This is a genomic window from Pseudomonas sp. SDO5215_S409, assembly GCF_054071325.1.
Genome location: NZ_JBSVWN010000013.1, coordinates 1 through 56,294, shown reverse-complemented (window position 1 = coordinate 56,294; position 56,294 = coordinate 1). Strand labels below are relative to the sequence as shown.

At 63.5% G+C, this 56,294-nt stretch carries 53 protein-coding genes and 2 pseudogenes (1 of these 55 running past the window's edge); 30 read left to right on the top strand and 25 right to left on the bottom strand.

Features of this window, described 5'->3' with window-relative positions:
• Both ACW9H9_RS09725 and ACW9H9_RS09720 read right to left on the bottom strand, forming a co-directional pair.
• Positions 1-392 carry the 5' portion of a hypothetical protein gene (locus ACW9H9_RS09725; protein ID WP_457342939.1) on the bottom strand. The gene continues 370 nt to the left of window position 1, outside the view, so the window shows 392 of its 762 coding nt (coding positions 1-392); the start codon lies at positions 390-392; its stop codon lies off the left edge, out of view.
• Positions 393-847: 455 nt separating this feature from the next.
• Positions 848-2,758 carry a sigma-54-dependent Fis family transcriptional regulator gene (locus ACW9H9_RS09720; protein ID WP_457342938.1) on the bottom strand — a complete coding sequence of 637 codons (1,911 nt, stop codon included), beginning with the start codon at positions 2,756-2,758 and terminating at the stop codon, positions 848-850.
• A gap of 289 nt (positions 2,759-3,047) precedes the next feature.
• Between ACW9H9_RS09720 and exaC the strand changes: the two genes are divergently transcribed.
• From exaC to ACW9H9_RS09645, 15 genes are all read left to right on the top strand, one after another.
• Positions 3,048-4,568: an acetaldehyde dehydrogenase ExaC gene (exaC, locus tag ACW9H9_RS09715; protein WP_457342937.1), complete on the top strand. Its 1,521-nt coding sequence runs from the start codon at positions 3,048-3,050 to the stop codon at positions 4,566-4,568.
• A gap of 130 nt (positions 4,569-4,698) precedes the next feature.
• On the top strand, positions 4,699-6,132 hold the full coding sequence (gene eat, locus ACW9H9_RS09710) for an ethanolamine permease (RefSeq protein WP_457342936.1): 1,434 nt from the start codon (positions 4,699-4,701) through the stop codon (positions 6,130-6,132).
• A 53-nt stretch (positions 6,133-6,185) separates the two neighbouring features.
• The gene (locus ACW9H9_RS09705) at positions 6,186-7,580 is read left to right on the top strand and encodes an ethanolamine ammonia-lyase subunit EutB (RefSeq protein ID WP_457342935.1); all 1,395 of its coding nucleotides are present in this window, start codon (positions 6,186-6,188) and stop codon (positions 7,578-7,580) included.
• Complete coding sequence (eutC, locus tag ACW9H9_RS09700) at positions 7,577-8,422, top strand: ethanolamine ammonia-lyase subunit EutC (RefSeq protein ID WP_457342934.1); 846 nt, start codon at positions 7,577-7,579, stop codon at positions 8,420-8,422. The genes ACW9H9_RS09705 and eutC overlap by 4 nt, the downstream gene beginning before the upstream one ends.
• A gap of 92 nt (positions 8,423-8,514) precedes the next feature.
• A complete protein-coding gene (locus ACW9H9_RS09695) occupies positions 8,515-8,973 on the top strand; it encodes a GNAT family N-acetyltransferase (RefSeq protein WP_457342933.1) in 459 nt (152 codons plus the stop codon).
• A 286-nt stretch (positions 8,974-9,259) separates the two neighbouring features.
• Positions 9,260-9,916, top strand: coding sequence for a DedA family protein (locus ACW9H9_RS09690; protein ID WP_457342932.1), 657 nt, complete (start codon positions 9,260-9,262; stop codon positions 9,914-9,916).
• A 6-nt stretch (positions 9,917-9,922) separates the two neighbouring features.
• Positions 9,923-10,735, top strand: a complete 813-nt coding sequence (locus ACW9H9_RS09685) for a M90 family metallopeptidase (protein WP_457342931.1) — start codon at positions 9,923-9,925, stop codon at positions 10,733-10,735.
• Between the two features lie 111 nt (positions 10,736-10,846).
• On the top strand, positions 10,847-11,374 hold the full coding sequence (ppa, locus tag ACW9H9_RS09680) for an inorganic diphosphatase (RefSeq protein ID WP_003219382.1): 528 nt from the start codon (positions 10,847-10,849) through the stop codon (positions 11,372-11,374).
• A 211-nt stretch (positions 11,375-11,585) separates the two neighbouring features.
• On the top strand, positions 11,586-12,353 hold the full coding sequence (locus tag ACW9H9_RS09675) for a LexA family transcriptional regulator (protein WP_457342930.1): 768 nt from the start codon (positions 11,586-11,588) through the stop codon (positions 12,351-12,353).
• Positions 12,354-12,750: 397 nt separating this feature from the next.
• Complete coding sequence (locus ACW9H9_RS09670; protein WP_457342929.1) at positions 12,751-13,077, top strand: helix-turn-helix domain-containing protein; 327 nt, start codon at positions 12,751-12,753, stop codon at positions 13,075-13,077.
• On the top strand, positions 13,077-14,387 hold the full coding sequence (locus ACW9H9_RS09665; protein WP_457342928.1) for a HipA domain-containing protein: 1,311 nt from the start codon (positions 13,077-13,079) through the stop codon (positions 14,385-14,387). Before ACW9H9_RS09670 ends, ACW9H9_RS09665 begins: the two co-directional genes overlap by 1 nt.
• A 134-nt stretch (positions 14,388-14,521) precedes the next feature.
• Entirely contained in the window at positions 14,522-14,764 is a 243-nt protein-coding gene (locus tag ACW9H9_RS09660; protein ID WP_032861653.1) for an exodeoxyribonuclease VII small subunit, read from the top strand.
• Positions 14,761-15,648 carry a polyprenyl synthetase family protein gene (locus ACW9H9_RS09655; RefSeq protein ID WP_457342927.1) on the top strand — a complete coding sequence of 296 codons (888 nt, stop codon included), beginning with the start codon at positions 14,761-14,763 and terminating at the stop codon, positions 15,646-15,648. The genes ACW9H9_RS09660 and ACW9H9_RS09655 overlap by 4 nt, the downstream gene beginning before the upstream one ends.
• A gap of 111 nt (positions 15,649-15,759) precedes the next feature.
• Positions 15,760-17,658 (top strand): 1-deoxy-D-xylulose-5-phosphate synthase, encoded by a 1,899-nt coding sequence (gene dxs / locus ACW9H9_RS09650; protein ID WP_457342926.1) that lies wholly within the window; start codon positions 15,760-15,762, stop codon positions 17,656-17,658.
• A 135-nt stretch (positions 17,659-17,793) separates the two neighbouring features.
• Positions 17,794-19,680, top strand: coding sequence for a TonB-dependent receptor domain-containing protein (locus ACW9H9_RS09645; RefSeq protein WP_457342925.1), 1,887 nt, complete (start codon positions 17,794-17,796; stop codon positions 19,678-19,680).
• Between the two features lie 21 nt (positions 19,681-19,701).
• Here ACW9H9_RS09645 and ACW9H9_RS09640 read toward each other — a convergent pair whose 3' ends face one another.
• The 10 genes from ACW9H9_RS09640 to nrdR form a co-directional block, all read right to left on the bottom strand.
• The gene (locus ACW9H9_RS09640) at positions 19,702-20,487 is read right to left on the bottom strand and encodes a cobalamin-binding protein (RefSeq protein WP_457342924.1); all 786 of its coding nucleotides are present in this window, start codon (positions 20,485-20,487) and stop codon (positions 19,702-19,704) included.
• Entirely contained in the window at positions 20,487-20,906 is a 420-nt protein-coding gene (locus ACW9H9_RS09635; RefSeq protein WP_457342923.1) for an MFS transporter, read from the bottom strand. Before ACW9H9_RS09635 ends, ACW9H9_RS09640 begins: the two co-directional genes overlap by 1 nt.
• Positions 20,903-21,520 (bottom strand): GTP cyclohydrolase II, encoded by a 618-nt coding sequence (gene ribA, locus ACW9H9_RS09630; RefSeq protein ID WP_457342922.1) that lies wholly within the window; start codon positions 21,518-21,520, stop codon positions 20,903-20,905. Before ribA ends, ACW9H9_RS09635 begins: the two co-directional genes overlap by 4 nt.
• A 126-nt stretch (positions 21,521-21,646) precedes the next feature.
• Positions 21,647-22,609: a thiamine-phosphate kinase gene (thiL, locus tag ACW9H9_RS09625; RefSeq protein WP_457342921.1), complete on the bottom strand. Its 963-nt coding sequence runs from the start codon at positions 22,607-22,609 to the stop codon at positions 21,647-21,649.
• A gap of 3 nt (positions 22,610-22,612) precedes the next feature.
• Positions 22,613-23,113 carry a transcription antitermination factor NusB gene (gene nusB, locus ACW9H9_RS09620; RefSeq protein ID WP_457342920.1) on the bottom strand — a complete coding sequence of 167 codons (501 nt, stop codon included), beginning with the start codon at positions 23,111-23,113 and terminating at the stop codon, positions 22,613-22,615.
• Entirely contained in the window at positions 23,110-23,586 is a 477-nt protein-coding gene (ribH, locus tag ACW9H9_RS09615; RefSeq protein ID WP_457342919.1) for a 6,7-dimethyl-8-ribityllumazine synthase, read from the bottom strand. The genes nusB and ribH overlap by 4 nt, the downstream gene beginning before the upstream one ends.
• 90 nt (positions 23,587-23,676) lie before the next feature.
• Positions 23,677-24,768, bottom strand: a complete 1,092-nt coding sequence (gene ribBA / locus ACW9H9_RS09610) for a bifunctional 3,4-dihydroxy-2-butanone-4-phosphate synthase/GTP cyclohydrolase II (protein ID WP_457342918.1) — start codon at positions 24,766-24,768, stop codon at positions 23,677-23,679.
• 16 nt (positions 24,769-24,784) lie between these two features.
• A complete protein-coding gene (locus tag ACW9H9_RS09605; protein ID WP_457342917.1) occupies positions 24,785-25,447 on the bottom strand; it encodes a riboflavin synthase in 663 nt (220 codons plus the stop codon).
• Positions 25,448-25,481: 34 nt separating this feature from the next.
• Positions 25,482-26,618, bottom strand: a complete 1,137-nt coding sequence (gene ribD / locus ACW9H9_RS09600) for a bifunctional diaminohydroxyphosphoribosylaminopyrimidine deaminase/5-amino-6-(5-phosphoribosylamino)uracil reductase RibD (RefSeq protein WP_457342916.1) — start codon at positions 26,616-26,618, stop codon at positions 25,482-25,484.
• Positions 26,615-27,079, bottom strand: coding sequence for a transcriptional regulator NrdR (gene nrdR, locus ACW9H9_RS09595; RefSeq protein ID WP_167659696.1), 465 nt, complete (start codon positions 27,077-27,079; stop codon positions 26,615-26,617). Before nrdR ends, ribD begins: the two co-directional genes overlap by 4 nt.
• 140 nt (positions 27,080-27,219) lie before the next feature.
• On the opposite strand from nrdR, the gene ACW9H9_RS09590 reads away from it, so the two are divergent.
• From ACW9H9_RS09590 to trxA, 4 genes and pseudogenes are all read left to right on the top strand, one after another.
• On the top strand, positions 27,220-27,675 hold the full coding sequence (locus ACW9H9_RS09590; RefSeq protein WP_457342915.1) for a YbaY family lipoprotein: 456 nt from the start codon (positions 27,220-27,222) through the stop codon (positions 27,673-27,675).
• On the top strand, positions 27,672-28,325 hold the full coding sequence (locus ACW9H9_RS09585; protein WP_457342914.1) for a class I SAM-dependent methyltransferase: 654 nt from the start codon (positions 27,672-27,674) through the stop codon (positions 28,323-28,325). The genes ACW9H9_RS09590 and ACW9H9_RS09585 overlap by 4 nt, the downstream gene beginning before the upstream one ends.
• Positions 28,326-28,571: 246 nt before the next feature.
• A pseudogene (locus ACW9H9_RS09580) lies at positions 28,572-28,760 on the top strand (Abi family protein); the annotation flags it as partial.
• Between the two features lie 183 nt (positions 28,761-28,943).
• Positions 28,944-29,816 carry a thioredoxin gene (gene trxA / locus ACW9H9_RS09575; protein WP_457342913.1) on the top strand — a complete coding sequence of 291 codons (873 nt, stop codon included), beginning with the start codon at positions 28,944-28,946 and terminating at the stop codon, positions 29,814-29,816.
• Here trxA and ACW9H9_RS09570 read toward each other — a convergent pair.
• Complete coding sequence (locus ACW9H9_RS09570; protein WP_457342912.1) at positions 29,813-30,166, bottom strand: hypothetical protein; 354 nt, start codon at positions 30,164-30,166, stop codon at positions 29,813-29,815. The two genes, trxA and ACW9H9_RS09570, sit on opposite strands and share 4 nt — an antisense overlap.
• Before the next feature lie 132 nt (positions 30,167-30,298).
• On the opposite strand from ACW9H9_RS09570, the gene ACW9H9_RS09565 reads away from it, so the two are divergent.
• From ACW9H9_RS09565 to ACW9H9_RS09545, 5 genes are all read left to right on the top strand, one after another.
• Positions 30,299-30,916 carry a DUF2796 domain-containing protein gene (locus ACW9H9_RS09565; protein WP_457342911.1) on the top strand — a complete coding sequence of 206 codons (618 nt, stop codon included), beginning with the start codon at positions 30,299-30,301 and terminating at the stop codon, positions 30,914-30,916.
• A 4-nt stretch (positions 30,917-30,920) separates the two neighbouring features.
• The gene (locus ACW9H9_RS09560; RefSeq protein ID WP_457342910.1) at positions 30,921-31,631 is read left to right on the top strand and encodes an ABC transporter ATP-binding protein; all 711 of its coding nucleotides are present in this window, start codon (positions 30,921-30,923) and stop codon (positions 31,629-31,631) included.
• A 1-nt stretch (position 31,632) separates the two neighbouring features.
• On the top strand, positions 31,633-32,898 hold the full coding sequence (locus ACW9H9_RS09555; protein WP_457342909.1) for an ABC transporter permease: 1,266 nt from the start codon (positions 31,633-31,635) through the stop codon (positions 32,896-32,898).
• Between the two features lie 11 nt (positions 32,899-32,909).
• Complete coding sequence (locus ACW9H9_RS09550) at positions 32,910-33,431, top strand: DUF3299 domain-containing protein (protein ID WP_457342908.1); 522 nt, start codon at positions 32,910-32,912, stop codon at positions 33,429-33,431.
• 96 nt (positions 33,432-33,527) lie between these two features.
• The gene (locus ACW9H9_RS09545) at positions 33,528-34,226 is read left to right on the top strand and encodes an OmpW/AlkL family protein (protein WP_457342907.1); all 699 of its coding nucleotides are present in this window, start codon (positions 33,528-33,530) and stop codon (positions 34,224-34,226) included.
• Between the two features lie 79 nt (positions 34,227-34,305).
• On the opposite strand, the gene ACW9H9_RS09540 is transcribed toward ACW9H9_RS09545, so the two are convergent.
• Both ACW9H9_RS09540 and ACW9H9_RS09535 read right to left on the bottom strand, forming a co-directional pair.
• Entirely contained in the window at positions 34,306-35,190 is an 885-nt protein-coding gene (locus tag ACW9H9_RS09540; protein ID WP_457342906.1) for a sugar nucleotide-binding protein, read from the bottom strand.
• Positions 35,191-35,307: 117 nt separating this feature from the next.
• Positions 35,308-37,386: a mechanosensitive ion channel family protein gene (locus ACW9H9_RS09535; protein ID WP_457342905.1), complete on the bottom strand. Its 2,079-nt coding sequence runs from the start codon at positions 37,384-37,386 to the stop codon at positions 35,308-35,310.
• 163 nt (positions 37,387-37,549) lie between these two features.
• On the opposite strand from ACW9H9_RS09535, the gene ACW9H9_RS09530 reads away from it, so the two are divergent.
• Genes ACW9H9_RS09530 through ACW9H9_RS09520 form a run of 3 tightly spaced genes read left to right on the top strand, consistent with a single transcriptional unit; the run spans position 37,550 to position 40,549 of the window.
• Complete coding sequence (locus ACW9H9_RS09530; RefSeq protein WP_457342904.1) at positions 37,550-38,329, top strand: endonuclease/exonuclease/phosphatase family protein; 780 nt, start codon at positions 37,550-37,552, stop codon at positions 38,327-38,329.
• Positions 38,326-39,606, top strand: a complete 1,281-nt coding sequence (gene clsB / locus ACW9H9_RS09525) for a cardiolipin synthase ClsB (RefSeq protein ID WP_457342903.1) — start codon at positions 38,326-38,328, stop codon at positions 39,604-39,606. Before ACW9H9_RS09530 ends, clsB begins: the two co-directional genes overlap by 4 nt.
• Positions 39,584-40,549 carry a lysylphosphatidylglycerol synthase domain-containing protein gene (locus tag ACW9H9_RS09520; RefSeq protein ID WP_457342902.1) on the top strand — a complete coding sequence of 322 codons (966 nt, stop codon included), beginning with the start codon at positions 39,584-39,586 and terminating at the stop codon, positions 40,547-40,549. The genes clsB and ACW9H9_RS09520 overlap by 23 nt, the downstream gene beginning before the upstream one ends.
• A 402-nt stretch (positions 40,550-40,951) precedes the next feature.
• On the opposite strand, the pseudogene ACW9H9_RS09515 reads toward ACW9H9_RS09520, so the two are convergent.
• Both ACW9H9_RS09515 and ACW9H9_RS09510 read right to left on the bottom strand, forming a co-directional pair.
• A pseudogene (locus ACW9H9_RS09515) lies at positions 40,952-42,037 on the bottom strand (DUF3182 family protein); the annotation flags it as partial.
• Positions 42,038-42,210: 173 nt separating this feature from the next.
• A complete protein-coding gene (locus ACW9H9_RS09510) occupies positions 42,211-43,194 on the bottom strand; it encodes a GlxA family transcriptional regulator (RefSeq protein WP_457342901.1) in 984 nt (327 codons plus the stop codon).
• A gap of 96 nt (positions 43,195-43,290) precedes the next feature.
• Here ACW9H9_RS09510 and ACW9H9_RS09505 point away from each other — a divergent pair, with 96 nt between their 5' ends.
• The gene (locus tag ACW9H9_RS09505) at positions 43,291-43,839 is read left to right on the top strand and encodes a cysteine hydrolase family protein (RefSeq protein WP_457342900.1); all 549 of its coding nucleotides are present in this window, start codon (positions 43,291-43,293) and stop codon (positions 43,837-43,839) included.
• Positions 43,840-43,852: 13 nt separating this feature from the next.
• Here the strand turns inward: ACW9H9_RS09505 and ACW9H9_RS09500 are convergent, their stop codons facing one another.
• From ACW9H9_RS09500 to ACW9H9_RS09470, 7 genes are read right to left on the bottom strand one after another with little or no spacing between them, the layout of a single operon-like run.
• Positions 43,853-44,650 carry a cyclase family protein gene (locus ACW9H9_RS09500; protein ID WP_457342899.1) on the bottom strand — a complete coding sequence of 266 codons (798 nt, stop codon included), beginning with the start codon at positions 44,648-44,650 and terminating at the stop codon, positions 43,853-43,855.
• The gene (locus ACW9H9_RS09495) at positions 44,647-45,624 is read right to left on the bottom strand and encodes a fumarylacetoacetate hydrolase family protein (RefSeq protein ID WP_457342898.1); all 978 of its coding nucleotides are present in this window, start codon (positions 45,622-45,624) and stop codon (positions 44,647-44,649) included. Before ACW9H9_RS09495 ends, ACW9H9_RS09500 begins: the two co-directional genes overlap by 4 nt.
• Before the next feature lie 36 nt (positions 45,625-45,660).
• Entirely contained in the window at positions 45,661-46,890 is a 1,230-nt protein-coding gene (locus tag ACW9H9_RS09490; RefSeq protein WP_457342897.1) for an MFS transporter, read from the bottom strand.
• Positions 46,887-49,271: an efflux RND transporter permease subunit gene (locus ACW9H9_RS09485; RefSeq protein WP_457342896.1), complete on the bottom strand. Its 2,385-nt coding sequence runs from the start codon at positions 49,269-49,271 to the stop codon at positions 46,887-46,889. Before ACW9H9_RS09485 ends, ACW9H9_RS09490 begins: the two co-directional genes overlap by 4 nt.
• Positions 49,268-50,296 carry a WD40/YVTN/BNR-like repeat-containing protein gene (locus tag ACW9H9_RS09480; protein WP_457342895.1) on the bottom strand — a complete coding sequence of 343 codons (1,029 nt, stop codon included), beginning with the start codon at positions 50,294-50,296 and terminating at the stop codon, positions 49,268-49,270. Before ACW9H9_RS09480 ends, ACW9H9_RS09485 begins: the two co-directional genes overlap by 4 nt.
• Positions 50,296-51,639 (bottom strand): DUF1329 domain-containing protein, encoded by a 1,344-nt coding sequence (locus tag ACW9H9_RS09475; RefSeq protein WP_457342894.1) that lies wholly within the window; start codon positions 51,637-51,639, stop codon positions 50,296-50,298. The genes ACW9H9_RS09480 and ACW9H9_RS09475 overlap by 1 nt, the downstream gene beginning before the upstream one ends.
• Positions 51,640-51,676: 37 nt before the next feature.
• A complete protein-coding gene (locus tag ACW9H9_RS09470; RefSeq protein ID WP_457342893.1) occupies positions 51,677-53,338 on the bottom strand; it encodes a DUF1302 domain-containing protein in 1,662 nt (553 codons plus the stop codon).
• Between the two features lie 164 nt (positions 53,339-53,502).
• Between ACW9H9_RS09470 and ACW9H9_RS09465 the strand changes: the two genes are divergently transcribed.
• Positions 53,503-54,432: a LysR family transcriptional regulator gene (locus ACW9H9_RS09465; RefSeq protein ID WP_457342892.1), complete on the top strand. Its 930-nt coding sequence runs from the start codon at positions 53,503-53,505 to the stop codon at positions 54,430-54,432.
• Here the strand turns inward: ACW9H9_RS09465 and tam are convergent.
• Positions 54,416-55,177, bottom strand: a complete 762-nt coding sequence (gene tam, locus ACW9H9_RS09460; protein ID WP_457342891.1) for a trans-aconitate 2-methyltransferase — start codon at positions 55,175-55,177, stop codon at positions 54,416-54,418. The genes ACW9H9_RS09465 and tam overlap by 17 nt on opposite strands.
• Positions 55,178-55,282: 105 nt before the next feature.
• On the opposite strand from tam, the gene ACW9H9_RS09455 reads away from it, so the two are divergent.
• The gene (locus ACW9H9_RS09455) at positions 55,283-56,191 is read left to right on the top strand and encodes a LysR family transcriptional regulator (protein WP_457342890.1); all 909 of its coding nucleotides are present in this window, start codon (positions 55,283-55,285) and stop codon (positions 56,189-56,191) included.
• The last annotated feature ends 103 nt before the right edge of the window (positions 56,192-56,294 follow it).

The following is a 56,294-nucleotide window of genomic DNA, read 5'->3' as shown; positions in this document are numbered from 1 at the left end:
AGCGCCTCGGCCGCAGGCGGCACGGCAGTGGGCCCGCCGACTTGCGTGCTGGGCGCCGACATATGCACGGGCGGCAGAAGCGGCGTCTGCGCCGCGTACTGGCCCTTGATAGCCTCGCCAGTCCAGGCGGAACCTGCATAGGTGGCGATGCTCAAGGGTGCACTGACCAAGCCGTTGATCCCCGCGTTGACAAAGGCATCACGGGCGACGGTCCCCAACTGAGGGGATGTAGGAAAAACCCCGGCTTTGTGCAGGCGATCCGCAACTATCAGGTTTTGAGTGACTTCCGCCAGGTTCTTTGGTGCGGGATGGCTCTGCGAAAGAATGCCCACGCTCGGGCCAGGCTGCCCGGTGATACGCGTGGCGACGTCCTTGAACCGATCGTTGGGCACACGAGCCGGCGGCTTCGGGCTTTCTGAACCAGCCGGGGGCCGGATGGACGGCCGCTGGGCAGGCGGCAGGCTGGGCACCCGTGGCGGGCTGGGCGGTACTGTCCGCCGGAAAATCTGGGTAAAAATCCCACGCTTCTGGCGCCGATGTTCACCCTGCTCGCTGTGCTCCTCCGCCGCGGGCACGACAGCGGGCGCTTTCAGTTCATGATCGGGCTGTTCTTTAGGCTGTAACGGTATCGACGGGGGCAGACCTGTGACACGCATACTCTTCACCTTGATGATTTCTGACACTGAGGTTGTTGACGCAGAAAACAACGAGGCCAGGCGATCAACGTCCGGCCTCTTGCACTGCGTTACTCAAACCCCGTACCCGGTTCCAGAAAATCAACCCCAACCGCCAAACCCGACGCATCGCACAGCGAGTGCAATGGGCAGCTGACAGCGAGCGGTAAAAACTATAACGGCGACAGGTTCGCTTGGCGGGTAATCCCGTATTTGCGCAACTTTCTGTACAGCGTATTTCGGCTGATTCCCAGCGCTGCGGCGCTCTGGCTCATATGCCAGTGCTGTTGCGCCAACGTCGTCAACAAGGCGCCCCGCTCGGCGGCGTCCAGGCAAGAACCGGCGCACTCAGCAACCACCGGCTGGGCGCTGCGGATCATCGCTGGCAAATCGTCCCACCGCACCCGGCCGTCGGTACACAACGCCACTACGGTACGCAGCACCATACGCAGTTGCCGCACATTGCCCGGCCAGGCAAACCCCAGCAATGCCTCACGCGCCCGAGGGTCGAGCACCACCGCCTGCCCGGCCGCTTCCTGCGCCAATACAAACGCCAGCAGTTGCGCCTTGTCACTGCGCTCGCGCAAGGCGGGCAGGCCGATTTCCAAGCCGTTGAGGCGGTAATACAAGTCTTCGCGAAAGCTGCCGTCCTGCACCCGTTGCAGCAGGTTGCGGTGGGTCGCGCTGATGATCCGCACATTCACAGCCTCAGGCTCACCGCCGATGGGCACCACCAGGCGATCTTCCAGCACCCTTAATAGCCGGGTTTGCAGGGCCAGCGGCATGTCGCCGATTTCGTCGAGAAACAAGGTGCCACCATCGGCTTGCTGCAACTTGCCGCGCATGCCTTCCTTGCGCGCCCCGGTAAAGCTGCCGCCGCGATAGCCGAACAGTTCGCTTTCAATCAGGTTTTCGGGGATGGCCGCGCAGTTGAGCGCCACGAACGACTTGCCCGCCCGCAGGCTGGCCTGGTGTACGGCCTTGGCAAACGCCTCCTTGCCCGAGCCGGTTTCGCCGTTGATCAACAGCGGCACGTCGCGCTCGAACACGCGCAAGGCTTTGCTGAACTCGCTTTGCAGCGTGGGGTCGTCCAGGCAAATGCCCGGCACGGGTTTGTGCAGAACCGCCACCGGCGGGCCAGACACCGGCCGCGCCTGGCCCCGCAGCACCGCAAATACCCGGCGACCGTCGCGGGTCTGCAGCGGCCAACTGGCGGTGGCATTGACACTGGCACGGCCGAGCAATTCATCCAGGGCGCAGTCGAAAAACGCCTCTACCGGCTGCCCCAGCAACTCGTTGCGCAAACGTCCCAGCAGGTTCAGCGCGCTCTGGTTGAGCGCGCAGATGCGCCCTTCGCCATCAAACGCCAGCAACCCTTCGCTGAACAGCCCCACTGACTCGGCCTGCCAGTGAAACCGCAATAACCAGTGATGCTCGTAGTGACGCAGGAAGTAGCAACTCTCGATCATCTTCGCCGAGAGGTTGACCAGCGCCATGGTGTGGAACTGGCTCTGGCGCGACACCGCTGCCCGGGCCGATGACACATCCAGCACCGCCAGCAATTCGCCATGGGGATCAAACACCGGGCTCGCCGAACAGGTCAGCCCGGTGTGGCGCCCGCGAAAATGCTCATCACGATGAATCGTCAGCGCCTGGCGCTCCACCAGGCAGGTGCCAATACCGTTGGTGCCTTCGCACGCCTCGCTCCAGTCGGCGCCGAGCCACAGGCCTGCACGCTCGAAAATCTTGCGCTCGGCAGGCGCGGTGACGCAGTTGAGGATCACCCCGCGCGCATCGGTCAACAGCACCGCGTGGCCCGCCCCTTCGAGCTGTTGGTGCAGGCTGTTCATCTCGTGACCGGCAATGCTCAGCACCTGGTGCAGGCGTTCGCGGCTTTCCATCAGCCGCCCATGCTCCAGCACCGTGGGGGCCAGGGTTTGGGCGGGATCAAGGTGATAGTCCTCCAGGCAGCGCAACCAGGAGCGGGCGATGGACGGGTCGCTGCCGGGGCCGGTGGAAAGGTCCTGGCCCCGCGTGGCTGTCAGCACGTGCTGGGCATGGCGACTGAAATGATCGTTATGCATGTTGTTATTGTTCTCCTGCTGCGTGGGACACATCGCGAACCGGGACGGCCAGCATCCTCCTGCCCCGCAGGCATTGCAATCCCGGCCCGACCTGCCGACCCGCGGCTGTCCCGTTTATGGCACAAACTGTCACCTGCGCTGTACCGGGCCCGGCACAGCAACGTGTTGCAACACACCCCCAATGCCCGATTACACGGCCCCCGCCCGCGCTGGCCCGACCTTTGCTCTACGCTCTTGCAAGCACAACCGTGCGTCCTCCCATAAACACAAGAGCCAGGAGACACCCACCATGCGTTACGCCCACCCCGGTACTGAAGGCGCCAAGGTTTCTTTCAAGGCCAAGTACGGCAACTACATCGGCGGCGAATTCGTCGCGCCGGTGGACGGCAACTACTTCACCAACCTCTCGCCGGTCAACGGTAAACCCATCGCCGAATTCCCCCGCTCCACCGCCAAGGACATCGACAAGGCGCTGGACGCCGCCCACGCCGCCGCTGACGCCTGGGGCAAAACCTCGGCGCAGGACCGCTCGCTGGTGCTGCTGAAAATCGCCGACCGCATCGAACAGAACCTTGAGCTGCTGGCCATCACCGAAACCTGGGACAACGGCAAGGCCGTGCGCGAAACCCTCAACGCCGACATCCCGCTGGCCGCCGACCATTTCCGCTATTTCGCCGGTTGCATCCGCGCCCAGGAAGGCACCAGCGCCGAGATCAACGAACACACCGCCGCCTACCACTTCCATGAGCCCTTGGGCGTGGTCGGTCAGATCATCCCGTGGAACTTCCCGTTGCTGATGGCCGCCTGGAAGCTGGCACCGGCCCTGGCCGCCGGTAACTGCGTGGTGCTCAAACCCGCCGAGCAAACACCGTTGGGCATCAATGTGTTGCTGGAAGTGATCGGCGACCTGCTGCCGCCGGGCGTGCTGAACGTGGTGCACGGCTTTGGTAAAGAAGCCGGTGAAGCGCTGGCCACTAGCAAGCGCATCGCCAAAATCGCGTTTACCGGCTCCACGCCCGTGGGCTCGCACATCATGCATGCGGCCGCGACCAATATCATCCCGTCCACCGTGGAGCTGGGCGGCAAGTCGCCGAACATTTTCTTCGCCGACATCATGAAGGCCGAACCGTCCTTTATCGAAAAGGCCGCCGAGGGCCTGGTGCTGGCGTTTTTCAACCAGGGCGAGGTGTGCACCTGCCCGTCACGCGCGCTGGTGGAAGAGTCGATCTACGACGACTTCATGAAAGTGGTGATGAAAAAAATCGAGCAGATCAAACGCGGCGACCCGCTGGACACCGACACCATGGTGGGTGCCCAAGCGTCCGAGCAGCAATTTGACAAGATCCTCTCGTACCTGGAAATCGCCAAGGGCGAAGGCGCGCAACTGTTGACCGGCGGCAAGGTCGAGAAACTGAGCGGCGACCTGGCCAGCGGCTATTACATCCAGCCGACCCTGCTCAAGGGCACCAACCAGATGCGCGTGTTCCAGGAGGAGATCTTCGGGCCAGTGGTGAGTATCACCACATTCAAGGATGAGGCCGAAGCACTGGCGATTGCCAACGACACTGAGTTCGGCCTGGGTGCAGGCGTGTGGACACGCGACATCAACCGCGCCTACCGCATGGGCCGGGCGATCAAGGCGGGCCGCGTGTGGACCAACTGCTATCACCTCTACCCGGCGCATGCCGCGTTTGGCGGTTACAAAAAGTCCGGGGTGGGCCGCGAAACGCACAAGATGATGTTGGACCACTACCAGCAAACTAAAAACTTGTTGGTCAGTTACGACATTAATCCACTGGGCTTCTTCTAAGACCCTGCACTTAAGGCCATAAAAAGTGGGAGTAGGCGTGCCTGCTCCCACCGCTGTTCTTTGCAAGTAGTGTTCCCCCATCGGCTCAAGACAGCCGAACTAAAACAATAACAATGGACGGTACTTCATCATGCCTAGCGAACCCACTTCTACGTCTGTCGACTTTGAAAAAGTTGGCGTCGACTACTTCCAACAACGCGAACTTAAAAAAGGTGCCGCCGGCTGGGTGCTGTTGGTCGGCCTTGGCGTTGCTTATGTGATCTCCGGCGACTACGCCGGCTGGAACTTCGGCCTGGCCCAGGGCGGCTGGGGCGGGATGTTCCTCGCCACCTTGCTGATGGCCACCATGTACCTGTGCATGTGTTTTTCCCTGGCCGAGCTCTCTTCCATGATTCCTACGGCGGGCGGCGGCTACGGGTTTGCCCGCAGTGCATTCGGCCCATGGGGCGGGTTTCTCACCGGCACCGCGATCCTGATCGAATACGCCATCGCCCCCGCTGCCATCGCGGTGTTTATCGGCGCGTATTGCGAGTCGCTGTTCGGCATAGGCGGCTGGATGATCTACCTCGTGTTCTACGTGCTGTTTATCGGCATCCACATCTTTGGCGTGGGCGAAGCGTTGAAACTGATGTTTATCATCACCGCCATCGCCGCCCTTGCACTGGGGGTGTTTTTGGTGGCGATGGTGCCGCACTTCAACGTGGCCCATTTGCTCGACATGCCCGTGACCGAGGCCCGGGGCGCCAGCCCGTTCCTGCCCTTCGGGTACGTGGGCATCTGGGCGGCGATTCCTTATGCGATCTGGTTTTTCCTTGCCGTAGAAGGCGTGCCGCTGGCCGCCGAGGAAACCAAGAACCCCAAGCGCGACCTGCCACGCGGCCTGATCGGCGCCATTGTGGTGCTCACCAGTTTTGCCCTGCTTATTCTGGTGATCGCCCCCGGCGGCGCGGGCACGTTTGCACTGGTCAAGTCCGGCAACCCGTTGGTCGAGTCGCTGGCGCTGGCCTACGGTGGGTCGACCTGGATGGGCAGCTTCGTCAACCTGGTGGGGCTGGCCGGGCTGATCGCCAGCTTTTTCTCGATTATCTACGCCTATTCCCGGCAGATTTTCGCCCTTTCGCGTGCAGGCTACTTGCCGCGCAAACTGTCGCAAACCAACAAAAGCAAGGCACCGGTGCTGGCACTGGTGATCCCGGGCCTGATCGGCTTTGGCCTTTCGCTGACCGGCCAGGGTGATTTGCTGATCCTGGTGGCGGTGTTTGGCGCGACCATTTCCTACGTGCTGATGATGGCCGCGCACATCACCCTGCGCATCCGCCGCCCCAAAATGGACCGCCCGTACCGCACGCCGGGCGGCATCTTTACCTCGGGCATCGCCCTGGTCCTGGCGTGCATTGCCGTGGTGGCGGGCTTTTTGGTGGATCCGCGGGTGGTGATTGGCGCAGCGATCATCTATGGAGTATTAATTGCTTACTTTGCTTTCTACAGCCGGCATCACTTGGTAGCAGGCACGCCAGAAGAAGAATTCGCGGCGATCCAGGCCGCAGAGGCCGCCTTGCACTGAACTGCCGTAAACCTCGACGCGGGCCACTGCCCGCGTCGCCAAGGAGACACTGTATGGCAAGCTTTTCCCACGCGGTGGGTGCACTGACCTACCGCTTCGACAGCCTCAAGGACGTGATGGCCAAGGCCAGCCCCGCACGCTCCGGGGACTTTCTAGCCGGCGTGGCCGCGCAAAACGACGGCGAGCGGGTGGCCGCGCAGATGGCACTGGCCAATATCCCGCTCAAGCATTTTCTTGAAGAAATGCTGATCCCGTATGAAAACGACGAAGTCACCCGGCTGATCATCGACACCCACGATAAGCAGGCGTTTAACGTGGTCAGCCACCTGACCGTGGGCGGGTTTCGCGACTGGCTGTTGAGTGACGCAGCCAACGAACACAGCCTACGTGCGCTGGCGCCGGGGCTGACGCCGGAAATGGTCGCGGCCGTGTCAAAGATCATGCGCGTGCAGGACCTGGTGCTGGTGTCGCAAAAGATCCGCGTGGTCACCCAATTTCGCGGCACCCTCGGCCTGCGTGGGCGCCTGTCCACCCGCCTGCAACCCAACCACCCCACCGACGAACCCGCGGGCATTGCCGCGAGCATTCTCGACGGCCTGCTTTACGGCAACGGCGACGCGATGATCGGCATCAACCCGGCCACCGACAGCATCGCCTCGATCTGCGCGATGCTGGAGATGCTCGACGCGATCATCCAGCGTTACGAAATCCCGACCCAGGCGTGCGTGCTGACCCACGTCACCACGTCCATCGAGGCCATCAACCGGGGGGTGCCGCTGGACCTGGTGTTTCAGTCCATCGCGGGCACCGAGGCGGCCAACGCCAGTTTCGGCATCAGTCTGAGTGTGTTGCAGGAAGGGTACGACGCAGGCCTGAGCCTGAATCGCGGCACGCTTGGGAAAAACCTGATGTATTTCGAGACAGGCCAAGGCAGCGCCCTGTCGGCCAACGCGCACTTTGGCGTGGACCAGCAATCCTGCGAAACCCGCGCCTATGCGGTGGCGCGGCATTTCAAGCCGTTTCTGGTGAACACCGTGGTCGGCTTCATCGGCCCCGAATACCTGTACAACGGCAAGCAAATCATCCGTGCGGGCCTGGAAGACCACTTCTGCGGCAAGCTGCTGGGCGTGCCCATGGGCTGCGACATCTGCTACACCAACCACGCCGAAGCCGACCAGGACGACATGGACACCCTGCTGACCCTGCTGGGCGTGGCCGGGATCAACTTCATCATGGGCATCCCGGGCTCCGACGACATCATGCTCAACTACCAGACCACCTCCTTTCACGATGCCTTGTACGCCCGCCAGACATTAGGTTTAAAACCCGCGCCGGAGTTTGAACAGTGGCTGGCCAAGATGGGCATCTTCACGCAGGCGGACGGCAAGGTGCATTTCGGCAACAGCCTGCCACCGGCCTTTCGCCAAGCCTTGGCGCAACTGGGATGAAGGAGCCGCCTGTGTCTATCGATACGCCTGAACAAAGCGTTGAAAACCCGTGGCTGGAATTACGCCGCCTTACGCCCGCCCGCATCGCGCTGGGGCGCACCGGCACCAGCATCCCCACTGGCGCACAACTGGACTTCCAGTTCGCCCACGCCCAGGCGCGGGACGCGGTGCACCTGCCTTTTGACCACGCAGGCCTGAGCCGCCAAATGGCCGAGCGTGGGCGTGACAGCTTGTTGCTGCACAGCGCCGCCGTCGACCGTCACAGCTACCTGCAACGCCCGGACTTGGGACGGCGGCTGAGTGATGAGTCGGCCCAGGCCCTGCGCGATTACGCGCACGCCCACCCGGGCGGCGTGGACTTGGCGGTGGTGGTGGCCGACGGCCTGTCGGCACTGGCGGTGCACAAGCACACGGTGCCGTTTCTGACACGCATGGAGGAACAGACCCACGCAGAAGGGTGGTCGCTGTCGCCGGTGATTCTGGTGGAACAGGGCCGTGTGGCGGTGGCAGATGAAGTCGGCCAATTGCTCGGCGCCAAAATGGTGGTGATCCTGATCGGCGAGCGCCCGGGGCTCAGTTCGCCCGACAGCCTGGGGCTGTACTTCACCTACAACCCCAAGGTGGGCCTGACCGATGCCTACCGCAATTGCATTTCCAATGTGCGCCTGGAGGGGCTGAGCTACGGCATGGCGGCGCATCGCCTGCTTTACTTGATGCGAGAGGCCTGCCGCCGGCAGTTGTCCGGGGTCAACCTCAAGGATGAGGCTCAGGTTCAGACGCTTGAATCAGACGATCCCGACTTGATGAAGGGTAACTTCCTGCTGGGTCCTGTGCAGGACTGATCCCCGCACGATTGCGATTTTTATGCGCTTTTGGCAGCATCGAGACACGGCCGCGTGTGTGGTCATACCCCATCTGGAAGTTGAGGCCTGGCATGCGCATTGTTCAAGCGACCCTGGAACACCTGGACCTGTTGACCCCCTTGTTCGTCACATACCGCGAATATTACGGCGCGCTACCCTTTCCCGATTCGAGCCGCGAGTTCCTGGAAAAACGCCTGCGGCGCAAGGAGTCGGTGATTTACCTGGCGCTTTCGGATGACGATGACAAAAAGCTGCTGGGGTTCTGCCAGTTGTATCCCAGCTTTTCGTCGCTGTCGTTGAAGCGGGTGTGGATCCTCAATGACATCTACGTGGCCGAAGACGCGCGCCGCCAGCTGGTGGCGGACAACCTGATGCGCACGGCCAAGAAAATGGCCAAGCAAACCCACGCCGTGCGGCTGCGGGTGTCCACCAGCAGTGACAACCTCATTGCGCAAAAAACCTACGAATCCATCGGTTTCAGGGAAGACACCGAGTTCAAGAACTACGTGTTGCCCATCAGCGATGACTGACCCTGCCTAACCGGACAATTTCTATCAAAATGTGGGCGCCGGTGCGGCCCACATTGCGCAATCGCACGCAAACCTGCGCCCACAGGGGTTGTTAAAAACCCCGAGCACGCACCGCACACACGTTTTGCGACATCCCCCGCTACAAAACCAGCACGCTTTTCACGTCCCGGTCCGTATAATGCGAGGCTTTCAGGGTCGTAAGAAAACAGCCACAACCTTGTAGCCCTTATTACCCGAAGCCTCCGCACAGGCCTGCCGAGTCAGGCCGTTACCACAGGTGCCCTCCATGGATTTCAACCCGCTCGACCTTATCCTGCATCTCGATGTGTACCTCGACCTGCTGGTAAACAACTACGGTCCGTGGATCTACGCCATTCTGTTTCTTGTGATTTTTTGCGAAACCGGCCTGGTGGTCATGCCGTTCTTGCCGGGCGATTCGCTACTGTTCATTGCCGGTGCCGTGGCCGCAGGCGGGGGCATGGACCCGGTATTACTGGGCGGCCTGTTGATGCTCGCGGCCATTCTGGGCGACAGCACCAACTATGTGATCGGGCGCACCGCCGGAGAGCGCTTGTTCAGCAACCCCAACTCGAAGATTTTCCGCCGCGACTACCTGCAAAAAACCCACGACTTTTATGACAAGCACGGCGGCAAAACCGTGACGCTGGCGCGCTTCCTGCCGATCCTGCGGACCTTTGCACCGTTCGTCGCCGGGATCGCCAAAATGCCATACCCGCGCTTTTTCGGTTTCAGCGTGTTCGGCACCGTTATCTGGGTAGGCGGCCTGGTCACCCTGGGTTACTTCTTTGGCAACGTACCGTTCATCAAGAAAAACCTCTCGCTGCTGGTGGTGTTCATCATCCTGCTGTCGCTGGTGCCGATGATCATTGGCGTGGTGCGCAGCCGTTTTGGCGGCCGGTCCTCCGAAGCCAACACGCACTGATCGCCCATGTGGTCCCTGCGCGCCTGGCGTCGCCAGCGCCTGCTGGCCAAGCACCCGATTGCCGATGACACCTGGCAGCGGGTGCGCCATCACCTGACGTTTCTCGACGGCATCACCGATGAGCAAGACCGGTGGCTGCGTGAGGCGTGCGTTATATTTCTCGCCGAAAAACACCTCACCGCCCTGCCCGGCGTCGACCTGCACCAGGAACAACGCCTGCTGCTCGCCGCCCAGGCGCAATGGCCGCTGATCAACCTTGGCGACCTGGACTGGTATCAGGGTTTTCACGAGATCGTGCTGTACCCCGACGACTTCTTGAGCCCCCAGCGCCACCGCGACTCCAGCGGCGTGGAACACCAATGGGACGGCGAGCACAGCGGCGAAGCCTGGCAACAAGGCCCGGTGATTCTCGCCTGGCCCGGCGTGCTGGCCAGCGGCAATTGGGAAGGCTACAACCTGGTCATCCACGAACTGGCCCACAAGCTGGACATGCTCAACGGCGACGCCAACGGCCTGCCGCCGCTGCACCGCGACATGCGCGTGCAAGACTGGGCGCAGGTGATGCAAAGCGCGTTCGACGACCTCAACCACCAACTCGACCAGGACCCTGACGCCGAAACCGCCATCGACCCTTACGCGGCGCAGAACCCGGCCGAATTCTTTGCCGTCACCAGCGAATATTTTTTCAGTGCCCCGGATTTGCTGGTCAACACCTACCCGCAGGTCTACGCGCAACTGAGCCGTTTTTATCGTCAAGACCCGCTGGCCCGACTGACTCGGCTGCAATCGGACGACCCGCGCTACGCCGCGCAGGACTGACAACCCTACGACGTCTGGCGCGTGGCATCGGCGCCAGAATATGCCTATAATCGCCGCCACTTTTTGGCCAATCCGGCCAAGTTTTATGGCCAACTACGGGGGCAACGCCCAATGAGCTACAGCAAGATTCCGGCTGGCAAAGACCTGCCGAACGACATCTACGTCGCCATCGAAATTCCGGCCAACCATGCGCCGATCAAATACGAAATCGACAAAGACAGCGACTGCCTGTTCGTTGACCGTTTCATGGCCACCCCCATGTTCTACCCGGCCAACTACGGTTTCATCCCCAACACCCTGGCTGACGACGGTGATCCACTCGACGTGCTGGTCGTGACCCCTTACCCGGTCACCCCAGGCTCGGTGATCCGTGCTCGCCCGGTCGGCATCCTGAACATGACCGACGACGGCGGCGGCGATGCCAAAGTCATCGCAGTCCCTCACGACAAGCTGTCGCAGCTGTACGTCGACGTGAAGGAATACACCGACCTGCCACCGCTGTTGCTGGAGCAGATCAAACACTTCTTCGAGAACTACAAAGACCTCGAAAAAGGCAAATGGGTGAAGATCGACGGTTGGGGCAACGCAGACGCCGCCCGCGCCGAGATCCTGAAGTCGGTTGCCGCCTATAAAGGCTAATACTGCTGCCCGCTGAAAAAGCCCCGCCTGGTCGGGGCTTTTTTGTGGGAGAAAGAGAGTTTCGATGGCAATTAAATAAACAATTAAGCCCTATTCGTTTAACCGGCAATTCAAATAACTTGAATTGACTTTAAATAAGGAAACACCTACATACAGCAACTCAACGCATAGTTTATTTGATGTATTTTTTCCGCCAGTAAACTCAGCGTTTATGAATACATCAGGTGATCGCTTAAAAGCGCTATTAAGGGAAGTTCATCTTTCCGCTTCCGACTTCGCCAAGAACCGTGACGTCACGCCCCAACACGTGAACAACTGGTTCAAACGCGGCGTTCCCATGGGCCGTCTCGACGAGTTCGCCGAACTGCTGTGCGTCACCAGCCGCTGGCTGCGCACGGGCGAGGGCCCCAAACATCCACCCGCCAACTTCCAGCTGGAAGGCGCCAACACCAGCAACGTCTACCACATCGCCCAGGAACACGGCCGCTACCTGCCCACCCCCGTGCCGGAGCCAGAAAAACTCGACGTGGAGATCCCCCTCCACCCCCATTTCACCTCCACCGAACGCATCCGCCTCTCCCTGCAGGCGCTGCACACCATGAACGTCCACCCCGAGCGCGTCCTCGCCGCCTACATGGTCGGCAACAGCATGGCTGACATGATCCAGGACGGCAGCACCCTTGGCATCGACTGCGGCCGCAAACAAATCATCGACGGCGAAATCTACGCCCTCGAACACGACGGCATGTTGCGCATCAAATACCTCTACAACCGGCCCGGAGGCGGCCTGAGGATGCGCAGCCACCACAACACCGAACACCCGGACGAATTCTTGACCTACGAACAACGCTACGAACAGAACTTCCAGGTATTGGGCTGGGTGTTCTGGTGGTCCACCCTCAACAACCGCCGCCCACCCGTACCCGTGGATGAGCATTTATTAGGCTTTGAAGGCTCTAAATCGGATCCCGAGCTGTGAAACTGAAGCGAATGTGGGTATCATCGCCAGCACCTTTGGCAGGGGATGGCGCGATGCCAGTCACCCTGCCCGGCACAACGGAGGAGTTCCCGTTGATGCCCTATTAGTCAGCCAGCTGCGAGCCTGGCTGAGCGATTTGAAGGCTGGTGAGGTTTACCAAAAATAAGTTGAACCAGTCCCCGAGAAGCCGGCCACAAGCCGGCTTTTTAATGCCTTATTTAAAAATCCTCACAACCGTAAGGTTTTCTCAAAAAACCTATCCCTCTCCCCCAAAATCCTCACAACCATGAGGTTTCCCCCAAAAACCACCCCCAAAAAACAAAATCCTCACGATCGTGCAGTTTTTTGCTATTTTTAACCCTCAGCGGAAAAATCCCCACGCTCATGAGGTTAAATCATGAAAATCGACATCAACCTCCCCGATCAACTCGGCGTCCTCATACGCGCCAGCCGCAAAGCCATGAACATTCGCCAGGACGACGCTGCGGGGCTCATTGGTGTCTCTGAAAATTTCATGGGCAAAGTGGAGAGCGGTGCGGAGTCGGTGCAATGGGGCAAGTTGTTCCAAGTGATGCAGGGCCTGGGGCTGTCGATCTCGATCGAGGTGCCTGAGTCGTTCGCGGACGATATTCAAAAAGTGCTCGCAGACTCGCTCGACAAAAAACTCGCCAAACAAAAGACGTCCCGTTCGGCCTCCCCCCTCCACCCCGGTAAGGTGCGCTAATGGAGCGATCACTCAACGTCTGGATCAACCAGATCTGTGTAGGCACGTTGCGCGAAAGCAATGGTTTGTGGGCTTTTGCCTATAGCCAGGCGTGGCTGGCCGATCCGTTGGCGCACCCTTTGTGCACCTCGCTTGAATTACAGCCCGAAGAGCATCTGGACGGTGCGACGAAGCGGCCGGTGCAGTGGTATTTCGACAATTTGCTGCCCGAAGAAGGGCAGCGGTCGTTGATCGCCAAGTCTGCCGGGGCGGCTATAGAGGATGCATTTGCCCTGTTACAGCACTTTGGTGCGGAGTCGGCGGGTTCTCTCACGCTGCTGCCACCCGGCCAAGTGCCTGGCCCCGGGAGCCAGCAGCCGTTGCCCGATGCAGAGCTGTCGAGGCGCATTTTGGCGATGCCGACTATTGCGCTGGCCGAACAGGCACAAAAGAAAATGTCCCTGGCCGGGGCTCAGCACAAGATGGCCGTTATCTATCGGGACGGCCAGTTGTTCGAACCCATTGGCAGCGAGCCTTCCACGCACATACTCAAGCCCGACCATCCGGGCGAGGCCTGGGCGCACTCGGTGATCAACGAGTGGTTTGTGATGACACTGGCCAAGCGGGTGGGACTGCCGGTGCCAGCCGTGCACCGTCTATACGTGCCGCAACCGGTTTATCTGATTGAGCGATTCGACCGCAAAGAAGCCCAGGAGGGATGGCAGCGTCTTCACTGCATTGACGCCTGCCAGTTGGATGATCTGTCCAGAGCGTTCAAATACAGTGCCGGCAGCGTTGAACGCATTGCCGACCTCGCCCAGCGGTGCCGCCCCCCGGTCATCGCCAGGCTTGAGCTGTTCAAGTGGCTGATCTTCAACACACTAGTGGGTAACGAAGACGCCCACTTGAAAAACCTCAGCTTCTTTGTATCCGCCAAAAACGTGCACCTGGCGCCCTTCTACGACTTGCTCAGCACCGCGGTGTACGGCACGCGGGCGTACGACCGGGATCAGTGGCGCGACCACGCGACCCTGGCATGGCCGATCAACGGCGTCCAGCACCTGAAACACATCACCACCGAGCTCTTGATCAGCGCCGGTGAAACGATGGGGATCAAGCCCACAACGGCCCGACAAACCATCAGCAGGCTGGTCGAGAGCGTGCGCACAGAGACGCCCAAGTTGATGCAAGAGGTGATGCAAGAGAACGCAGCCCTGCTGAAAAACACGCCCGCACTCGCCGCCACGTTAGCGGGTGAAGCGCGTTTGTTGCGCTGCGTCGATGCCATCGTCATCAGCGAGATGACTGCGCAGGTTGCCCGCGGCTTGTAACGCCACGCCGTGGCGCGGTTGCACAACGCGTTGTCAGGTCAGCCCAAGCGGCGCCGGACAGCGCCCCCTCATTTGCCCCCATCCCCCATGTCTGCTAGTGTCGCGCCGGTTTACCGTCTACCGGAATTGCCGCCATGGCCCGCAAAAAAGTTGCACTCGATTTCGAACAATCCCTCGCCGACCTGCAAACCCTGGTCGAGCGCCTGGAGAACGGCGAGTTGTCGCTGGAAGACTCGTTGACAGCGTTTGAGCAAGGCATCGGCCTGACCCGTGACTGCCAGAGCGCACTGGCGCAGGCAGAGCAAAAGGTGCAGGTGCTGCTGGAGCGTGACGGGGAATTGGCCGAAGAACCTTTCGACGCGGAACAGCCTCAATGATCGACGCTTACCAAACCAGCAGCCAGGCCCGGGTCAATGCGGCCTTGGCGCCGTTGCTGGTGGCGCCCAACCCCGAGTTGAACCGCCTGTATGACGCCATGCGCTACAGCGTGATGAACGGCGGCAAACGTGTACGCCCGCTGCTCGCGTATGCCGCGTGCGAAGCGCTGGGTGTTGCACCGCACGAAGCCAACGGCGCGGCCTGCGCAGTGGAATTGATTCACGCCTATTCCCTGGTGCACGATGATTTGCCGGCCATGGACGACGATGACCTGCGCCGCGGCCAGCCCACTACCCACAAAGCGTTCGACGAAGCCTTCGCGATTCTCGCCGGTGACGGCTTGCAAAGCCTGGCGTTCAGCGCCCTGCTGGACCCGCGCCTGAGCAGCGTCAACGCCGAGATCCGCTTGCGCATGGTTGCCACCCTGGCCACGGCGGCCGGCCCGGTCGGCATGGTGGGCGGGCAGGCAATCGACATGGGCTCGGTCAGCCTCAAGCTCGATCAGCAGGCCCTGGAAAACATGCACCGCCACAAGACCGGTGCGCTGATCGAAGCCGCCGTGCAGCTCGGCGCCCTGGCCAGCGGCCGCGCCGACGCCGCGCAACTGGCAGCCTTGCAGACCTACTCGCGGGCCATTGGCCTGGCGTTCCAGGTGCAGGACGACATCCTCGACGTAGAAAGCGACACCGCCACCCTGGGCAAACGCCAGGGCGCCGATATCGCACGGGACAAACCGACGTATCCTGCGCTGCTGGGGCTTGAAGCCGCCAAGGCCTACGCCCTGGAATTACGCGACCTGGCCCTGGACGCCCTGCGACCTTTCGACGCGGCCGCCGAGCCATTGCGTGACCTGGCGCGGTATATCGTCGAACGCCGTCACTGAGAGCACGGGCAGTTGCCACCGCATATCGGCCAAGTTCGGCGCTCTGCGTGGGCAGTTTGCGATGCTTGAGGTAAACTTGCCGCCTTTCCTATACCTATAACGATTCGCCTGATGCCCACGACGTTCCAAGAGATTCCCCGCAAACGCCCGGACACGCCCCTGCTGGACCGTGCGAACACGCCGGCCGGCCTGCGCCGCCTGGGTGAAGCCGAGCTGGAAACCCTGGCCGATGAGTTGCGCCTCGAGTTGCTCTATTCGGTCGGCCAGACCGGCGGGCACTTCGGCGCCGGGCTGGGCGTGATCGAGCTGACCATCGCCCTGCATTACGTGTTCGACACCCCGGACGACCGGCTGGTGTGGGACGTGGGCCATCAGGCGTACCCGCACAAGATCCTCACCGGTCGCCGCGAGCGCATGGGCACCCTGCGCCAAAAGGACGGCCTGAGCGCCTTCCCGCGCCGTGCCGAGAGCGAGTACGACACCTTTGGCGTCGGCCACTCCAGCACCTCGATCAGCGCAGCTCTGGGCATGGCGATTGCCGCCCGCCTGCAACACAGCGATCGCAAGGCGATTGCCGTGATCGGTGACGGCGCGCTGACCGCCGGCATGGCTTTCGAGGCGCTCAACCACGCGCCGGAAGTCGATGCCAACATGCTGGTGATCCTCAACGACAACGACATGTCGATCTCGCGCAATGTCGGCGGGCTGTCCAACTACCTGGCCAAAATCCTCTCCAGCCGCACTTACGCCAGCATGCGTGAAGGCAGCAAAAAGGTGCTGTCGCGTCTGCCCGGCGCGTGGGAAATTGCCCGCCGCACCGAAGAATACGCCAAGGGCATGCTCGTCCCCGGCACCCTCTTTGAAGAGCTGGGCTGGAACTACATCGGCCCTATCGACGGTCACGACCTGCCGACCCTGATCGCCACGCTGCGCAACATGCGTGACCTCAAGGGCCCGCAGTTCCTGCACATTGTCACCAAAAAAGGCAAAGGCTTCGCTCCGGCGGAAGTCGACCCGATCGGCTACCACGCCATCACCAAGCTCGAGCCTGTGGACGCCCCGGCCGCGGCGCCGAAAAAAGCCGGTGGGCCCAAGTATTCCAGCGTGTTCGGCGAATGGCTGTGCGACATGGCCGCCGCCGACCCGCGCCTGGTAGGCATCACCCCGGCGATGAAAGAAGGCTCCGACCTGGTGGCTTTCAGCGAGCGTTTCCCGCTGCGCTATTTCGACGTGGCCATCGCCGAGCAACACGCCGTGACCTTCGCGGCCGGCATGGCCTGCGAGGGCGCCAAGCCCGTGGTGGCGATCTACTCCACCTTCTTGCAGCGCGGCTATGACCAACTGGTGCATGACGTCGCACTGCAAAACCTCGACGTGCTGTTTGCCATTGACCGCGCGGGCCTGGTGGGCGAAGACGGCCCGACCCACGCGGGCAGTTTTGATTTGTCGTTCCTGCGCTGCATCCCCGGCATGCTGGTGATGACCCCGAGCGACGAGAACGAGCTGCGCAAAATGCTCAGCACCGGCCACCTGTACAACGGCCCCGCCGCCGTGCGCTACCCGCGCGGCACCGGGCCGAATGCGCCGATCGAAAAAGACCTTGCGCCCCTCGAGATCGGCAAAGGCATCGTGCGTCGCCACGGCAGCCAGGTCGCCTTGCTGGTGTTTGGCGTGCAACTGGCCGAAGCCATGAAAGTCGCCGAGAAAATCGACGCAACCGTGGTCGACATGCGCTTCGTCAAACCGCTGGATGAAGCCCTGGTGCGCGAGATTGCCAACCGCCACACGCTGCTGGTAACCGTCGAAGAAAACGCCATCATGGGCGGCGCGGGCGCGGCCGTGAGCGAGTTCCTGGCCCAGGCCAACCTGCTCAAGTCGGTCTTGCACCTGGGCTTGCCGGACGTGTACGTGGAGCACGCCAAACCGGCGCAAATGCTCGCCGAATGCGGGCTGGATGAAGCCGGGATCGAAGCGTCGGTTCGCCAGCGCATGGCGCTGCTGGGCCTGTAAAACACACGCTAAACCCTGTGGGAGCGGGCTTGCCCGCGATAACGGTCCACCCGTCGTAACGACTGGCACCCGGCTATCGCAGGCACGCCCCTCCCACAGTGCTTTTGTGTCGCTTGTGAAGGCTATGGAGAGCTTATGAAGCACATGCGTATTGCCTGGCCCCTGCTGTTGCTGCCCGCCACCGACCTGCTCGCCAGCAACCTGGACCAGGCCCTTAAACTGCCTGACGTGGTCATCAGCACCAACCGCGAAGCCCAGTCGCGTAACGACAGCAGCACGGCCAACACCGTGTTCACCCGCGACGACATCGAGCGCCTGCAACCCACCAGCGTGGCCGACCTGCTCAACCGCGTCCCCGGTGTGCAAGTGGCACAAAGCGGTGGCCGGGGCAGTGTCACCGGTATTTACGTGCGCGGCACCAGCACCTCGCAAAGCCTGGTGCTGGTGGACGGCCAGCGCATCAGCAGCGCCAGCAGCGGCACCAGCAACCTGCAATACCTGAACGTGCAGCAGATCGAACGCGTCGAAGTGCTGCGCGGCTCGCGCTCGGTGATCTACGGCAGCGATGCCATCGGCGGGGTGATCCAGATTTTCACCCGGCGCAACACCGAACCCGGTCTTCAGCCGGTGGTGCATCTGGGCGTGGGCAGCCGCCACACCTGGGAGCGCAGCGTCGGCCTGTCGGGCGGCGACGGGCAAACCCGCTTCAGCCTCGGCGCAAGCCTGGACGACAGCAGCGGAATCAACCGCACTCATGCCTCGTTTCCCAGCGACAAGGACCACGACGCCTATCGCAACCAGGCCCTCAGTTTCAGCCTCAACCATGCCTTCAACGACGCCGTCGAAGCGGGCGTAAACGTGCTGGATAACCGCGGTAAAAGCGCGTTCGACAACCCCTTTGGCCGCTACGACAGCCACTTCCAGGTCTTCCAGCAAAAGCCCTACACCGACTTCACCGTCAGCAGTGTGAGCAGTTATGTCGACGCGCGCGTCAACGACACCTGGAAAACCCGCCTGGAACTGGGCCACAGCGAAAACCGCGAAAAGACCCTGGACAAGCTCAGCGACGAGCGCAGTGTGTTCAACACCTACCGGGACTCGGTGAACTGGCAGAACGACCTGACCCTCAACGCGCAGAACAGCCTGATCCTGGGGGTCGATGGGTATGAAGACCGACTGGGCGCCAGCACACCCTTTGCGCAAGACAGCCGCTGGAACCGCGCCGCGTTTATCCAGCACCGCTTTGGCGGTGAGCGCTTTTCCTCCGAACTGGGCCTGCGCCGCGACCAGAACCAGCAGTTCGGCGGCCGCAACAGTTGGAGCGGCACCTTCACCCTGCCACTCAACCCGGACAACGACGTGCTGCTGAGTTACAGCGAAGGTTTTCGCGCGCCGACCTTCAACGACCTGTACTACCCCAATGATTTCGGCTTTATCAACAGCAACCCGGACCTGAAACCCGAAACCTCGAAAAGCTACGAAGTGCAATGGCGCAGCCAGCTCAGTGACACCCGCCGCCTGGAAGCCTCGCTGTACCGCACCGACATTCGCGATGCGATCGTGTTCGCCAGCGACGGCCCGCAAAACGTTGCCCAAGCTCGCATCACAGGCTTCGAGGCGGCGCTCAAGCAGGAACTGTTCGGCTGGCAAAGCAGCCTGGGCGTGGCCCTGATCGACCCGCGTGACCGCGACAGCGGGCACACCCTGGCCCGTCGTGCCCGGCGCACCCTGAGCCTGGACCTGGACCGTCAGTTCGGCCCATTCGGTGTCGGCGCCAGCTGGCAAGCCGTCGGCAGCAGTTATGACGACCCTCAAAACCAGCAACGGCTGGGCGGTTACGGGCTGGTGGGCGTACGCGGCCGCTGGGCGATCAACCGCGCGTTCGCGCTGGACATGAAAGTGGACAACCTGCTGGACAAACCCTACAGCCGGGCGCTGTACCCGTATGAAGGCCGCCAGTATGGCTATCGCGAAGAAGGCCGTAGCCTGATGCTCGGCGTCACCTGGACGCCACAACGCTGACACGAGTGGCGCCAGGCCTGTTCAGCGGTCTGGCGACATCACCTGACACAACTTGGCCACCGCCTCGACCATCTGCCCGCTGGGCCGCTCCAGGCCTTTATCGGGCACTTGCAACACGTGCCCTTGCGCCACCGGCCAGGCCTTCCACTCATCCAGTTGCTGCGGGTCGCCTGCCAGAATCACCTGGGGATCACGCTGCAGCACCGCTTCGATACTCACCTGCGGGGCGGGCAACGTGAGGTCATCAAACACATTGCGAGCGCCGCACACACTCAGCGCATCGCTGATGATCTGCCCTCCGCCGACGGTGTACAGCGGGTGGTTCCACACCTGATAAAACACGCGCAACGGCACATCGCGGTGGTAGCGGCGGCGCAACTCAGCCAGCCGCTGGCGCAAATGCGCGGCCAATTGCCGGCCCGCTTCGGCGCGGCCCAGCTGCCCGGCGAGGGTTTCGATTTGCGCGGTGAGTTGCTCAAGGCTGTGGGGCTCGGAGACAGCCATCGGGATGTTCAGCCGCTCCAATTGCGCACGCTGCGCCGGGCCCACACTGCCGGGCCAAAGCAGGATCAGGTCAGGCTTGAGGCTGAGCAAACGCTCCATGTCCAACTGCCCATAGCGCCCCACCGACGGCACGCTTGCCAGCGCGGCCGGGCGCTCACCGCCGTCCAGCACGCCCACCAGCACCTCGGCGGCGCCCAGTTCAAGCACGATTTCCGACAGAGAAGGCGCCAGGCTGACCACCCGCTCCACCGCCACCGCCGGGGCGCCAAACAGCAGCAAGCACACCGCCAACCAGGCGCGCATCAACCCAACTGGCGCGGAATGCGGTAGAGGTAAAACAGCACCAGCGTGGACAACGCCAGCAAACACAGCGGCACCGCTTCCAGCCCCACAAACACGGCCAGCGCGCCGATCCAGGCGGGTACTGCGGCGACGATCAGCGCCATGCGCCGACGGGCCGCCAGGGTGATCCAGGCAGCCGGTTCTTCGGCGGTATCGAGGGCTTTTGCGGTGGCGATCAACGCATGTTTATAGCCATGAAAATAACGCAGGCTCAGAAACATCGAGGCCACACCGGCGATAAACAGCGGCATGGCCAGCACCGGCAGCAAAGCCGTGGCCTTGCCAAACACCAGGTTAAGCACAAACAACGGCAACAGGGCCAAGGCCAGGTACTGCCACCAGTTGAAAGACAGGCGGCGCTTGACCTGGCCGCGCGTCACGCCCGGTCGACCTCGCCCTGATGCTCGTTGCCCATCATGTGGTCGAGCTTGCTGGCCTTGGTGGCCAGGTAAAGCTTGTTGTGCGGGTTGTGGCCGGTGTGCAGCGGCACGCGCTCGGCGACGGTGATGCTCATGTCCGTCAAGGCTTTGACCTTGCGCGGGTTGTTGGTCATCAGGCGCAGCGACGTGACGCCCAGGTGCTCCAGCATCGGCAGGCACATGGCGTAGTTGCGCTGGTCGGCGGCAAAGCCCAGGCGCTCGTTGGCCTCGACCGTGTCGGCGCCGCCGTCTTGCAGCTCGTAGGCGCGGACCTTGTTCAGCAGGCCAATGCCACGGCCTTCCTGACGCAAGTACAGCAGCACGCCACGGCCTTCACGGGCGATGGCCTGCAACGCCGCTTCCAGTTGCGAACCGCAGTCGCAGCGCTGGCTGAACAGCGCGTCGCCGGTCAGGCATTCGGAGTGCAGGCGACCCAACACCGGGGCACCGTCGGCGATATCGCCAAGGCTCAACACGACATGTTCACGGCCGGTGGCTTCTTCAAGAAAGCCATGCATGGTGAACGTGGCAAAAGGGGTAGGCAGCTTGCAGGCAGCAACGAAAACGACGGGCACCATGTGCTCCTGATATCAAATTTTCACAGGGAATTTATTGTAACAGCACGTTCCTAAAGACGCTTAAGCTGAATTATCGTTGATAAAGATCAAAAGGTTCGATTGGCCTTCCAGCGGGCTCTGTGCCTACACGCCAGAAAAGTGCTGATAGCCCCGAATAGCCGGGGTGATGTCCTGCCCGGCAGCGTCCAGCAGGGTGACGCCCTGCCCCTGCTCCACCCGGCCGATCACCTGCACCGGCCAGCCTGCGGCCAGCAACGGCGCCAGTTCGGCGGGCGGCAAGGTGAACGCCAAAACGTAGTCATCCCCCCCGCTCAACGCCGCCTGCTGCGCACCGGCCTCGCCAGCAAACGCCCGTAAGGGCGCCGACAACGGCAGCCTGGCCAGCTCGACCAGCAAGCGCACCGCCGACGCGTTGGCGATATGCCCGCAATCGGCCAGAAGGCCGTCGGAAATATCCAGCGCCGCCGTGGCCTTGCCCCTTAGCGCCACGCCCAACGCCAGTTGCGGTTGCGGCGACCAGTAATGCGCCAGCAGCGGCTCGGCAAGGGCGGCCTCGGCGCTGCGCTGGCCCAGCACCAATGGCAAGGCGCCCGCCGCGTTGCCCAACTCACCGCCCACGCACAACCAGTCGCCCGGTTGCGCGCCGCGGCGGGTCAAGGCCTGGCCTGCGGGCACGCGGCCAAACACGGTCATCGTCAGGCTCAACGGGCCACGGGTAGTGTCGCCGCCCACCAGGCCCACGCCGCAAGCCTGCGCCATCCGGTTCAAACCCTGGGCATAGCGCTGCAACCAATCGGCATCGACCGTCGGGGTGGTGAGGGCTAGGGTAAAGGCAAGGGGCTGGGCGCCCATGGCCGCCAGGTCACTGACGGCCACGGCCAGCGAGCGCTGGCCGAGCAAAAACGGGTCGCAGGGGTCGGCAAAGTGCACGCCGGCCACCAGGGTATCGGTGGAAACGGCCAACTGCTCCCCGGGGGGAACGGCCAGCAAGGCGCAGTCATCGCCGATCCCCAGCGCAATGCCCTCGCCGCCCTGCGCACAGGGCGCGGCGGCGAAGTACGTGCGGATCAGCTCAAACTCGCCCATCCGTCAGCGCTTGTACGCTTTGACTTCCGCTTCACGCAGACGCGGTGCCAGCTTGTCGAGCACGCCGTTGACGAACTTGTGACCGTCGGTCGAACCGTAGACTTTCGCCAGTTCGATGCCTTCGTTGATCACCACGCGGTACGGCACATCGACACGCTTGAGCAGCTCCCAGGTAGACAAGCGCAACACCGCCAGTTCAACCGGGTCCAGCTCTTCGAGCGTCAGGTCCAGGCAGGGGGTCAGTGCAGCGTCGATCTCGGCCAGGTTGGCGTGAACGCCGTGCAGCAGGTCGTGGAAATAGGTGATGTCGGCGGTGCTGAAGTCATTGTCGACGCGAAACTGCGCTTCGATTTCGTTCAGCGACGCGCCCGCCATGTGGCGCTGGTACAGCGCCTGGGTCGCCAGTTGACGGGCCGCACGGCGCTTCTCGTTCTTGGAAGGCTTGCCAGCATCGGCCGGGCGTGGGTCGCGCGGGTTGAAACGATCGCTTTCGTCGCTAATCACTTGGCCTCCAACTGCGACAGCAGGCTAACCATTTCCAGGGCAGACAGTGCAGCTTCAGCGCCTTTGTTACCGGCCTTGGTGCCGGAACGCTCGATGGCTTGCTCGATGGAATCTACGGTCAGCACGCCAAACGATACCGGCACGCCGAACTCCATGGACACCTGGGCCAGGCCCTTGGTGCATTCGCCAGCCACGTATTCGAAGTGCGGGGTGCCGCCACGAATGACCGCGCCCAGGGCGATGATCGCGGCGTACTCGCCTTGTTGGGCCACTTTCTGCGCAACCAGCGGGATTTCGAAGGCGCCCGGCGCGCGGATCAGGGTGATGTCGCTCTCGCTCACACCGTGGCGAACCAGGGCGTCCACGGCACCGCTTACCAGGCTTTCAACCACGAAGCTGTTGAAGCGGCCAACCACCAGGGCGTAGCGGCCTTTGGGGGCAATGAAGGTACCTTCGATGGTCTTCAGGGTCATTCGATAAATCTCTTAAAGAGCCGGGACGCGTCACGTACGCGTCCCTTGGTGATATTTGAACCGCGAACAAGAAGGCAAAACCGCCTGCCTTTATTCGGAGGGCACGTATTCTACAACTTCCAGGTCGAATCCGGATATCGCATTAAATTTCATCGGCGCACTCATCAGGCGCATTTTGCGCACGCCCAGGTCCCGAAGAATCTGCGAGCCAGCACCGACGATGCTGTAGGTGGTGGCTTGTTTGACCGGCACCTTGTCAGCCGTTTCGCGAATGTGTGCCAGCAACACGTCGCCATCCAGCGGGTGGCCGAGTAGCAACACCACCCCGCTGCCCGCCTCGGACACCGCCGCCATGGCGGCCCGCAGGCTCCAGCGGCCCGGTTGCTTGACGTGCAACAGGTCGCGCAGCGGGTCCATGTTGTGCACGCGCACCAGGGTCGGTTCTTCAGCGCAGATGGTGCCCAGCGTCAGGGCCATGTGCACGTCGCCTTCCACCGAGTCGCGGTAGGTGACCAGGTTGAAATGCCCCAGCTCGCTGTCCAGCGGCTGCTCGGCAATCCGCTGAACGGTACGTTCGTGGATCATCCGGTAGTGAATCAGGTCGGCAATCGTGCCGATCTTGATGCCGTGCTCGGCGGCAAACGCTTCCAGCTCAGGGCGGCGGGCCATGGTGCCGTCGTCGTTCATCACTTCGCAGATCACCCCGCTCGGCTCGAAACCGGCCATGCGCGCCAGGTCGCAGGCCGCTTCGGTGTGGCCTGCGCGGGCCAGGGTGCCGCCCGGTTGGGCCATCAGCGGGAAGATATGGCCAGGGCTGACGATGTCTTCGGCCTTGGCGTCTTTGGCGGCGGCGGCCTGCACGGTGCGGGCGCGGTCGGCAGCGGAGATCCCGGTGGTCACCCCGGTGGTGGCTTCGATGGACACGGTGAACTTGGTGCCAAAGCCCGAGCCATTGCGCGGTGCCATCAGCGGCAGCTTGAGCAGTTCGCAGCGCTCGCGGGTCATCGGCATGCAGATCAAACCACGGGCGTGCTTGGCCATGAAGTTGATGTGCTCGGCCTGGCAGAGCTCGGCGGCCATGATGATGTCGCCTTCGTTCTCGCGGTCTTCGTCATCCATCAGGATGACCATCTTGCCTTGGCGGATGTCTTCTACCAGTTCTTCGATGCTGTTGAGCGCCACGCGGCACCCCCTTCGGTCAGGATTTCAGGTAGCCGTTAGCGGCCAGAAAGCTTTCAGTGATGTTACCGGCCATAGGCTCTGCGGCCTTTTCGCCCAGCAACAGACGCTCCAGGTAACGGGCCAGCAAGTCCACTTCCAGGTTGACCCGGCGGCCCGGCTGGTAAGCGGCCATGATGGTTTCGCTGAGGGTGTGGGGGATAATGGTCAGCTCGAATTCAGCGCCGTTGACGGCGTTCACAGTGAGGCTGGTGCCGTCGACGGTGACCGAGCCTTTATGGGCGATGTACTTGGCCAGCTCTTTGGGCGCGCGAATGCGAAACGCCACGGCACGCGCGTTTTCGCTGCGCGCAACCACTTCGCCCACGCCGTCGACATGGCCGCTGACCAGGTGGCCGCCCAGGCGGGTGGTCGGTGTCAGGGCTTTTTCCAGGTTGACGGGGCTGCCGGGCGCCAGATCGTTCATCGCGGTGCAGTCCAGGGTTTCCCGGCTGACATCGGCGGCAAAGCCATTGCCGGGCAATTCGATGACGGTCAGGCACACGCCGCTGACGGCGATGCTGTCACCCAGCTTGACGTCGGTGAGGTCCAACTTGCCGGTTTCAACCAGCACGCGCACGTCGCCGCCTTTGGGGGTCAGGGCACGGATGGTGCCGATGGATTCAATAATGCCGGTAAACATGGAGTCCTCCTGGAGGCTTGGCGCAGGCCGGGAATTATACGCCCGATGCTGGCAGAGGAATGGCAGTGACTCGCCAGTCGTCGCCTACAGCGCGCATTTCAGTGATCTTGAGGTGGGGGGCATCGGCCAGTTTCTCAAGCGGCCAGTCCAACAACGGCCGTGCGGCAGAGCCCAGGAACTTGCCCGCGACGAAAATCACGTATTCGTCCACCAGGCCCTGCTGGGCAAACGCCCCGGCCAGGCTCGGGCCGGCTTCCACCAGCACTTCGTTGACGCCACGGGCGGCCAGTGCCACCAGCGCGGCGCGCAGGTCGACCTGGCCTTCGGCGCCCGGCACCACCAGGCACTCGGGGCCGTTGGGGTACTGGTTTTGCGGGGTCACGCACGTGATGACCATGGCCGGGCCAGCCTTGAAGAACGGCGCGTCCAGCGGCACTCGCAGGCGACCATCGATCAGCACGCGCAGCGGCGGGCGTGACATGGCCAGCGCGGTGGTGGCGTCATCCAGCCCCAGCTCGCCAGCGCGCACGGTCAGGCGCGCGCCATCGGCCAGCACCGTGTCGGCGCCGGTCAGCACCACACTGGCCTGGGCGCGCAGGCGCTGGACGGCGGCGCGGGCAGCTGGGCCGGTGATCCATTGGCTTTCGCCATTGGCCATTGCGGTGCGACCGTCCAGGCTCATCGCCAGCTTGACCCGCACAAACGGCAGGCCGTGTTCCATGCGCTTGAGAAAGCCCGGGTTGAGTGCCCGCGACTCTTGCTCCAGCAACCCGCTGTACACCTCGATGCCCGCCTGGGCCAAGCGCTGCATGCCGCGCCCGGCCACTTCCGGGTTGGGGTCCTGCATGGCCGCCACCACCCGCGCCACGCCCGCGTTCACCAGCGCGTCGGCGCACGGCGGGGTGCGGCCATGATGGCTGCACGGCTCAAGGGTGACGTAGACCGTCGCGCCGCGTGCCTTGTCGCCCGCCGCGCGCAACGCGTGGGGTTCGGCATGCGGCTCACCGGCACGCACGTGCCAGCCCTCGCCCACAATCTGCCCGTCACGCACGATCACGCAGCCGACACGCGGGTTGGGATGGGTGGTGTACAGACCCCGGCGCGCCAGTTCTAAGGCTCGCGCCATGTAATGGGCATCGATGACAGCTTGTTCAGCAGAAGGTGGGTTCATTGTTTGACCGGCTCTCGGGCCAGGCGGTCGATCTCTTCGCGGAACTCGTTGAGGTCCTGGAAGCGTCGATACACCGAGGCGAAACGGATATAGGCAACTTCGTCGAGTTTTTGCAGCTCGCCCATCACCAGCTCTCCCACGACCAGCGACTTGACCTCGCGCTCGCCGGTCGCTCGCAACTTGTGCTTGATGTGCACCAGCGCCGCTTCCAGGCGCTCGACACTCACCGGGCGCTTTTCCAGGGCCCGCTGCATACCGGCGCGCAGTTTGTCTTCGTCGAAGGGCTGGCGGCTGCCGTCGGACTTGATCAGGCGCGGCAACACCAGTTCGGCGGTTTCAAAGGTGGTGAAACGTTCACCGCAGGCCAGGCATTCACGCCGGCGACGAACTTGATCGCCCTCGGCAACGAGGCGCGAGTCGATGACTTTGGTGTCATTGGCACCGCAGAAGGGACAGTGCATGGTGGCAGGCAACAAAAAATTGGGAGGGCCATGGTAGCGCATCCCCGTGGCAAGACAAGCCATAGCCTTTACGGTATACAGGCTGGCTATTATGTTTCATATTTTTAAGCCACGGATTTTGCGTTTTTCTGGAGCCGTACATGTCATTACGACCGTTTGTTTTGCTTGCCTTGTTCAGTGTCCTGGTCGCCTGCAGCAGCCAAGCCCCCAAACCGGCCGCCCCTCAACCGACGCCCCAGCAAGAAAAAAAGCTCCCTGGCATTGAAGAGCCGGGCCCCCTGCCCGCGTATCAGCGTGAATTGAGCGGCACCTTGAACGGCGTGCCCGCCCGCGCCGAAGTCGAACTGGCGCTGCTGGTGATCGACGAGCGCGGCCGCCCGCAACAACTGCTCGCCAACAGCGTGCTGACCGGCAACGACAAACCCATCGCCTTCCGCCTGCGCTTCAACCCCGACGCCTTCCCCGCCGGGGCCCGCGTGGAACTGCGTGGCCGCGCCAGCCAGTCCGGCCAGTTGATCCTGCACCTGCCGCCGGTGCGCATCTTCCAAGCCACCACCCAGACCACCGGCCCCCTGCAACTCGTCCCGGCGCCATGACACCCCCGCTGCACCTGCAACGGGCGTTGAGCGAACTGATCGGCGACGCCCAGCTCACGCCCTGCCCGCTGCCAGGCACCGACCTGTCGTTGTGGCTGCTGGACGCCAGCAACATGGACCGCGCCTTCAGCCAGGAAGAAACCCGACGCATCCTGCACGAGCCGCCGTACTGGTGCTTTTGCTGGGCCAGCGGCCTGGCAATGGCGCGCTACCTGGCCGCCCACCCCGAATGGGTGGCCGGCAAACGCGTGCTGGATTTTGGCGCAGGCTCAGGCATCGCCGCGATCGCCGCCGCCAAGGCCGGGGCACGTGAAGTCATCGCCTGCGACCTGGACCCACTGGCCCTGGCCGCCTGCCGCGCGAATGCGCAACTCAACGACGTGACGCTCGGCTACTCGGCCGACTTCTTCGCCGAGGCCGACCGGTTCGACCTGATCCTGGTCGCCGACGTGCTCTACGACCGAGCCAACCTGCCGCTGCTGGATCAATTCCTCAGCCGGGGGCGAGAAGCGCTGGTGGCGGATTCCCGCGTGCGCGACTTCCAGCACCCGGCTTATCAACGGCTGGGGATACTCGACGCATTGACGTTGCCGGACCTGGCGGAGCCTTGGGAGTTTCGCAAGGTGAGCTTGTACCATTCGCAGCGATAACGCCCTGTAACAGATGAGCGATGACGAGGCCTGTCCGAGCGTGGAAAATGCCGCCCTCCACCCGCCGCCAGGATCCGCGAACGGTATGCCAACCACGTTAATAACGCCCGTCGCCCTTTAGCCAAACACCTTGCAAAAGCCTGATCGACTGCCTAGTCTTGGCGGCAATACACCCGCCATGCCTCTGGTCGCGTCAGTGATCAAGCACAAATCGTGCGGGTTTTTTATGCCTGGTACTTTTTGGGCATGAGAACCTTCATCAAGCCTGCCATTGACGTTCCCGCGCAAATCGAACTGCTCAAGTGCCGAGGCTTGATCATTCGGGACGAGGCGCGTGCGCAGCGTTTTCTCGAGTCTGTCAGCTTTTTTCGCTTAAGCCCCTACATGCGGCCGTTTCAAAGGCCGGACGACCCCGAACATCATTTTCGTGACGGTATTGGGTTTCAGCCAGGTAAATCCGCAGACACGCTGGGGCGAACGCCTGCATCGGTTGCTTGACGCGTTTCCCGAAGTCAGCCCAAGCGCGATGGGTTTTCCTCAAGACTGGTATCAAGACCCTTTCTGGTACTCCCACCAACCCTTATAGTTGCCCCCATCCCCGCTTTCTTCGAGATACCCATGAGTCAGCCCAGCCCGTTTATCTTCGATGTCACCACCGCCACGTTCGATCAGGCTGTTATTGAAAACTCCTTTCACACCCCCGTCCTGGTGGACTTCTGGGCCGAGTGGTGCGCGCCGTGCAAGGCGTTGATGCCGTTGCTGGCGCAGATTGCCGAGAGTTATCAGGGGGCGTTGTTGCTGGCCAAGGTCGATTGTGAAGCCGAGCAGGACATCGTTGCGCGCTTTGGTATTCGCAGCCTGCCGACCGTGGTGCTGTTCAAGGACGGCCAGCCGGTGGACGGGTTTGCCGGGGCGCAGCCGGAGTCGGCGGTGCGGGCAATGCTGGAGCCGCATGTGCAAATGCCGCCGCCTGCCGCCGCCGACCCGCTGGAGCACGCCCAGGCGTTGTTTGCCGAAGGCCGCATTACCGACGCCGAGGCGGTGTTGGTGGCGCTGCTGGGGGAAGACAATACCCACGCCGGCGCGTTGATCCTGTACGCACGTTGCCTAGCCGAGCGCGGTGAGTTGGACGAAGCGCAAACCGTGCTCGACGCGGTCAAGAGCGACGAACACAAAGCCGCGCTCGCCGGGGCCAAGGCGCAGATCACCTTTTTGCGCCAGGCCGCCAACCTGCCCGACGCGGCCGACCTAAAGGCCCGCCTGGCGCAAAACCCGCAGGACGACGAAGCGGTGTATCAACTGGCCGTGCAACAACTGGCGCGCCAGCAATACGAAGCCGCGCTGGACGGTTTGCTCAAGCTGTTTGTGCGCAACCGCAGCTACAGCGAAGGCCTGGCCCACAAGACCTTGCTGCAGGTGTTCGACCTGCTGGGCAACGATCACCCGCTGGTCACCACCTACCGCCGCAAGCTGTTTGCCGCGCTGTACTAAACGCTTTCGACCCACCGGTACAGCGGCGTATCCCCGCCGCTGCTCACCTGCACCCGGGCGCTGTGGCGCAGGCGCACCAACAGGCGCTTGGCCGCCGCAGCGCTGCCAGCCAGGCCTTCCAGTTGATCGAGCAACTCAAGCCCGTTGAGCTGGCCTGCCTTGCGCAGCAAGTCTTGGGCGGACTGCCACACGGTGTCGTCCGAATTGACCGGCGCCGGGGCCACCACCGACGCCTGGGCCGGGGCCTTACCCGCCTGTAACTGTGCGCCCAACTGCGCCCAATCGCTTTCGTCCAGCTCAATGGTCAAGTCCACCGGCAGGTCGCCGACGGTTCCACGAATCCGCAACATGGTCCTTTCTCCTGCTTTTTTCTGACGCGCATGCTCCCACGCGCCTTGCGCTGCGCCAAGCAGGCGGTCAAACTCTCGGCAAAATTGTTATAAGATCACATAACAAATTATTCATCTTCCGGGAGTTCACTCATGCGCCGTCTCTTGCTCGCCCTGCCGTTTGCCCTGTTACCGCTGGCTATCGCCCAGGCGGCCGATGACCATGACCACGCGCATGAACACGAGCACGGCAGCCTCGGCGCGCACGAGCATGGCGTAGGCCGCCTCAACGCCGTGCTCGACGGCCAGGCGCTGGAGCTGGAATTGGACAGCCCGGCGATGAACCTGGTGGGCTTTGAACACCTGGCCACCACCGCAGACGACAAGGCCAAGGTCGCCGCCGCGCGCAAACAGCTGGAACAGCCGCTGGTGCTGTTCAGCCTGCCCAAAGCCGCGGGCTGCGTGGTCAGCACCCAGGAGTTGAACAGCCCGCTGTTCGGCGACAAACCCGAGGCCGATCACGACGACGACGATGACGACCACGCCACCGACGGCAAAGGCGCGGCCGCCCACGAGCATCATCACGACCACAGCGAAATCCACGCCCACTACCAGTTCACCTGCGCCACGCCGACCGCGCTGACCAACCTGGACCTGACCCAGGTGTTCAAGACCTTTCCCGCCACCCAGAAAATCCAGGTGCAGCTCATTGGCCCAAGCGGCCAGCAGGGGGTTGAAGCCACGGCCGCGGCCGCCAGCCTGAAGTTCTGAGGCCATGACCCAAGCACTGATCGAACTGGCCGACCTGGGCTTCAACTGGCCCGGTCACCCCACGTTGCTGGACATCCCCGCGTTCCGCCTGGAGCCGGGTGAAACCCTGTTCCTCAAAGGCCCCAGCGGCAGTGGCAAAACCACCCTGCTGGGGCTGCTCGGCGGCGTGCAAAAGCCCACTCGCGGCAGCATCCGCCTGCTGGGCCAGGCGCTCACCGAGCTGTCGGCCGGTGCCCGCGACCGTTTTCGCGTGGACCACACCGGCTACATCTTCCAGCAGTTCAACCTGCTGCCGTTTCTCTCGGTGCGCGAAAACGTCGAGTTGCCCTGCCACTTTTCAAAACTGCGCGCACAGCGGGCGATCCAGCGTCACGGCAGCATCGACCAGGCCGCGGCGAGCTTGCTCGCCCACCTGGGCTTGAGCGATGCGGGCCTGCTGCAACGGCGCGCCGACTCGCTGTCCATCGGCCAACAACAACGCGTCGCCGCCGCCCGGGCATTGATCGGCCAGCCGGAGCTGGTGATTGCCGACGAACCCACCTCGGCACTGGACCACGACGCGCGGGAAGCCTTCCTGCAGTTGCTGTTCGCCGAATGCCGCGACGCGGGCGCCAGCCTGTTGTTTGTCAGCCACGACCAGAGCCTCGCGCCGCTGTTCGACCGCCACCTGTCGCTGGCCGAGCTCAATCGCGCCGCCACGATCATCGAGGTCTGAGATGTACCTGTTTCGTCTAGCCCTGGCCAGCCTGGCTAACCGCCGCTTTACGGCGATCCTCACCGCCTTCGCCATCGCCCTGTCGGTGTGCCTGTTGCTGGCGGTGGAGCGGGTGCGCACCGAAGCGCGCGCCAGTTTTGCCAGCACCATCAGCGGCACCGACCTGATCGTGGGCGCCCGCTCAGGCTCGGTGAATTTGCTGCTGTATTCGGTGTTTCGCATCGGCAACGCCACCAACAATATTCGCTGGGACAGCTTTGAGCACTTCGCCGCCAACCCGCAGGTGAAATGGGCCATCCCGATTTCCTTGGGCGACTCGCACCGCGGTTACCGCGTCATGGGCACCAACCAGGCCTATTTCGAGCACTACCAATACGGGCGCAAACAGAACCTGCAACTGGCCAGCGGCCGCGCCTTCGCCACCGACCCGTTCGAGGTGGTGCTGGGCGCCGAAGTGGCCGACGCGCTGCATTACAGCCTCGGCGACAAACTGGTGCTGGCCCACGGCGTGGCAGTGGTCAGCCTGGTCAAGCACGATGACAAACCCTTCACCGTGGTCGGCATCTTGAAACGCACCGGCACCCCGGTGGACCGCACGTTGCACATCAGCCTGGGCGGCATGGAAGCCATCCATATCGACTGGCACAACGGCGTGCCCGCCCAGGGCAAAGGCCGCATCAGCGCCGACCAGGCGCGCAACATGGACCTCACGCCGCAAGCCATCACCGCGTTCATGCTGGGCCTGAACAACAAGATTTCGACCTTTGCGCTGCAACGCGAGATCAACGATTTTCGCGGCGAGCCCATGCTGGCGATCCTGCCGGGCGTGGCGCTGCAAGAGCTGTGGAGCATGATGGGCACCGCCGAAAAAGCGCTGTTCGTGATTTCGTTGTTCGTGGTGCTGACCGGCCTGATCGGCATGCTCACGGCCATCCTCACCAGCCTCAATGAGCGGCGCCGCGAAATGGCGATACTGCGCTCGGTAGGCGCCCGCCCCTGGCACATCGCGAGCCTGCTGATCTTCGAGGCCTTCGCCCTGGCGCTGTCGGGCGTGGTCGCAGGCGTGGGCCTGCTGTATGTGTGCATCGCGGCCTCACGTGGGTATCTGCAAGCCAATTACGGCCTGGACCTGCCGCTGTCGTGGCCCAGTGCATATGAATGGACCCTGTTGGCCGGTATCCTGGCGGCGGCCCTGTTGATGGGCACCGTGCCCGCCTGGCGCGCCTATCGGCAGTCGTTGGCCGATGGGTTGTCCATCCGTTTATGAGAGAGATCCCGATGCGTCGCATCTTGTTTGCGCTGTTGTTGCTGGTGGCCGTTCCCGCCTGGGCCGATGAGCAGCCCAAGGATTTGTCCTGGCAGGAAATGATCCCGCCGGATGCGCCGCCCGAGATCCCCAACATGAAGCCGCTGCACGACTTATCGAACATGGCCGACGCGATGTCGGTGGAGTCGGCGCCTGCGGCCAAGCAGGAGTTGCCCAACGCGCCCGTGGTGCAGAGCCTGGACGGCCAGCACATCAGGCTGCCGGGTTACATCGTGCCGCTGGAAGTCAGCGAAGAGGGGCGCACCACCGAGTTCTTGCTGGTGCCCTACTTCGGCGCGTGCATCCATGTGCCGCCCCCGCCGTCGAACCAGATCGTGCATGTAAAAAGCGAAGTCGGCGTGAAACTAGACGAGCTGTATCAGCCCTACTGGATCGAAGGTTCGCTGCAGGTCAAGTCGTCCACCAGCGAACTGGCGGATGCGGGCTACCAGATGGATGCCGAGAAGATTTACGTGTACGAACTGCCAGACTGACGCCTCATCGCCCTTTCATTGAGCTGAGTCAAAAGGTCGGACGCCGCGATCTTTACCATGGGACGTATCCCTTTCTTACGTCCTTTTGGAGCTCCCATGAACACCTCTCTGCTAGGCGCCGCCCTCGTCACCCTCGCCCTCGCCGTCCCGCTGGCACACGCTCACGAAGCGGGCGATATTCTGGTGCGCGCCGGGGCCATCACCGTCAACCCGAAGGCCGACAGCGGCCACGTCAAGGTTGACCAGGGCCCACTGGCGGGCACCAATCTGGGCGGCAAGGCGACCATGAGCAGCGACACCCAGTTGGGCCTGAACGTGGCCTACATGCTCACCCCCCACGTGGGCATCGAACTGCTGGCGGCCACGCCGTTCGAGCACGACGTGAAAATCAAAAACACCGCCCTGGGCGCCGCCAACGGCAAGCTCGGCACCCTCAAACACCTGCCGCCGACCCTAAGCGTCGTGTACTACCCGCTGGACAGCAAATCGGCGTTCCAACCCTATGTGGGCGCGGGCCTGAACTACACCTGGATCTACGACGAACACGTGGGCAGCCGCGCCCAAGGCGCAGGCTTCAGCAATTTCAAGGCAGAGAACTCGTGGGGCTGGTCGGCACAGATCGGCGCGGACTACATGATCAACGATAAATGGATGATCAACGGCCAAATCCGCTACATCGACATCAGCACCCGAGCCACCGTGGACAACAACGCACTGGCGGCGGGCACACGCGCCAAGGTCAATGTGGACGTGGACCCGATGGTCTACATGGTGGGGATCGGCTACAAGTTCTGAGTACGCCGCGATCCAGGGGCGGGAGAAGCCCTCCCACCCTTGAGGCATTCACCGATCAAAGCGCCGTGAGCGCGCGGTTTCAGCCCCGCCGATAAAACCGGTCCAACAACCCCGGCAACCCCGCCCGCCACGCCCGTGGCTTGATACCAAACGTATGCAGGATTTTCTTGCAGGCCAGCACCGCATGCTGCGGCTCATCACTGGCATCCGGCCGCGCCGCGTGTGCCTGGGCGGTCGGGGACTCGAGCGCCAGCGCATGATAGTGACGCGCCTCGGTCAAAATCGCCTGCCCCAACGCCAACGGCGTGGTCGCCTCCTGCCCCGCGTAGTGGTAGGTGCCCCACAACGGCGCCGCACAATCGAGCTGCTTGAGCACCGAGATAATCACCCGGGCCGCATCGTCCACCGGGGTCGGGTTACCGCGCCGGTCATCGGCCAGCAGCAACTCGTCAGGCTTCTCGGCCCGCGCCAGGAAACGCCCCAAGGCCCCCTCGACGCTGTCGTCCAGCAACCAGCCAAACCGCAACAGCACATGCTGCGGGCAGATCGCCCGCACGCTTTGCTCGATGCGCCACAGCGCCTGGCCACGCAGGCCCAGGGGCACCGGCTCGTCTTTTTCGCTGTAGGCGGTGGCGCGCGAACCGTCGAACACCCGGTAGCTGGACGGCTGCACCAGCGTGATGCCGTGGTGTTGGCACAATTGGGCCAGGCGTTCGACGGCGAATTCCTGCGCGGCCAGGCGCGGTTCGCTGACGGCCTCCGACTGGAACCAGTCAAAGTAATAGGCGAGGTTGATCAAGGCATCGGGACGGGTGTCGTCGAGCAATTGGGTAAGGCTCGCGGCATCCCAGCCGTCCTGGGGCGGTTTGGGGGCGAGGAAGCCGATGTCTTCCTCTGCCCCGAGGCGAATCAGCGCCTGCCCGAGGGCATTCCCGCCGCCCAGTAACATAAGGCGCATTCGCATAGATTGAGCAGGCCCGGTCTGTTGGAACGATGGTGGTTATCGGCAGGCCGCCTGGCCTGTCGCTGGCAAGAGCCAGAATCGTTGCATTTTGCGGGTTTGTTGCGCAACCGTCACGGATTAACTCTCAGCGGGCCCCGCCTGCGCCGGTTCAAGGGCCGGGGCCCGTTGCGGCGCGATCACCTGCTGTGGATAAGTTTGCGCGAAATGCACCGACGCATGGTTATCCACATGCTTTTTGAGGCGCTGGTTGAAGGCCCGGCTCACCGCGTATTGGCCACCGGACACCGTGCGGAACTGCGCCGTCAGCACCACGCCGTTGAGGTCCATCTTGTCCACCCCGAAAATTTCCAGCGGCCCTTGCAGGTTGTACTTGAGAAACACGTCATCGCGGATCGACTGGCCCGTCTCGCGGATCAGCTCCACGGCCTCGTCCACGTCGGTGTCGTAAGTGAACTGCACCGAGAAAAACGCATAGGCGAACTGGCGTGACTGGTTGGTCACCGCCTTGATCTGCCCGAACGGCACCGAATGCACGAACCCCTTGCCATCGCGCAGGCGCAGGGTGCGGATGGTCAGGCCCTCCACCGTACCGGCGTGGCCCGAGTCGAGCACCACCCAGTCGCCCACCGACAGCGTGTCTTCAATGATGATGAACAAGCCGGTGATCACGTCCTGCACCAACTGCTGGGAGCCAAAACCGATCGCCAGGCCCACCACCCCGGCACCGGCCAACAAGGGCGCCACGTTGATCCCAAGGTTGGCCATGGTGGTGATGGTGCAGATCACCACCAGCACAATCTTCACCGCATTGCGCAGCAACGGCAGGATGGTCTTGACCCGCGTGCTCGGCTGGCGGCTGGAGCGTTTGTTGACCGGCGGTTTCAAGGCCTCCTGGATCGCCGTGTCGAGCACCACCCACACCAGCCACGTGACCAACAGGATCAGGCCGATGCTGCTCAACGAGTCGCTGATGGCCCGGCCCACCGAGTTGCGCTGGGCGAATTCAAACAGCGACACGCCCCAGATCCGCCCCAGCACTTCGATAAAGACCACCGCCATGGTGATGCGCAAGAGGGCGTGCAACAGGCTGAGAAAGCGCTCCTTGTAGGCGCTGCTGCGCTGGATCGCCACGGTGCTGCGCGACTTGAACAGGTGTTGCAGCACGGTGCTCAGAAACACCGTGCCGATCAGCAAGATGGTGGTAAACAGCGCACACCGCAGGGCCTTCTGGCTGTCGTCTCCGGCGCCAATTAAATTGATCGCCGACACCAGCACCATCAACAGGATGGGCCAGTACCACAGGCCCGAAAAAATCCGCAGCGACTGCTGCACCGCCGGGTGCTTGAGGCGCTGGGCCAATGGCCGGTTACGAATCAAGTGGGCCACTGGGCGCCGCAGGCGCAGCACCAGCAGGCCGAAGATCACTGAGGCAAACAGCCCGGTGAATACCGCCACGCTGCTGGTGATATTGCCGCCCAGTTGGCGGGCGATCTGCGGGCTGGTCAGCGCATCGCTCAAGGCGGCCAGAAAGCCAATCAGGAACAGCGGCTTGGGGCAGTAGCGCCGAATGATCTGCACCGCCGTGCGCTTGTGGCCCACGTTGAACATGACAATCACGCACAGCAACACCGAGGTGGAAAAAATGCCGCTGCTGGTGGCATAGGCAAAACACAGCGCCAGCGCACGCCCGACCGAGGTGGGCAGCAGATGGCTGACCGACAGCGTCAGCGGCAGGCAGATCAAGGCGGGCACCGTGTAGGGGATCACGTAGCCCAGCACCGCCAGCAGGCGTTCACGCGGCTGGAACCAACGGCGCTGGCTCAAGCGTCGGACAACAAACCGGCCCAACAGCGTCAATACGGCAAAGGCGCCGATCCACACCGCCGACAACAGCACAAAGTCCCCGGCCACGCGCCAGGGCGAACGGGTGGACGGCTGGTTGACCAGTTTGCCCACCTCATTGGCCGCCCGGTCGGCCCGCAGGCGCCAGGCATCGATCAGGTTGTCGTTGAGGTCGAGCTTGTCCTGCACATCGCTGATGCTCGAGCTGATGGCCCCGAGCAAGCCGCCTTCCACCAGCAGTTCCGGCTTGGCCGGCGCCTCGGGTTCGGCCGCCGTGTCCGTTGCCGCGGCCTGGACGCCACTGGCGCCACACACTAAGGCCGCAATCAGCCATGCAGTTCTGAGATTCAACACGTCACCGGGCTCCTTCAGAAGGGTCTGTAAGGAACTGACGGATTTGAGGCCAGCAAGTTCGGTTGGATGTGCGAGCGCCGTCTGTAAGCGGGCGGAAACTTTCGTGCAAAAGCGGCAGTCACCCAAAGACCGAGGTCAGCCGACCTCCTCCACGGGAGCAACCATGGCCGCGATACCCGACGGGCTGCCCATTACGCCCGACGTCGCCGTCACCCGCTTCAGGGTGCTGACGGTCAACACCCACAAGGGCTTTACCGCGCTCAACCGGCGCTTCATCCTGCCAGAGCTGCGTGAAGCGGTACGCGGCGTGGCCGCCGACGTGGTGTTCCTGCAGGAGATCCACGGCACCCACGAACGCCATCCCAAGCGCTACAGCAACTGGCCGAGCATGCCGCAGTATGAGTTTTTGGCCGACAGCATCTGGCCGCAATACGCCTACGGGCGCAACGCGGTGTACCCGGACGGCGACCACGGCAACGCATTGCTGTCCAAATTCCCCATCGTGCGCCATGACAACCTGGACATCTCCCAGAGCGGCCACGAAAGCCGCGGCCTGTTGCACAGCGTACTCAGCCTGCCGGGCAGTGCCCGCGAGGTGCATGCCATTTGCGTGCACCTGGGCCTGCGCGAGGTGCATCGCCAACAGCAACTGCGTTTGATCGCCCAACGCGTGGCGCAGATCCCGGCCGACGCGCCGGTGATCGTGGCCGGGGACTTCAACGACTGGCGCCTGCAGGCCGACCTGAGCGACTGCGGCCTGCGCGAGGTATTCACCCAAGCCGAGGGCAAACCGGCGCGCACCTTCCCGGCCCGCCTGCCGTTGCTGCGCCTGGACCGCATCTACGTGCGCAACCTCACCGCCCATGTGCCACGGGTATTGAGCAGCCACCCGTGGTCGCATTTGTCCGACCACGCGCCACTGCTGGTGGAGCTCAGGTTATGAGCGTAACGCTGGAACACATCGCCACCGACCAGCCGCCCCCCCAGGTGGCCCCGCAAGACCAGGACTACGCCTGGCAAAGCGGCAACCAGGTCCAGCTGCTGGAAAACGGCGAGGCGTACTTTCCCCGGGTGTTCGACGCCTTGCGCCAGGCCCGGCACGAGATCCTGCTGGAGACGTTCATCCTGTTCGAGGACAAGGTGGGCCATGCGCTCAAGACCCTGTTAGTGGAAGCAGCGCAGCGCGGCGTCAAAGTCATCGCCAGCCTTGACGGCTTTGGGAGCGGCGAACTGACCCCGGCGTTTCTGGGGGAATTGGTCGACGCGGGCGTGACCGTGCAGATGTTCGACCCGGCGGGCAAGACACTGGGGTTTCGCACCAACTGGTTTCGCCGCCTGCACCGCAAGATCGTGGTGGTGGACGCCACGGTGGCGTTCATTGGCGGCATCAATTTTTCGGCCGACCACCTGGGCGACTACGGCCCCGAGGCCAAGCAGGATTATGCCGTGCAGGTCACCGGCCCGGCCGTGGCCGACCTGCATCACTTCGCCCTCGCCCAAAGCGGCCGGCGTGTGCGCAAGCGGCGCGGCGGGCGACGCGGGCAACGCACCGACCACTGGACAAGCAGCGACGCTGAAGGGCAAGTGCGGCTGATCTACCGTGACAACGTGCACCACCGCACCGACATCGAAGAAGCCTACATTGAAGCCCTGAACAAGGCGCGCCAGCGGGTGATTATCGCCAATGCCTATTTTTTCCCCGGCTATCGCCTGCTGCGCGCGATCCGCAACGCTGCGCGCCGGGGCGTGCAGGTGCAACTGATCATGCAGGGCCAGCCGGACGTGTGGCTGGCCACCCTGGCGGCGCGCATGCTGTACGACTATTTGCTCAAAGACGGCGTGGTCATCCACGAATACTGCGACCGCCCGCTGCACGGCAAGGTGGCGCTGGTGGATGAGCATTGGAGCACGGTGGGCTCCAGCAACCTGGACCCGCTGAGCCTGTCGCTGAACCTGGAAGCCAATGTGCTGGTGCACGACCGCGCCTTCAACCAGCAGCTGTATGAGCGCCTGCAAGACCTCAGCGCCCACCACTGCCGGACCCGGCCGGAAAACCGCACACCCAGGCTGTGGTTGTGGCGACTCACCGTGGGGTTTCTGGTGTTCCATGTGCTGCGTCATGTGCCCGTGTGGACCGGTTGGCTGCCAGCGCATAAACCCCGTTTGACACCGTTCGCCCCCGCGCAGGACACCGCCCATGACCACCCCCCGCACGGCTGAGCCACCCGCCCGCAGCGGCTTTTTCAAGCGCTGGAAAACACCGCTGACGGTGGTGTTTTTCCTGGTGCTGATCGCCCTGTTGACCTTGCTCGCCCGGCGCATCGAATGGAGCGAGGTGTTGGCCACCTTGGCAGATTTCAAGCTGCGCACCCTGCTCATCGCCAGCGCGCTGACCGCGTGCAGTTTTGCGGTGTACGCAAGCTTTGACCTGATCGGCCGCACCTACATTCGCCAGCCGCTGCGCTGGAGGCAGATCCTGCCGGTGGGCATCATCAGCTATGCCTTCAACCTCAACCTGAGCGCCTGGGTGGGCGGTATTGCCATGCGGTATCGGCTGTATTCGCGCCTGGGAGTGACCAGCGCGAACATCGCCAAGATCCTCGGCCTGAGCCTGGCCACCAACTGGTTTGGCTACATGGCGATTGCTGGCGCGGTGTTCAGCAGCGGCCGGGTGAACATGCCGCCCGGCTGGGCCCTCAGCAGCAGCGCGCTGCAAGCGGTCGGAGGGGTGCTGGTGTTGATCAGCCTGGGGTATCTGGCGGCGTGCCGGTTTTCCCGCAAGCGCGAATGGGCGGTGCGCGGGGTCGAGATCAACTTGCCGTCGCTGCGCATGGCGGTGCTGCAACTGGCGCTCGGGGCGTTGAACTGGTCGTTGATGGCCGCGGTGATCTTTACCTTGCTGCCCGCCAAGCTGGACTACCCGCTGGTATTGGGCGTGCTGTTGATCAGTGCGATTGCCGGGGTGATCACCCACATCCCGGCAGGCCTGGGTGTGCTGGAAGCGGTGTTCGTGGCCCTGCTGCAACACGAGGCGTCCCGGGGCAGCCTGGTGGCGGGGCTGCTCGCTTACCGGGCGATCTATTTCCTCTTGCCGCTGCTGATCACGCTGGTGATGTACCTGGTGGTGGAGGCCAAGGCCAAGGCGCTGCGGGTCAAACGCTGATCAGCGCGCTTGAATAATGCTCAAGCGCTCCCCCACCACCATCTCGGTCACCCAGTCCACCAAGATCGAGGTGTAGGCCTGTTGCGACACCGGGTCGCTCAAGGCGTGGTCCGCGCCGTCGATGATGCGGTGGGTCAAGGAGTGCGTCTGCTGGCACGCGGCGCGGTAGCTCATGATGGTGGCGTGGGGCACGTGGTCGTCGGTTTGCGATTCGACGATCAGCACATCGCCGGTAAACGACGCGCACGCGTGCAACGCCCGGTTGGTGGCGGCTTGCACAAAGCCTGCGCGATAATCCATCAGGTCGGCCTTGTCCAGGTCGCGCTTGGGCTTGAGCCATTCCTGGTCGCGGTACAACGCCGGCACCCGCAACGCCAGCCAACGCACCGGGCGCAGCGAGTTTACGTACTTGAGAAGAAAGTCGCCGTGTTGCGCCGGGCCGCGATACACCTCGATGGCGTCGGCCGGCAGTGGCTGTTGCACATAGGTTTCCACCGACGACACGTGAATGGCCCGCAAACCCTGGTCGTGGATAAAACATTGCAGCGCCGCGACTTCCGCGCTGCTCGCACCGCCCATGCGCCACGACTGCTCCAACACCCCGCTGCGCGGCTGGCCATCACTGGAAAGGCCTTGGGCGATGTCGTAATTGCGCCGCGAGGCATAAAACCCCGGGTACGCCTCATCGGCGGCGGCGTCGAACACCCGCGCTTGCTCGATGGCCAGGCGCACGGGGTCGGGCAGGTGCAATTGCAACAGGTCGTCATACCCGCCGGGCACCACCAGCAGATTGGAGCCGCCGTAGACGTGCTCGCCCTGCCCGTCGGTGGTCAGGTATTGATCACCGCAGTAACTGAGCACGTGCGCGCCGATCACACTCTGGCCCACGCTGTGGGTGATCACGTCGCGCAGGTCCTGCTCCAACACCACTCCGTCGCTGAACAGCTGCGCGGCGTCGGGGCGAGCGAGCACCGCCTCGAATTGGTCCAGGCTGTGGATCACTTCCTGGCCGCGCCCGGCGCAGGCGTGCACGGGCTTGAGACGAAGGGGCCCGCTGTAGAGCAGGCGCGTGGCAGCAGGCCGGGCATCCTCCAGGGAGAACACGCTGACCCCGTCCAACACCACATTGCGCACACGCTCGCTGAACAGCGGCGACCAGCCGGGCGGCGCGCTCGCGTGGTGGTTCAACAGGCCGTGGCTGATGGCTTTGGTGGCGATGAAATCATGCTCCACGTAACCGCCCCACAGGTCGTGCGGCCCCCGGATGCCCAACTGCCGCGCCTGGGCGTGGCCGACCAGGGTCTGCGTAGGCAGCAGGTAATGATCGCGCCCGGCATGGCGCTGCGAATCGTAACTGCCGCCGTATTTGAGGCCCAGGATCTGCGCCAGCCAACGGGCCAGGGCGCGGTTGGTTTCCACCTCGTGCAGCGGCGCGTCGGCGCGCACCGAGTGCGCCAGCACTTGCTTGTTGCGATGGGTCGGGGTCATGCGTCCCCCTTGGCCGTGCGGCCGTGGATGTAGGGGGACGGTTGCAGGGATCAGGCCAGCAGGCCAAGCGCTGTGGAATCAGCGGCGAGGCGGCAATAGGTAGCACTTGGCCTGCGTTAATCTGCACGACGCCCACGCCCCGGCACGGTGTTTTGCACGATCGGGGCGTGCCCTTACAGTTTGGGCGACACGCCAAACCGGCTGCGGTAATCGCTGGGTGTGAGCCCGGTGATTTTCTTGAAAATCGCCCGGAACGCGCCCGGGTCCTGATAACCCACGGTCCAGGCGATATGGTCGATAGTGCCGTTGGTGAACTCCAGCATTTGCCGCGCCTTGCCGACCCGCAGGTGCTGGCAGTATTCGGTGGGCTTGAGCCCGGTGGCGCTGCGAAAACGCCGCAGGAACGTACGTTCTTCAAGCCCCGCCTGCTGCGCCATCGCGGGCAGCGAAACCTCCACTGCCCCGCTCGCCTGCAACGCGTGCTGCACCTTGAGGATGGCCGCATCGCCATGGTTCAGGATCGGCGCAAAGTTGCTGCCGCACTCGCTGGCGCTGTCACTGTGCTCGATCACCAGAAAGCGCGCGGTGGCGGCGGCAAGGCTGGGGCCGAGCACGCGGTCGACCACCCGCAGGCCCAGCTCGGACCACGCCATGAGGCCCGCGGTGGTGATCAGGTCGCCGTCGTCGATGATGGGTTTGTCGGCCTCCAGGCGAATCGCCGGGTAGCGCGCCGCAAACGTCTGGGCAGACGTCCAGTGAGTGGTGGCGCTGCGACCGTCGAGCAACCCGCTTTCTGCCAGCAGGATCGAGCCCACGCAGACCCCGCCCAGAATGGTGCCCGTGCGGTGCTGTTGGCGCAGCCAGTCAAGCAGCGCTGCCGAGGCCTGGCCTTCGCAAAAACCGGCGATGGACGGTGGAATCATCAGCGCCACCAACGGTTGCTCTGCCCCCGGGCGGCTGTCGAAGGTCCGGGTGGGCGCCTCTGCTGCCTGCGCTTGCCAATGGCTGATGCGCAGCAAAGGCAGTTGCATCGACTGATGCTCGGCGGCGATCCGGTTGGCCACCGCGAACAGATCGGTCAAGCCATGCACCGCCGCCATCTGTGCACCGCTGTAGATCAACACGCCCAGCTCGACAATTTCCCGTTCCGCGGCCATTGTCAGTTTTCCCCCTGTTATTGTCGGTGCCGCCAATCCCCGGGTGACACGCCCGTCACGATACTGGACGCCTTCACCCATCACGAGGAAACCTGCATGGCCAAGCAAGCGCTCATCCTAATCGATATCCAGAACGACTACTTCCCCCACGGCAAATGGCCTCTGGACGGCGCAGAGGCAGCGGCCGACAACGCGGCCAAGGTGCTTGAGGCTTTTCGCCAGGCGGGCGAGCCGGTGATTCATGTGCGTCACGAGTTCACGTCCGAAGACGCACCGTTTTTCACCCCGGGCTCTGCTGGCGCGCACCTGCACGACAAAGTGCTGAACCAGAGCGGTGAGCCGGTGGTGCTCAAGCATTTCGTCAATGCGTTTCGCGACACCGACTTGCGGGCGTTGCTGGAACAGCGGGCGATCACCGACGTGGTGGTGGTCGGCAGCATGAGCCACCTGTGCATAGACGCCATGGCACGGGCGGCGGCCGACCTGGGTTACGGCGTGACCGTCATCCATGACGCCTGCGCCACCCGTGACGTGGAGTTCAACGGCACCACCGTACCGGCCGCACAGGTGCAGGCGGCGTACATGGCCTCACTGGGGTTCGGCTACGCCCAGGTGGTGTCGACGCAGCACTACCTGCAAGGCTGAACACACCGCGGCCTCACGTGGGGCCGCCCTCCTCGAAGATCGCCACGGCGCGCACAAACCCGGCCGAGGCGTGCTTGATCTTGTAGGGAAAGCACGACACTTCAAAACCATGGGCGGGCAGCGCGTGCAGGTTGGCGAGTTTTTCCATCTGCCCGTAGCCGATCTCGCGCCCGGCCTTGTGCCCTTCCCAGATCAGCGCACTGTCGCCGGTGGCGGCAAAGCGTGCGCGGGTGTGGCTGAACGGCGCGTCCCAACTCCAGGCGTCGGTGCCGACCACGCGCACGCCTTTCTCCAGCAAGTACAACGTGCCCTCGCGACCAATGCCCACACCCGCATCGAGGTAACCCGGCTGGCCGAACAACGCCCCGGCGCGGGTGTTCACCAGCACAATGTCCAGCGGCTGCAACACATGCTCGATGCGCGCAAGCTCTGCTTCGATCTCGGCGGCGCTGACCACATGGCCGTCTGGCAAATGCCGGAAATCCAGCTTCACGCCCGGGCGCAGGCACCAGTCCAGCGGCAACTCATCGATGCCGTAGGCCGGCTTGCCGCCGTCGGTGGTGGACGCGTAATGCCAGGGCGCGTCCATGTGCGTGCCGCTGTGGGTGGTGATAATCAGGCGTTCGGCGGCCCAGGCTTCCCGGCCTGGCATGTCATCGATATTGAGCCCGGGAAACATGGCCAGCAGCTCATCGACGCCCGCCTGGTGGTCGGCGTATTCGATCCTGGGCAAGAGCGGCGGCGGGTCGGTGTAGGGGTTGTTTTCGAGCGCGACGGACAGGTCCACCAAACGACGTGTGCGTGCACTCATGACCGGGCCTCCACCACACGCTGGTCGATGGCGCCGAACACTGTCCGGCCCTCGCCGTCCAGCGCCTCGATACGGATACGATCGCCAAACTGCATGAAGCCGGTGAGCGGTTTGCCGTGCTCGATGATCTCGATGGCCCGCCGCTCGGAGATGCACGCCGACCCTGCGGCCCGGTCAACGTTGGACACCGTGCCCGAGCCGATGACGGTCCCGGCCCGCAAGCGCCGGGTGCGCGCGGCGTGGGCGATCAGGTCGGCAAAGCTGAAGCTCATTTCGGCGCCGTTGGGCGAACCGAACCAGTGGCCGTTCCAGCTCACCGTCAGCGGCAGGCACACGCGCCCGTCGCGCCAGGCGTCGCCCAGGGCATGCGGGGTGACGGCCACCGGCGAGAAACTCGAGGACGGCTTGGCCTGTAAAAAGCCGAAGCCGGTGCTCACTTCATGCAGCAAAAAACCGCGCAGGCTGACGTCGTTCACCAGCAGCACCAGGCGCACGTATTGCAGGGCCTGCTCGGCCGGGCAGCCCATGGGCACCTCGTCGACGATCACGGCGTATTCGCCCTCAAAATCGATGTTGTGGTTTACGTCCGGCAGCGGCACGTCGTCGCGGGCACCGAGGAAATCGTCGCTGGCGCCCTGGTACATCAGCGGGATGCGCTCGTCTTTCATCGGCGCCAGGTCAAAGGCCTTTTGCAACAGGTGGGCGTGGTTGAGAAACGCCGAGCCGTCGCACCACTGATAAGCCCGCGGCAGCGGCGCGGCGGCGTGTGCCGGGTCAAAGGCGAATGCCTCCACCGCCCGCCCCTCATTGAGCGTCTGATACTGGCGGCTCAACAGCGGCTCGGCCTCGGTCCAGTTTTCGAGCGCCTGTTGCAGGGTCGTAAACAGGGGGGCGGCCACCGCCAGGCGCAAGTCCCGGGACACCACCACCAGGCGGCCGTCACGCTGGCCATTTTTCAACGTTGCAAGTTTCATCGAACCTTCCTTACTGAAGTGAAAACAGCGGTCGCGTCAGTGCAGCACCACGTCGTCGGCAACCTGAATCGGATCCCGCAAGCGCCTGCCCGCGACCGCCGGTGCGATCAGCGATACCAGCGCCGCCAGCAGCAACCCCCAGCCCACCAGCGCCACCGCGCCCACGCGGTCACCGGCCACGGCGGTCAGCGCCATCACCAATAACGGGCTGGCAAACTGGCCGCCAAAAAAACCGGCGTTGAACAGGCCAGTGCCTTTGCCGCGGTGTTCAACGCTCAAGGTCGACAGCGCCCAACTGAGCACCGTGGGCAATGCAATGCCGCCGCCCAGGCCGTTGACCATCACCGCGATGATCGCCATGCGGTAGTCCGTGGCATGCGCCAGCAGCAGGATGCCGACCCCGGAGATCACAAACGCCAGCGCCAGCAGCAAACCCGGCCCAAAGCCGCTCAAGCGGCGAAACACCAGCGCGCCGAGAAACACCGCCGAGTGGCCCAGCCCGATGGCCATGCCGATGCGTTGCGGCGAGTCGATGCCGATGTGTTGCAGGAGGAAACCGGTCTGCACCGGCACGATAAAAAAGCCCAGCGCGGCGAGCAGAGTCATGGCGCAGATCACCGCCAGCGGGCGCAGCGCAAAACCACCGGCAGACGGCGCACGGATGGCCGAACTGACCCGGCGCACCGGCTCACTCAACGCCAGGTGCATGAGCGGCGCAAACACCAGGCCTGCGACGTACAGCGCAAACGGCACGCGCCAGCCGAGTTCCCCCATAAGGCCGCCGAGCATAAAAAATGCCGTGGCCGACAGCGACGTGACAATGGTCTGCCACGACAGCAATTGCATGCGCTCGCGCCCGTCGTAGTAGTCGCCGATCAACGCCGTGCAGCAGGTCATGATGGCCGCCTCCGCCAAGCCCAGCCCCGCACGGCTGAGCAAGATCGCATTGAGGTCATCCAGCGCCAGCGGCAGCGGGCCGCAAATGCCGTACACGATCATCGCCAGTACCAACAAACGCTTGCGCCCGATGCGGTCCGACAGCCAGCCGGCAAACGGCGAAAACAGCGCGATCATCAGCGCGGGCAACGTCAGCACAATGGGCACCAACAGCCCGACATTCGCCGTGCCAGAGAAGTGTTCGGCGAGGCGCGGCAGCACCGGTGCGATCAACACGCCGCCCAGCACCGGCAGGCAACTGCCCAGCAACAACAACGCGCCCGAACCGCGCCGACGCGGCACGGGAGCGGCTTGCGAGAACTGACTCATGAGGCTTTTCCTATTGTTGTTATGGAAGAAGGCGACGGCAGCAGAAAGTGCGCCAGCGCGGGCAACAGCACGAGCGCACCGACCATGTTCAGTACAAACATGAACGCCAGCAAGAGGCCCATGTCGGCCTGGAACTTGATCGGCGAAAACGCCCAGGTGGCCACGCCCGCCGCCAGGGTCACGCCGGTGAGCATCACCACTTTGCCGGTGAACAGCAGCGCCTGGTAATAGGCCTGGGACAGGCTGTCCCCGGCCTTGCGCCGCGCCAGCAGAATGCTCATCACGTACAGCGCGTAGTCCACGCCGATGCCCACGCCCAGGGCGATCACCGGCAAGGTCGCCACCTTGACGCCGATGCCCAGCCACACCATCAACACTTCACACAGGATGGAGGTGAGCATCAGCGGCAGGATCACGCAGATCACCGCCCGCACCGAGCGGAAGGTGAGCAGGCACAGCAGGGTCACCGCGCCATACACCCAATACAGCATGTCGTGGTTGGCCTGCTTGACCACGATGTTGGTCGCGGCCTCGATACCGGCGTTACCGGCGGCCAACAGGAATTTCACCTCGGCGGTATCGTTGGCCTGGGCGAACGTCTGGACCTCGCTCACCAGCCGCGTGAGCGTCACGGCCTTGTGGTCGCGCAGGTAGGTGTAGAGCGTGAGGGTGTTGCAGCTCTGGTTGAACAGCTCACGCGGCGCACGGCCCGTAATGGAGTTGAGCAGCGCCTGGTTTTGGGTCAGGTCGTACCATTTGGGATTGCCCTCGCTCATGCCCACCAACAGGCTGCGATTGAGGCTCGCCAGCGAGGCGGTGGACTCCACGCCCGGCAGTTGGCGCAGGCGCCACTCCAGCGCGTCCACGCGCATCAGGGTGGCGTAGTCGGCGCAGGCGCCCTCGGGGGTGCGCACGATCACCGCGAACACGTCACTGCTGGCGCCGTAGTGGGCGACCATGAACGCGTTGTCGCGGTTGTAGCGCGAGTCGGCCCGCAGCTCGGGCGCACCGGCGTCCAGGTCGCCCACTTGCAACTGCTGGCTGACCCACACACCGGCGCCCGCCAACAACGCGCTGGCAATCACGGTGGCGGTGGCCCAACGGCGTTCGGTGAAACGGTCCAGGAACGCCCATAACGCCTGTTTTTGCGTGGCGTCTTCACTGCGCAAACTGCGCGCGGCGGCGCGGGCGCTGACCCCGCAATAGCTGAGCAGCACCGGCAACAGGATCAGGTTGGTGAACACCAGCACCGCCACGCCAATGCTTGCGATCAGCGCCAGGTCCTGGATCACCTTGATGTGGATCAGCATCAACACGGCAAACCCCACCGCGTCGCACAGCAACGCCGTGAGCCCGGCGAGAAACAAGCGCCTGAAGGTAAACCGCGCCGCCACTTGCCGGTGCATGCCACGGCCAATGTCTTGCATGATGCCGTTCATTTTCTGCGCGCCGTGGCTCATGCCAATGGCCAATACCAAAAACGGCACCAGCACCGAATACGGGTCCAGTTCAAAACCCAGCAGTGCGACCAGACCGAGTTGCCACACTACCGCGACCAGCGAACAACCCATCACCAGAAACGTGCTGCGCAGGCAACGGGTAAAGGCGTACAGCATCAAGGTGGCGATCAGCATCGCGGCGGCGAAAAACAGCAGCACCTGGCGCAGGCCATCGATGAGGTCACCCACCACTTTGACGAAACCGGTGATGTGCAGGGTGAGGCCCTGGGCCTGGAAGTGCGTGCGCAGTTGCTCAAGCTGTTGCGACAGCGCGTGGTAGTCCAGTGGCTTGCCGGTTTGCGCGTCGAGGTCCGCAAGCGGCACGAAGATGAGGCTGGAGCGGCCGTCCAGGGCGATGATCTGGCCGACCTCGCCGGAGCGGGCGGCGTTGCGGCGCACGGTGTCCAGGCTGGCGGGCGAGCCGTTGTAGTCGTCGGGGATCACCCGGCCGCCTTCCACGCCCTCTTCGGTCACGGCCATCCAGCGCATGTTGGGGGTCCATAGCGACTTCATGAACGGGCGGTCGACACCCGGCAGCAGGAAGACCTGGTCGTTAAGACGCGCCAGCAAGTCCAGGTAATGGGCGTCGTAGATCGAACCGCCGGGGGCTTCGACAGCGATGCGCACGGCGTTGCCCAGGCCGGTGAGTTCCGCCTGGTTGGCCAGGTAGTTGGCGATGTACGGGTGCCCCGTGGGGATCATTTTTTCAAAGCTGGCATTCAGGCCCAGGCGGGTGCTGGCGGCGCCGAGGGCAAGGGTGAGCAACAGGCACAGCCCCAGCACCAGGCGGCGATGGTTGAACAGGGCGCGCTCGAGCAACGAACCGGAGCGAGGGTCGAATGCCTTGAGGTTTTGCAGGGCGTGATGGCTCAGATCGGTCATTGCGCTGTTACCTGTTGAATACCGCGTGCGCCTACCGTGATCCATTGGCCGTCTGCCGCTTGAGTGAACGCTGCGAGGGCTGGCGACAGACCCTGCGCTTGCAGTGCGTGCCCGGGTGTGGCGAGCAACAAATGCCCGCTTTGATCGGCGAGCATCACGCCCGCCTCGCCCAAGGTGCGCGCGGCCATCACGCTGCTGTTAAAGGGGTTGGCCACGGCTTGCCAGTGCTCGCCGTGATCGTCGCTGCGCCACACATTGCCCTTGAGGCCTGCCACCAGAACGCTGCCGTCCGGCGCCAGGTCCAGGGCGAAAAAGCTGCCGTCATAGGGGCTCGGCAAGCGCGTGAAGCGGGCGCCGCCGTCGGCCGATGTCCACAGGGTGCCTTGCTCGCCCGCGATGTACAGTCGCGCGCCTTGGACAGCGATTGCATAGAGGTGATTGCCCGCCGGGTTGGGCAAGCGGTCGACCCAGGATTGCCAGGTGGCACCGCCGTCGCGGGTGTGCAGAATGAGCCCGAACGCGCCGACGACCGTGCCTTCGCGCTCATTGCTGAACTGCACGGCCAGCCAGGGTTTGTCCGCACCGTCGGCGACAAACCCTTGTGCGGTCTTGAGCTGCCGGGAGTCGTCGGCGGGCACCGCGTCGAGCACGCGCTGCGCGGCCTGTTTGCCGTCCAGTTGCAGCGCCCAGTGTTCGCCGCCATCGCGGGTGTGCAGCACCACGCCCGCATGCCCCACCGCCCAACCGTGGGACGCCGACGCAAACGTCACCGAGGTGAGGCTCACGCTGGTGGGCACCGAGGCCTGGCGCCAGTGTTGGCCGTTGTCGTCCGAGAGCACGATCAAACCTTGCTCGCCGACCGCCACCAGGCGGTTGGCGGCGCGGGTGATGTCGATCAACACCGCGTGCGCAGGCGCACTCACCTTGAGCGCCGGGCGCAGCAGCACATCACTCACCGGCGCCGCGGTGGCGGTGAGGCTGGCGCCCACAAGCCCCAGCGCCAGCCAGAAAGGAGCACGACGCATCAGCGCACCCCATCGGCTGCCAGGCCGTCCGGGCTGAAATCGCTGTCGGGGAACGGGGCGACCACGTCGTTGTGCACGCGTTTTTCGGTGACCACGTTGTGCGCCATCCACGCGCCGGTCTGCAAGTCGTACTGGCCATACAAACCGCGCACCAGGCCGGGCAATTGCGGCATCAGGTACGGCAACTGGAAGTAGGTGCGCCAGAGTTTCTGGTTGGCGTCCCAACTGTCGCCGAGCACGGCCATCCAGGTGTCCTCGTCTACATACAAACGGCGCTTGGGCATGCTGTGACGTTTGCCTGCGACCAGGTTGCCTTCGATCACCCACACGCGGTGCAGCTCCCAGCGCATGTGGTCGGGGTTGAGGAACCGCTCGCCGATCACCGCCTCGTCCTTGGCCGGTTGCAGGATTTTGTTGCTGTTGTAGGGGATCAGCATTTCCTGCTTGCCGACGATCGTCCAGTCGTAGCGGTCCAGGGGGCCGGTGAACACCGACACCTCATCGAAGTTGGCCACCCCGGAGCTGGTGGGCGTGGGCGTGTCATAGGACGACACCGGCAACTTGCGCACCCGCCGCTGGCCAGCCAGGTACACCCACGATTGTGGGCCGCCATTGGCGTAGTCCAAAGGTTCACGGCCCAGCAAGGCTTCACCGGCGCGCTGGGGCGGGCCGAGGTTGACCAGGCGCGTCATCCAGTACACGCCCTTGTATTCGGATTTGCCGTCTTGAAAGTAATACGGCATTTCACGCTGCGCCTGCACGGTGGCCGACAAAATCCGCTGGCCGCTGGCGGTGATGACGTACACGTTGTAGTCGTTTTTCCAGGCCACGCCGCGCCAGCTCAGGTGATGGTTCCAGATCACCTCGGCGCCCGTGGTGGGCAGGGGAAACGGGATGCCGCCGCTGGCGCCTTCCAGGGTGTTGCCTTGCTGGGTGAGGTGCGCGCTGGTCGCGTTTTTGAAGGTGTTGTCATACACCCATTGCGGCGCGGCAGCGGTGCGGCGGCTGGGGTAGACGTCGATGCGGTAGCTGGGGTATTTGGCGAACAGGGCTTTTTGCCCGTCGCTGAGTTTGTCGGCGTATTGCGCCACGTTTTGCGCAGTCACCGCGTACAGCGGTTTGTCGCTGGCGAAGTAATCCGGCAGCCGCGGGCCGGGGCTTACGCCCGCTGGCACCTGGGTGAAACCGCCGGTCCAGGCGGGAATGCTGCCGTCGGCGTTGCCCGCGCGCTCGGCGCCGAGCGGCGTCAGGGTGGACTTGAGTGACTGGGCGTCGGTGGCCGCCCAGGCTGACGGCGCGATGGCCGCCAGCAAACCCGCCAGCATCAACGGTTGGAGTTTCATGAAACGCACCTCTGTTTATTGTTGTGGGCTGCTGTGTTCAGAACGATCGCTGCACGGTGAACGCGATGAAGTCGCGGTCCTTGAGCGGCTGCCCGTAGGTGTTGGCGTTGCGGCTGTCGAGGAAGTTGTCGGCACCGCCCATGTAGTGCGTGTAGTTGAGCCCCGCCTTCCAGGTTTGCAGGTATTCCAGCGCCAGGCCCAGGCTCAGGTCGCCGCCTTTGTCGCCCACGCCGCCGTTGAATTTGCTGATGACCGAGGAACGGCCCTTGGGGTTGTAGCCCAGGCCGACGGGCACGCTCAGGTCGACGCCGGGGTACACCTGGAAGAAGTTGGGCGTGAAACTCATGCGCAGGCCCCACGCGTCGCGCTCGCCGTTGGGGTCCAGTGCGGCGGCGTTCTGGGTGATGCTGGTGCGCCGGTGCCAGGCCACTTCCCCGGCCAGGCTGGCCGAGTCCCAGAGGCCATTGCTGTTGAATGAGTAAAGGCTGGAGAGTTGGGCGTGCAACGAGTTGCCCACCGCGTACAGGGCGTGGTTGCCGTTGTCGCCAAGGCCGCTGGGGTTGGCCTGCGACAGGCTGACCAGCGGCGTGTTGCGCCGTACCGAGACTTCGCCCGCCACGTTGGCATCGCCCACCGAGGTGCTGAAGCTTGCGCCATAGGCGCGGATGCCCTCGGCGTACACCAGTTCGTAATCGCCCAACTGGCCGGTCTGCAGGTTTGGCCCGCCCGGGTTGGCGTGGGTGTAAATCATCGGGTCTTTGGCGTGGTAGCGGATGGCGTACAGGCCGAAGTCGGTGTTCCAGTCCTCTGGCGAGAAGCGCAGCGACAGGCCGTACTGGCCCTTGTCGTCGGGCTTGATGTCTTTGCCGCGAAAGAAGGCCAACGGTTGTTTGTTAGGCCCGATCGGGCCACCGACGATCAGGCGCTCACCGCCCTCGCCCACCGCGTCCGACGTCGAAAAGTAGCTGCCCACGGCGGGGATGCGGTTTTCTTCCCAGGCAAACTGGTAGTACGCCGCCACCGAAACGTTGGGGCGCAACTGGACCTGGCCGGAGAATTGGTTGACCGGGCGGATCAATTCCTTGAACGGGGTATTGGGCACCGAGGTGGCTTTGATGATGTCCACCGGCGCCTGCCCGCCTGCGATGCCGTTGGCGCCAAAGAACAGGCTTTCGCCCCACAGCACGGTGTGGCGCCCCAGGCGGAAACTGCTGGGCAAGTCGCCAAGGCTACCTTTGCCGAACACGAAGGCGTCGAGGATTTCGGCGTTGCTGCCGTGCAGCTTGCGGGTGTCGTCGGTGAAGTGGTCACTGCTCACCGAGCGCGAGTTGGCGGTGGCCGGCGAGTCGTTGTCGTTGCGGTTTTCGTAGACGCTGTCGTACCAGCCAGCCGCACTGACGCGGGCGCCGAAGTTGTTATAGCGCGCGTCGAACTCGGAAAGGATGTTGAGCCGGTTGGAGATCAGGCCCTTGTTGAAATTGCGGTCGCTGTCGTCCTGGTTGACGGTGCTGGTGAGCTTGCTATCACGGTCTTTGACGCGCCAGGCGGCGTTGTATTTGAGGGTGTTGTCCCAACGCAGGCGCAGGTCCGAATCACCGGTGTCAATTTCAAACGCGCCTGCGTGGGGCAGGCAGCCAACTGCGGCGAGCGCAGCGGCCAGGGCGGCCGTCGGGCGGCAGCGCATGGGTATCCGACTCATTTTGAGCAACCTCTGACTTGTTATTTTTGTCTTGAAAGGTCTGTTGGGTGGAGCTCCTGAGGGGGATGATAGGGACGGCTGAACAATCCGAACAATCGATTATCGGGATGCCATCCATCCAAAAAAAGTGATACAAGGCGCACTGCTGACCTGGAGGCAACCCTGTGCGTTTTCATCATCTGGATTTGAATTTGCTGGTGGTACTCGACACCCTGCTCACCGAACAGAACATCACCCGGGCCGCCGAACGGCTGAACGTCAGCCAGTCGGCGGCCAGTGGCTTATTGGCACGGCTGCGCGAGTATTTCGACGACGAGTTGCTGGTGCAGGTCGGCCGCAAGATGCTGCCCACGCCCGTGGCCCAGGGCCTGGCGGAACCGGTGCGGCGGGTGCTGCTGGACATTCAGTCGACCATCGTCAACAAGCCCGAATTTGACCCGCTGACGTGCAAGCGGCATTTCAAGCTGATCGCCACCGACTTTGTCACCACGGTGATGCTTGGCCCGCTGGCCCAGCACCTGCAGCAACGGGCGCCGCACATCACCCTGGACATCCAGCACGCCTCCGACCGCTACAACCAGATGCTGACCCAGGGCGAAGTGGACTTTGTGATCATGCCGGACCAGTACCTGTCCGACCTGCATGCCAAGGAGCTGTTGTTCGAGAATGACTACCAGTGCGTGGTGTGGTCACACAACACCCGGGTGGGCGATGAACTGAGCCTGGAGCAGTACTTGAGCCTGGGGCATATCGCGGTCAACTTCGGCAGTGCGCGCGAGCCCAGTTTCAGCGAAAAAATCCTGCAGGGTTACGGCCAGGCCCGACGGGTGGAACTGACCACCAGCAGCTTCAATACGGTGCCGCACTTGCTGGTGGGCACCGAACGGGTGGCGGTGATCCCGCGCAGCCTGGCGACCCTGTATGGCAAGTTTTTGTCATTGCGGGCGCTGGCGCCGCCGTTTGAGCTGCCGCTGCTGCGCGAATTCACCCTGTGGAACAAAGTGCTCGACAGCGACCCGGCACACCGCTGGATGCGCCACCTGTTGCAGGAGGTGGCGCAGGAATACAACGTGCGTCTCAGCGCGTCGCAATGATGAACAGCCGCGGAAACGGCAGCAACACGGTGCCATCGGCCAATGCCGGATAGGCCTGGCGGATGCGGGCCAGGTAGTCGTCAAGGAAGGCCGCCTGTTGCGCGGGGTCCAACGGCGCCATGAACGGGCGCAGCGCCGACGCCTTGAACCACTCCACCACCGCCTGGTGATTGGCCAGCGGATGTTGATAGGTGGTGCGCCACACGTCCACGGTGCTGGCGTGTTGGCTCAACAGCTCGTAATAGACACTCGCCGAATGACGTTCGTTGTGTCTGACCGCGCCGATCTTGCCCGCCCACGGGCCGTCCGCCGCCACTTCACGGGCCAGGCGGTGGGCGGGCTCGTCGAGGTTGTCGGGGGTCTGTATGGCAAGGGTGCCGCCGGGGGTCAGCTGGTTGAGCAGGTGCGGGTAGAGCGTGGCGTGGTCGGGCAGCCATTGCAGGGACGCATTGGCGAGGATCACATCAAAAGGCTGCGTGGGGTGCCAGGCGCCGATGTCGGCCAGGTCGAAGCTCAGCGCAGGTAGGCGCTCGCGGGCGCTGCGCACCATGTCATCGGAGCTGTCCAGGCCGGTGACCAGAGCCTGCGGGAAACGCTCGGCGAGCACTTCGGTGGAATTGCCGGGGCCGCAGCCCAGGTCGACGGCGGTGCGCACGTCGTGGTTGGGGATGGCAGCGACCAGGTCCCGCACAGGGCGGGTGCGCTGTTGTTCAAACATCGAATATTGCTTGGCTGACCAGGTCATCACGGCTTTCCTTCTTGTGTGAGGGGTTGGGGAGCAGCCTAAATCTTGTGAGCCATGAGAACAAATGCCAGGATTGGCAACCCCCCATACTTTAAAAGTATCCCTATGCTGGAAATTCGACAGCTCAAGGCCTTTGTGACCATCGCCGAAGAAGGCAACCTGACCCGCGCGGCAGACCGGCTGGGCATGCAGCAACCGCCGCTGACCCGCCTGCTGCAAAGCCTGGAAACCGAGCTGGGCACCGTCTTGATGGAGCGCTTGCCACGCGGCGTACGCCCCACCACCGCCGGGCTGGCGTTGCTGGAACAAGCGCGTGACATCCTGACGCGGGTGGACGACATCACCGACGTAGTACGCCGCGCCGCCCGCGGCGAACGCGGCCGCCTGGCCATCGGCTTTACCAGCTCCGCCGCACTGCACCCGTTTGTGCCCAGTGTGCTGCGCCTGTTTCGGGAAACCTTTACCGGGGTGTCAGTGGTACTGGAGGAAGCCGGCACCGGCGAACTGCTGGACGCACTGCTGCACGAAAAACTGGACGCAGCATTTATCCGCTCACCGCTGAGCGGCGCCCAGGCGCTGCAGGACGAGCCGATTCTGGTGGAGTCGATGTTATTGGCCCTGCCCACCGACCACCCGCTGGCAAAAGACCCATCAACGCCACTGCCGTTGGCGGCGTTGGCCACGGAGTCTTTTGTGCTGTACCGGCGCCGAGTGGGCCTGGGGTTGTATGACGCGATCCTGGTGGCCTGCCGCGAAGCGGGGTTCAGCCCGCAAGTGGTGCAAGAAGCGCCACGAATGACAGCCACGCTGAGCCTGGTGGCAGCAGGCCTTGGCGTGTCGATCGTACCGGCATCGATGCAGCGGCTGAGGGGGGACGGGATTGTTTACAGGGAGCTGACGGCGTGCAAAAGCCTGGTCGCGCCGCTGCATTTGGCAACGCGGGTGGGGGATGGGTCGGCGGTGTTGGCGCGGTTTAGGGGGTTGGTGGTGGCGCAGGCGTTGGGGGATGGGTGAGTGGGGGGGCAAAAAGCGGCGGGGGTTCAGGTTTTGCGCGGGTGTTTTGAGGGTGTCAGAAATTTTGTGTTCGGGCATAACATGAGTAAGAGGTGCATATATG

Excerpts from the sequence above, each read along its gene's own strand:
- ACW9H9_RS09720 (WP_457342938.1), bottom strand. The coding sequence starts at position 2,758 with ATGCATAACGATCATTTCAGTCGCCATGCCCAGCACGTGCTGACAGCC.
- exaC (WP_457342937.1), top strand. The coding sequence starts at position 3,048 with ATGCGTTACGCCCACCCCGGTACTGAAGGCGCCAAGGTTTCTTTCAAG.
- eat (WP_457342936.1), top strand. The coding sequence starts at position 4,699 with ATGCCTAGCGAACCCACTTCTACGTCTGTCGACTTTGAAAAAGTTGGC.
- ACW9H9_RS09705 (WP_457342935.1), top strand. The coding sequence starts at position 6,186 with ATGGCAAGCTTTTCCCACGCGGTGGGTGCACTGACCTACCGCTTCGAC.
- eutC (WP_457342934.1), top strand. The coding sequence starts at position 7,577 with ATGAAGGAGCCGCCTGTGTCTATCGATACGCCTGAACAAAGCGTTGAA.
- ACW9H9_RS09695 (WP_457342933.1), top strand. The coding sequence starts at position 8,515 with ATGCGCATTGTTCAAGCGACCCTGGAACACCTGGACCTGTTGACCCCC.
- ACW9H9_RS09690 (WP_457342932.1), top strand. The coding sequence starts at position 9,260 with ATGGATTTCAACCCGCTCGACCTTATCCTGCATCTCGATGTGTACCTC.
- ACW9H9_RS09685 (WP_457342931.1), top strand. The coding sequence starts at position 9,923 with ATGTGGTCCCTGCGCGCCTGGCGTCGCCAGCGCCTGCTGGCCAAGCAC.
- ppa (WP_003219382.1), top strand. The coding sequence starts at position 10,847 with ATGAGCTACAGCAAGATTCCGGCTGGCAAAGACCTGCCGAACGACATC.
- ACW9H9_RS09675 (WP_457342930.1), top strand. The coding sequence starts at position 11,586 with ATGAATACATCAGGTGATCGCTTAAAAGCGCTATTAAGGGAAGTTCAT.
- ACW9H9_RS09670 (WP_457342929.1), top strand. The coding sequence starts at position 12,751 with ATGAAAATCGACATCAACCTCCCCGATCAACTCGGCGTCCTCATACGC.
- ACW9H9_RS09665 (WP_457342928.1), top strand. The coding sequence starts at position 13,077 with ATGGAGCGATCACTCAACGTCTGGATCAACCAGATCTGTGTAGGCACG.
- ACW9H9_RS09660 (WP_032861653.1), top strand. The coding sequence starts at position 14,522 with ATGGCCCGCAAAAAAGTTGCACTCGATTTCGAACAATCCCTCGCCGAC.
- ACW9H9_RS09655 (WP_457342927.1), top strand. The coding sequence starts at position 14,761 with ATGATCGACGCTTACCAAACCAGCAGCCAGGCCCGGGTCAATGCGGCC.
- dxs (WP_457342926.1), top strand. The coding sequence starts at position 15,760 with ATGCCCACGACGTTCCAAGAGATTCCCCGCAAACGCCCGGACACGCCC.
- ACW9H9_RS09645 (WP_457342925.1), top strand. The coding sequence starts at position 17,794 with ATGAAGCACATGCGTATTGCCTGGCCCCTGCTGTTGCTGCCCGCCACC.
- ACW9H9_RS09640 (WP_457342924.1), bottom strand. The coding sequence starts at position 20,487 with ATGCGCGCCTGGTTGGCGGTGTGCTTGCTGCTGTTTGGCGCCCCGGCG.
- thiL (WP_457342921.1), bottom strand. The coding sequence starts at position 22,609 with ATGGGCGAGTTTGAGCTGATCCGCACGTACTTCGCCGCCGCGCCCTGT.
- ribH (WP_457342919.1), bottom strand. The coding sequence starts at position 23,586 with ATGACCCTGAAGACCATCGAAGGTACCTTCATTGCCCCCAAAGGCCGC.
- ACW9H9_RS09605 (WP_457342917.1), bottom strand. The coding sequence starts at position 25,447 with ATGTTTACCGGCATTATTGAATCCATCGGCACCATCCGTGCCCTGACC.
- ribD (WP_457342916.1), bottom strand. The coding sequence starts at position 26,618 with ATGAACCCACCTTCTGCTGAACAAGCTGTCATCGATGCCCATTACATG.
- nrdR (WP_167659696.1), bottom strand. The coding sequence starts at position 27,079 with ATGCACTGTCCCTTCTGCGGTGCCAATGACACCAAAGTCATCGACTCG.
- ACW9H9_RS09590 (WP_457342915.1), top strand. The coding sequence starts at position 27,220 with ATGTCATTACGACCGTTTGTTTTGCTTGCCTTGTTCAGTGTCCTGGTC.
- ACW9H9_RS09585 (WP_457342914.1), top strand. The coding sequence starts at position 27,672 with ATGACACCCCCGCTGCACCTGCAACGGGCGTTGAGCGAACTGATCGGC.
- trxA (WP_457342913.1), top strand. The coding sequence starts at position 28,944 with ATGAGTCAGCCCAGCCCGTTTATCTTCGATGTCACCACCGCCACGTTC.
- ACW9H9_RS09570 (WP_457342912.1), bottom strand. The coding sequence starts at position 30,166 with ATGTTGCGGATTCGTGGAACCGTCGGCGACCTGCCGGTGGACTTGACC.
- ACW9H9_RS09565 (WP_457342911.1), top strand. The coding sequence starts at position 30,299 with ATGCGCCGTCTCTTGCTCGCCCTGCCGTTTGCCCTGTTACCGCTGGCT.
- ACW9H9_RS09560 (WP_457342910.1), top strand. The coding sequence starts at position 30,921 with ATGACCCAAGCACTGATCGAACTGGCCGACCTGGGCTTCAACTGGCCC.
- ACW9H9_RS09555 (WP_457342909.1), top strand. The coding sequence starts at position 31,633 with ATGTACCTGTTTCGTCTAGCCCTGGCCAGCCTGGCTAACCGCCGCTTT.
- ACW9H9_RS09550 (WP_457342908.1), top strand. The coding sequence starts at position 32,910 with ATGCGTCGCATCTTGTTTGCGCTGTTGTTGCTGGTGGCCGTTCCCGCC.
- ACW9H9_RS09545 (WP_457342907.1), top strand. The coding sequence starts at position 33,528 with ATGAACACCTCTCTGCTAGGCGCCGCCCTCGTCACCCTCGCCCTCGCC.
- ACW9H9_RS09540 (WP_457342906.1), bottom strand. The coding sequence starts at position 35,190 with ATGCGAATGCGCCTTATGTTACTGGGCGGCGGGAATGCCCTCGGGCAG.
- ACW9H9_RS09530 (WP_457342904.1), top strand. The coding sequence starts at position 37,550 with ATGGCCGCGATACCCGACGGGCTGCCCATTACGCCCGACGTCGCCGTC.
- clsB (WP_457342903.1), top strand. The coding sequence starts at position 38,326 with ATGAGCGTAACGCTGGAACACATCGCCACCGACCAGCCGCCCCCCCAG.
- ACW9H9_RS09520 (WP_457342902.1), top strand. The coding sequence starts at position 39,584 with ATGACCACCCCCCGCACGGCTGAGCCACCCGCCCGCAGCGGCTTTTTC.
- ACW9H9_RS09510 (WP_457342901.1), bottom strand. The coding sequence starts at position 43,194 with ATGGCCGCGGAACGGGAAATTGTCGAGCTGGGCGTGTTGATCTACAGC.
- ACW9H9_RS09505 (WP_457342900.1), top strand. The coding sequence starts at position 43,291 with ATGGCCAAGCAAGCGCTCATCCTAATCGATATCCAGAACGACTACTTC.
- ACW9H9_RS09500 (WP_457342899.1), bottom strand. The coding sequence starts at position 44,650 with ATGAGTGCACGCACACGTCGTTTGGTGGACCTGTCCGTCGCGCTCGAA.
- ACW9H9_RS09495 (WP_457342898.1), bottom strand. The coding sequence starts at position 45,624 with ATGAAACTTGCAACGTTGAAAAATGGCCAGCGTGACGGCCGCCTGGTG.
- ACW9H9_RS09490 (WP_457342897.1), bottom strand. The coding sequence starts at position 46,890 with ATGAGTCAGTTCTCGCAAGCCGCTCCCGTGCCGCGTCGGCGCGGTTCG.
- ACW9H9_RS09485 (WP_457342896.1), bottom strand. The coding sequence starts at position 49,271 with ATGACCGATCTGAGCCATCACGCCCTGCAAAACCTCAAGGCATTCGAC.
- ACW9H9_RS09480 (WP_457342895.1), bottom strand. The coding sequence starts at position 50,296 with ATGCGTCGTGCTCCTTTCTGGCTGGCGCTGGGGCTTGTGGGCGCCAGC.
- ACW9H9_RS09475 (WP_457342894.1), bottom strand. The coding sequence starts at position 51,639 with ATGAAACTCCAACCGTTGATGCTGGCGGGTTTGCTGGCGGCCATCGCG.
- ACW9H9_RS09470 (WP_457342893.1), bottom strand. The coding sequence starts at position 53,338 with ATGAGTCGGATACCCATGCGCTGCCGCCCGACGGCCGCCCTGGCCGCT.
- tam (WP_457342891.1), bottom strand. The coding sequence starts at position 55,177 with ATGACCTGGTCAGCCAAGCAATATTCGATGTTTGAACAACAGCGCACC.
- ACW9H9_RS09455 (WP_457342890.1), top strand. The coding sequence starts at position 55,283 with ATGCTGGAAATTCGACAGCTCAAGGCCTTTGTGACCATCGCCGAAGAA.